Source organism: Arthrobacter sp. NPDC057009 (genome assembly GCF_042673905.1).
GTDB lineage: Bacteria > Actinomycetota > Actinomycetes > Actinomycetales > Micrococcaceae > Arthrobacter.
In genome coordinates, this window is record NZ_JBHUSB010000004.1 from 1 (window position 1) to 55,773 (window position 55,773).

41 protein-coding genes and 1 tRNA gene are annotated in these 55,773 nt (G+C 68.1%); 26 read left to right on the forward strand and 16 right to left on the reverse strand.

From position 1 onward, the window contains the following. Positions 1-172: 172 nt before the first annotated feature. From ACFTR6_RS05730 to ACFTR6_RS05750, 5 genes are read right to left on the reverse strand one after another with little or no spacing between them, the layout of a single operon-like run. Positions 173-1,135: a lipid II:glycine glycyltransferase FemX gene (locus ACFTR6_RS05730; protein ID WP_377957202.1), complete on the reverse strand. Its 963-nt coding sequence runs from the start codon at positions 1,133-1,135 to the stop codon at positions 173-175. Positions 1,136-1,141: 6 nt separating this feature from the next. Continuing rightward, positions 1,142-2,392 (reverse strand): mannose-6-phosphate isomerase, class I, encoded by a 1,251-nt coding sequence (manA, locus tag ACFTR6_RS05735; protein ID WP_076798370.1) that lies wholly within the window; start codon positions 2,390-2,392, stop codon positions 1,142-1,144. Between the two features lie 35 nt (positions 2,393-2,427). Then, complete coding sequence (locus ACFTR6_RS05740) at positions 2,428-4,095, reverse strand: LCP family protein (RefSeq protein WP_377957203.1); 1,668 nt, start codon at positions 4,093-4,095, stop codon at positions 2,428-2,430. Positions 4,096-4,104: 9 nt separating this feature from the next. Next, entirely contained in the window at positions 4,105-4,692 is a 588-nt protein-coding gene (gene purE, locus ACFTR6_RS05745; RefSeq protein ID WP_076798368.1) for a 5-(carboxyamino)imidazole ribonucleotide mutase, read from the reverse strand. Next, positions 4,689-5,882 carry a 5-(carboxyamino)imidazole ribonucleotide synthase gene (locus ACFTR6_RS05750; RefSeq protein WP_076798367.1) on the reverse strand — a complete coding sequence of 398 codons (1,194 nt, stop codon included), beginning with the start codon at positions 5,880-5,882 and terminating at the stop codon, positions 4,689-4,691. The genes purE and ACFTR6_RS05750 overlap by 4 nt, the downstream gene beginning before the upstream one ends. Positions 5,883-6,080: 198 nt before the next feature. Between ACFTR6_RS05750 and ACFTR6_RS05755 the strand changes: the two genes are divergently transcribed. Next, positions 6,081-6,647: a GtrA family protein gene (locus ACFTR6_RS05755; protein WP_377957204.1), complete on the forward strand. Its 567-nt coding sequence runs from the start codon at positions 6,081-6,083 to the stop codon at positions 6,645-6,647. A 4-nt stretch (positions 6,648-6,651) separates the two neighbouring features. On the opposite strand, the gene ACFTR6_RS05760 is transcribed toward ACFTR6_RS05755, so the two are convergent. Beyond that, on the reverse strand, positions 6,652-7,350 hold the full coding sequence (locus tag ACFTR6_RS05760) for a TIGR03089 family protein (RefSeq protein ID WP_377957205.1): 699 nt from the start codon (positions 7,348-7,350) through the stop codon (positions 6,652-6,654). A gap of 350 nt (positions 7,351-7,700) precedes the next feature. On the opposite strand from ACFTR6_RS05760, the gene ACFTR6_RS05765 reads away from it, so the two are divergent. Genes ACFTR6_RS05765 through ACFTR6_RS05775 form a run of 3 tightly spaced genes read left to right on the forward strand, consistent with a single transcriptional unit; the run spans position 7,701 to position 13,310 of the window. Continuing rightward, positions 7,701-8,258 carry a WhiB family transcriptional regulator gene (locus ACFTR6_RS05765; RefSeq protein ID WP_076798364.1) on the forward strand — a complete coding sequence of 186 codons (558 nt, stop codon included), beginning with the start codon at positions 7,701-7,703 and terminating at the stop codon, positions 8,256-8,258. A 29-nt stretch (positions 8,259-8,287) separates the two neighbouring features. Continuing rightward, on the forward strand, positions 8,288-11,635 hold the full coding sequence (locus ACFTR6_RS05770) for a glycosyltransferase (protein ID WP_377957206.1): 3,348 nt from the start codon (positions 8,288-8,290) through the stop codon (positions 11,633-11,635). Next, positions 11,628-13,310, forward strand: coding sequence for a DUF5719 family protein (locus tag ACFTR6_RS05775; protein ID WP_377957207.1), 1,683 nt, complete (start codon positions 11,628-11,630; stop codon positions 13,308-13,310). Before ACFTR6_RS05770 ends, ACFTR6_RS05775 begins: the two co-directional genes overlap by 8 nt. 65 nt (positions 13,311-13,375) lie before the next feature. On the opposite strand, the gene ACFTR6_RS05780 is transcribed toward ACFTR6_RS05775, so the two are convergent. Further along, positions 13,376-13,888, reverse strand: a complete 513-nt coding sequence (locus ACFTR6_RS05780) for a metallopeptidase family protein (protein WP_087873282.1) — start codon at positions 13,886-13,888, stop codon at positions 13,376-13,378. Between the two features lie 144 nt (positions 13,889-14,032). Here ACFTR6_RS05780 and ACFTR6_RS05785 point away from each other — a divergent pair, with 144 nt between their 5' ends. The 4 genes from ACFTR6_RS05785 (at position 14,033) to ACFTR6_RS05800 (ending at position 17,712) form a co-directional block, all read left to right on the forward strand. Next, positions 14,033-14,416: a DUF3499 domain-containing protein gene (locus ACFTR6_RS05785; RefSeq protein ID WP_377957208.1), complete on the forward strand. Its 384-nt coding sequence runs from the start codon at positions 14,033-14,035 to the stop codon at positions 14,414-14,416. Between the two features lie 126 nt (positions 14,417-14,542). Continuing rightward, positions 14,543-14,782 (forward strand): Trm112 family protein, encoded by a 240-nt coding sequence (locus ACFTR6_RS05790; protein ID WP_076798361.1) that lies wholly within the window; start codon positions 14,543-14,545, stop codon positions 14,780-14,782. A 52-nt stretch (positions 14,783-14,834) separates the two neighbouring features. Next, a complete protein-coding gene (gene ahcY, locus ACFTR6_RS05795; RefSeq protein ID WP_377957209.1) occupies positions 14,835-16,316 on the forward strand; it encodes an adenosylhomocysteinase in 1,482 nt (493 codons plus the stop codon). A 163-nt stretch (positions 16,317-16,479) separates the two neighbouring features. Then, positions 16,480-17,712 (forward strand): Ig-like domain-containing protein, encoded by a 1,233-nt coding sequence (locus tag ACFTR6_RS05800; protein ID WP_076798359.1) that lies wholly within the window; start codon positions 16,480-16,482, stop codon positions 17,710-17,712. A gap of 48 nt (positions 17,713-17,760) precedes the next feature. Here the strand turns inward: ACFTR6_RS05800 and ACFTR6_RS05805 are convergent, their stop codons facing one another. Further along, positions 17,761-18,573, reverse strand: a complete 813-nt coding sequence (locus ACFTR6_RS05805) for an RDD family protein (protein ID WP_377957210.1) — start codon at positions 18,571-18,573, stop codon at positions 17,761-17,763. A gap of 68 nt (positions 18,574-18,641) precedes the next feature. On the opposite strand from ACFTR6_RS05805, the gene ACFTR6_RS05810 reads away from it, so the two are divergent. Next, on the forward strand, positions 18,642-19,634 hold the full coding sequence (locus ACFTR6_RS05810) for a stage II sporulation protein M (RefSeq protein WP_377957211.1): 993 nt from the start codon (positions 18,642-18,644) through the stop codon (positions 19,632-19,634). Between the two features lie 156 nt (positions 19,635-19,790). Next, on the forward strand, positions 19,791-21,077 hold the full coding sequence (locus ACFTR6_RS05815; protein WP_377957212.1) for a TIGR01906 family membrane protein: 1,287 nt from the start codon (positions 19,791-19,793) through the stop codon (positions 21,075-21,077). A 38-nt stretch (positions 21,078-21,115) separates the two neighbouring features. On the opposite strand, the gene ACFTR6_RS05820 is transcribed toward ACFTR6_RS05815, so the two are convergent. Both ACFTR6_RS05820 and ACFTR6_RS05825 read right to left on the reverse strand, forming a co-directional pair. Further along, a complete protein-coding gene (locus ACFTR6_RS05820) occupies positions 21,116-22,945 on the reverse strand; it encodes an AMP-dependent synthetase/ligase (RefSeq protein WP_377957213.1) in 1,830 nt (609 codons plus the stop codon). A 55-nt stretch (positions 22,946-23,000) separates the two neighbouring features. Then, positions 23,001-24,707 (reverse strand): dolichyl-phosphate-mannose--protein mannosyltransferase, encoded by a 1,707-nt coding sequence (locus ACFTR6_RS05825; RefSeq protein WP_377957214.1) that lies wholly within the window; start codon positions 24,705-24,707, stop codon positions 23,001-23,003. Positions 24,708-24,940: 233 nt separating this feature from the next. Between ACFTR6_RS05825 and rsmI the strand changes: the two genes are divergently transcribed. Together rsmI and ACFTR6_RS05835 are read left to right on the forward strand one after the other, a co-directional pair. Further along, positions 24,941-25,762, forward strand: coding sequence for a 16S rRNA (cytidine(1402)-2'-O)-methyltransferase (gene rsmI / locus ACFTR6_RS05830; RefSeq protein ID WP_076803493.1), 822 nt, complete (start codon positions 24,941-24,943; stop codon positions 25,760-25,762). A gap of 230 nt (positions 25,763-25,992) precedes the next feature. Then, positions 25,993-27,492: an NAD-dependent succinate-semialdehyde dehydrogenase gene (locus ACFTR6_RS05835; protein ID WP_377957215.1), complete on the forward strand. Its 1,500-nt coding sequence runs from the start codon at positions 25,993-25,995 to the stop codon at positions 27,490-27,492. 147 nt (positions 27,493-27,639) lie between these two features. Here the strand turns inward: ACFTR6_RS05835 and ACFTR6_RS05840 are convergent, their stop codons facing one another. From ACFTR6_RS05840 to ACFTR6_RS05855, 4 genes are all read right to left on the reverse strand, one after another. Beyond that, positions 27,640-29,046, reverse strand: coding sequence for an MFS transporter (locus ACFTR6_RS05840; RefSeq protein ID WP_377957216.1), 1,407 nt, complete (start codon positions 29,044-29,046; stop codon positions 27,640-27,642). A gap of 261 nt (positions 29,047-29,307) precedes the next feature. Beyond that, positions 29,308-31,875 (reverse strand): transglutaminaseTgpA domain-containing protein, encoded by a 2,568-nt coding sequence (locus ACFTR6_RS05845; protein WP_377957217.1) that lies wholly within the window; start codon positions 31,873-31,875, stop codon positions 29,308-29,310. Further along, positions 31,872-33,296, reverse strand: a complete 1,425-nt coding sequence (locus ACFTR6_RS05850) for a DUF58 domain-containing protein (RefSeq protein ID WP_377957218.1) — start codon at positions 33,294-33,296, stop codon at positions 31,872-31,874. The genes ACFTR6_RS05845 and ACFTR6_RS05850 overlap by 4 nt, the downstream gene beginning before the upstream one ends. Positions 33,297-33,310: 14 nt before the next feature. Then, positions 33,311-34,396 carry an AAA family ATPase gene (locus ACFTR6_RS05855; protein ID WP_377957219.1) on the reverse strand — a complete coding sequence of 362 codons (1,086 nt, stop codon included), beginning with the start codon at positions 34,394-34,396 and terminating at the stop codon, positions 33,311-33,313. 327 nt (positions 34,397-34,723) lie between these two features. Here ACFTR6_RS05855 and ACFTR6_RS05860 point away from each other — a divergent pair, with 327 nt between their 5' ends. The 5 genes from ACFTR6_RS05860 (at position 34,724) to ACFTR6_RS05880 (ending at position 40,994) form a co-directional block, all read left to right on the forward strand. After that, positions 34,724-35,611, forward strand: coding sequence for a TatD family hydrolase (locus ACFTR6_RS05860; protein WP_377957220.1), 888 nt, complete (start codon positions 34,724-34,726; stop codon positions 35,609-35,611). Between the two features lie 270 nt (positions 35,612-35,881). Next, positions 35,882-37,069, forward strand: a complete 1,188-nt coding sequence (locus tag ACFTR6_RS05865; RefSeq protein ID WP_236783095.1) for a resuscitation-promoting factor — start codon at positions 35,882-35,884, stop codon at positions 37,067-37,069. Positions 37,070-37,262: 193 nt separating this feature from the next. Further along, the gene (gene rsmA / locus ACFTR6_RS05870) at positions 37,263-38,150 is read left to right on the forward strand and encodes a 16S rRNA (adenine(1518)-N(6)/adenine(1519)-N(6))-dimethyltransferase RsmA (protein WP_076798347.1); all 888 of its coding nucleotides are present in this window, start codon (positions 37,263-37,265) and stop codon (positions 38,148-38,150) included. Further along, complete coding sequence (locus tag ACFTR6_RS05875; protein WP_076798346.1) at positions 38,150-39,118, forward strand: 4-(cytidine 5'-diphospho)-2-C-methyl-D-erythritol kinase; 969 nt, start codon at positions 38,150-38,152, stop codon at positions 39,116-39,118. The genes rsmA and ACFTR6_RS05875 overlap by 1 nt, the downstream gene beginning before the upstream one ends. Positions 39,119-39,149: 31 nt before the next feature. Beyond that, positions 39,150-40,994: an ABC-F family ATP-binding cassette domain-containing protein gene (locus tag ACFTR6_RS05880; protein WP_377957221.1), complete on the forward strand. Its 1,845-nt coding sequence runs from the start codon at positions 39,150-39,152 to the stop codon at positions 40,992-40,994. A gap of 87 nt (positions 40,995-41,081) precedes the next feature. Here the strand turns inward: ACFTR6_RS05880 and ACFTR6_RS05885 are convergent, their stop codons facing one another. After that, the gene (locus tag ACFTR6_RS05885; RefSeq protein ID WP_087873299.1) at positions 41,082-41,681 is read right to left on the reverse strand and encodes a TetR/AcrR family transcriptional regulator; all 600 of its coding nucleotides are present in this window, start codon (positions 41,679-41,681) and stop codon (positions 41,082-41,084) included. A gap of 246 nt (positions 41,682-41,927) precedes the next feature. On the opposite strand from ACFTR6_RS05885, the gene ACFTR6_RS05890 reads away from it, so the two are divergent. From ACFTR6_RS05890 to sufU, 9 genes are all read left to right on the forward strand, one after another. After that, a tRNA-Gln gene (locus ACFTR6_RS05890) sits at positions 41,928-41,999 on the forward strand. Between the two features lie 122 nt (positions 42,000-42,121). After that, the gene (gene glmU, locus ACFTR6_RS05895; protein WP_377957222.1) at positions 42,122-43,612 is read left to right on the forward strand and encodes a bifunctional UDP-N-acetylglucosamine diphosphorylase/glucosamine-1-phosphate N-acetyltransferase GlmU; all 1,491 of its coding nucleotides are present in this window, start codon (positions 42,122-42,124) and stop codon (positions 43,610-43,612) included. Positions 43,613-43,617: 5 nt separating this feature from the next. Beyond that, entirely contained in the window at positions 43,618-44,598 is a 981-nt protein-coding gene (locus ACFTR6_RS05900) for a ribose-phosphate diphosphokinase (RefSeq protein ID WP_076798342.1), read from the forward strand. Positions 44,599-44,970: 372 nt separating this feature from the next. Further along, positions 44,971-45,585: a 50S ribosomal protein L25/general stress protein Ctc gene (locus ACFTR6_RS05905; RefSeq protein WP_076798341.1), complete on the forward strand. Its 615-nt coding sequence runs from the start codon at positions 44,971-44,973 to the stop codon at positions 45,583-45,585. Positions 45,586-45,705: 120 nt separating this feature from the next. Then, positions 45,706-46,290, forward strand: a complete 585-nt coding sequence (gene pth / locus ACFTR6_RS05910; RefSeq protein ID WP_076798340.1) for an aminoacyl-tRNA hydrolase — start codon at positions 45,706-45,708, stop codon at positions 46,288-46,290. Between the two features lie 175 nt (positions 46,291-46,465). Further along, a complete protein-coding gene (locus tag ACFTR6_RS05915) occupies positions 46,466-49,204 on the forward strand; it encodes a LuxR C-terminal-related transcriptional regulator (RefSeq protein WP_377957223.1) in 2,739 nt (912 codons plus the stop codon). Next, positions 49,182-51,905, forward strand: coding sequence for a LuxR C-terminal-related transcriptional regulator (locus ACFTR6_RS05920; RefSeq protein WP_377957224.1), 2,724 nt, complete (start codon positions 49,182-49,184; stop codon positions 51,903-51,905). Before ACFTR6_RS05915 ends, ACFTR6_RS05920 begins: the two co-directional genes overlap by 23 nt. 468 nt (positions 51,906-52,373) lie before the next feature. Beyond that, entirely contained in the window at positions 52,374-53,699 is a 1,326-nt protein-coding gene (locus ACFTR6_RS05925; protein ID WP_087872721.1) for a SufS family cysteine desulfurase, read from the forward strand. A 42-nt stretch (positions 53,700-53,741) separates the two neighbouring features. Beyond that, positions 53,742-54,191: a Fe-S cluster assembly sulfur transfer protein SufU gene (gene sufU / locus ACFTR6_RS05930; protein WP_076798337.1), complete on the forward strand. Its 450-nt coding sequence runs from the start codon at positions 53,742-53,744 to the stop codon at positions 54,189-54,191. Between the two features lie 16 nt (positions 54,192-54,207). On the opposite strand, the gene nhaA is transcribed toward sufU, so the two are convergent. After that, complete coding sequence (gene nhaA, locus ACFTR6_RS05935; protein ID WP_377957225.1) at positions 54,208-55,590, reverse strand: Na+/H+ antiporter NhaA; 1,383 nt, start codon at positions 55,588-55,590, stop codon at positions 54,208-54,210. Positions 55,591-55,773: the final 183 nt, after the last annotated feature.

Consider the following 55,773-nt stretch of genomic DNA (forward strand, 5'->3'; position numbering starts at 1 on the left):
GGGTCTGTTACCCACCGCCAAAACCCCGGCCGCGCGCCCGAACTAACTGGGGTGGCCCGGGTTGGGGGGTAAAGCGGGGCCACAAGTGTACGTTCGCGCTCCATCGGGGGGCCACAAGTGTACGTTCGCGCTCCGGCGAGGGGCCACAAGTGTACGTTCGCGCCCAGCGCGGTCAGGAGGAAGAGGGGCGCCGGATGAGGGACTTGATGCGGTCGCGGAGTTTGCGGGCCAGCTGGTAGGCCGCGTAGCGGGGCCGGTTGACGGGCAGGTCCCATGTTCCGGGGTACGCGATCTCGCGCCCCCCGAACGACTTTTTGAACGCGGTGAAACCTGCCCATTTGTGGTCGGGCTGGTCGGCCGGGGCCACGCCCCACAGGTCCACGTGCTTAAGGCCCTTTTCCTGGGCATCGGCCATCAGGGTCACCAGGAGTGGAATGCCCGCGCTGAGCTTGCGGTGGGTGTCGTCCATCGCGGCGTGGGCGTACGTCCGGGTGTCCGCGGAGTCGTACGCGAGTGCTGCCGCCACCGGGCCGCCGTGGAGGTCGGCGATGAACAGGGTCGCAGCGCCGGCCGGCATCAGGGACTCGGCCACCTGCGTCAGGTACTCGTCGCTTTGCGGTTTGAACCCGTTTCGCCGCGCCGTCATGTGCAGGAAATTCAGGAGGACCCGGATGTCTGCCGGATCCTGCGTGGCGCGGAACGTGACGCCCTTCTTGTGGATGTTCCGGTACAGGTTTCGGTTGACCGGCTTCATGTCGGCCAGGACCTCCTTGAAGTCCCGGTCCAGGTCCACGATCCAGCTCAGCTCGGGCTGCTGGTTCACCGGGGCAGGCTGCAGGCCCCGGCTCCGCAACTGGTCCGCGGCGCCGCCGGCATCGAGGCCGGCCGTCGCCGGCTCGATCCGGACAAAGACGGCGCCGCAGGACTTCGCCAGCCCGCGGAGGGCCGTCAGCGCCGCGTCAAAGGCCGCCACCGACTCGGCCACCGGCCCGTAGGGCGCGTACAGCACCTTGCCGGCCGGGTTCTTTTCCTCGATCGCCAGGAAGCTCCAGCCGGGCCCGGACTGCCGGTGCACCCGGCGTCCCAGCGACTTCTGGAAATCCTCCCAGGCTTTCGTTTGCAGGAAGTACTCCACAGTAATTTAGGTCCTCATGGATGTGGTCACGGCGAAGGCCACGGCGTTCTCCGTGGACCCGGACACCGGGTGGACATTGACAGGCTCGTCCGAGGCCGGCAGGAAGGCACTTGCCCCGCGGTCCAGCTGCAGGTCGCCCTTGGGCGAGTCCAGATACACCGAACCGGCGATGACGATGATCACCGCGGCGCCCGACTGCGCCAGCGGAACCGGCGAACCGTCCGGCTGCAGCTCGATCCTCTGGAGCTGGAACTCCCGGAACGGCGGACGGTACAGCTCCTGCCCAAGTTCGGTCGTCTCCCTCTGGAGCATGGGAAAGTCCACCGACTCGAACCTGATCGTGTTAAGCAACTCGGGAACGTCGATGAACTTGGGCGTCAGCCCGCCGCGGAGCACGTTGTCCGAGGACGCCATCACCTCCACGCCCAGCCCGTGCAGATAGGCGTGGACCTTGCCTGCTGGCAGGTAGGCGGCCTCCCCGGGTTCCAAGGACAGCCGGTTAAGTAGCAGGGAGATCAGCACGCCGGGATCGCCCGGGTACTCGCTGTTAAGGCTCAGCACCGTGGACAGTTCCCGCTGATAGGGCGCCATGGGCGCCCCCGCGGCCAGCACGTCGACCACCCGCGACGTCGCCTCCCGGACGTCCTCGCCGCCCGCAATCAGCCGTTCAAACGCCGAACGAAGCGCTGCGGCCTCGTCGGGCTGCGAGAGGTCGTCAATCACCGCCTTCAGCACCTGCGGGACGCCGTCCCCCGGAAGCTCGAGGCAGCCGGCCAGGTGCAGAAAGATGTCCCGGGACTTCTCCGGGTCACGAAAGCCGCACAGCGACTCGAATGGTGTCAGCGCGAAAATCATCTCGGGCTTGTGGTTGTCGTCGTGGTAGTTGCGGTTCGCTGCGTTGGCCGGGATGCCGGCGGCGTTTTCGCGGGCGTAACCGGCACGGGCCTGCTCAAGGCTCGGGTGGACCTGCAGCGACAGCGGCTTCGCCGAGGCCAGGAGCTTGGCCAGGAACGGCAGCCGGGGACCGAATTCGGCCACCGAAGCTGCCCCCAGAAAGTGTTCCGGGTCTTCAGCGATGAGTGCGTCCAGCGGCGTCGTTGTGCCGTCCGGCCGGGTGGCCACCGACGGCGAGTCAGGATGCGCCCCGATCCACAGCTCGGCCTCCGGACCGCCGGACTCCGGCCGGCCCAGCAGGCCGGCGATCGCCGTCGTCGATCCCCACGCATACGGACGCAGGATATTTTCTATCTGGTACACGCCTGGTGTTCCCCCTCTTTTGCTGTACGTGTTGTTCAAAGCGGTGCGCACTGGCCGTTCGTGGCCACCAGGTCGCGGATGGCCTGTTCGTTGCCCTCACGCTTGAACTGGTTCAGCATTTCTTCCGTGATCGGTTCGCCCTCCGGGGTGGTGGTCACCGGAGTGAAGTCCGACGGCGACGACGGTGCCGGCGCCGGGGTGGTGGCCGGAAGACCCGCCAGGGGGCCCGCGGCGGAAAGCCCGTTGCCGGGCAGCGAGCCCGGCTGCAGCACGGTGTCGGCCGGTGCGGTGCCATCCGGTACCGTACCGGCCGGTGCCGCGGCCGGCGACGATTCGGAGCTGGCGGAAGCGAGGAGCTTCCGGACCCGATCATGGATGATATCGAAGTCAGGCACCGTGGAGAAGGACGCGTCGAAGTCCGGCGGCCCGATGGTGAGCCGCTTGATGTCCTTGCCCTTGGCCTTCATGGCGAGGTCCACGAAACTTCCGAGCTGGCTGGAGGAAATGTTGGAGTCAACCACCTTGGTGCCGGCATTGGCGATGTCCTCGAACTTGGCCAGCAGGGTGGCGGGGTCAAGCTGCTTCAGCATGGCCTGCTGGACGCACTGCTGGCGCTGGATCCGGGCGTAGTCGTCCACGAATTCGCGGGAGCGGCCGTACCAGAGGGCGTGGTAGCCGTCGAGCTTCTGTTCGCCGGCGGGAATCCAGCCCAGGGGCATGCCGTGGATGCCGTTGGCCTCGTCGACCATGTCGCCGCTGATGGGAACCCAGCCGCCTGCCTTGATCCGGATGCCGCCCATCGCGTCAATCAGCTTGGCGAACCCGTCCATGTCCACCAGCACGTACGCCTGAACGGTGATGCCGAGTGTGCCGGACACCGCTTCCAGCGTGGCCTGCGCGCCGGGGTCTGCAACGCCCGGGTACAGGTCCTTGTGCTCGTTGGTGACCTCGGTGTTGATGGCGTTGATGAGGCACTCGTCCCCGCAGTTGTAGCCGTCGGGATAGACCTGCAGCATGGGCGAGCCCTCGCTGAACCGCGCGTTCTGCAGGTTCCGCGGCACGGAGATGATGGCCGTCTGGCCGGTTTCGGCATCAACGCTCAGCACGGACAGGCTGTCCGGCCGGCGCCCGGTGCGGTCCGCCCCGGCGTCGCCGCCCATCATGAGGAAGTTGTAGCGCCCGTCCACCGGGTCGATGGCCGGTCCGGCGTTGAAGATGCTTCCGATCGCGTTTCGGCTCACGTTGAGCACGTAGGCGGCGTAGCCCAGCGATCCGCTGCTGGCCACCATGGCCAGGACAAGCGCAATCACGACGGCGGGACGCGTCCGGGCGGGCAGCAGCACCGGCCGGATGAGCCGCAGGGTGTTGATGAACAGCACCAGCCAGCCCACCGCCAGGGCGGTAAGGACCAGGATGATGAGCAGCGAGGCCACCGGATTGGTGATGATGTTGATCAGCAGGGTCCGGTTGATGAACAGCAGTACCAGGGCCAGGACGGCGAGCAGCCAGGCGCTGAGCGTCACGCGCAGGGCGGTCCGGCCAAGCTTGCGGTCCCCGGCCACGATCTGGGCACTGCCGGGCACCAGCAGCGTGAGCAGGATCAGCAGGAACGCACGCTTGGTGCGGACAGGTTCAGTAGCGCTCGACGGGTTGCGGACGGGATCCGTCAGGAGGCCCTGGGACGGCAGTTCGGTGTTGGACATGGCAGATCCCTATCGGCTGCTCCGGAGAGCCACGTTTGTCTCGGAGAAGACCTCGTTGACTTTCTGGCGCAGGTTGGCGCCCTTCCGGCTCGCCACATCGTTCAGTTCCTGGGCGAACTCCAGAAGCTGCGTGCGGAGGCGGGCGGAGAGGTCGTCCGTGCCGGAGGCCAGCATGCGGACCGCGAGCAGGCCCGCGTTCCGTGCCCCCGCGATGGAGACCGTGGCCACCGGTACGCCGGCCGGCATCTGCACGATGGAGAGCAGGGAATCCATGCCGTCCAGGGTCTTGAGCGGCACCGGAACACCGATCACCGGCAGGGGAGTGACCGACGCCAGCATGCCCGGCAGGTGGGCGGCACCGCCGGCGCCGGCAATGATCACACGCAGGCCGCGCTCGTGCGCCGTCTGTCCGTACCGGATCATCTCGGTGGGCATGCGGTGGGCGGAGACAACATCCGCCTCGAACGGAATGCCGAACTCGGCCAGGGCGTCAGCCGCGGCTTCCATGACGGGCCAGTCCGAGTCCGACCCCATGACGAGGCCTACAAGCGGGGAGGGGCCGCCGGCTTCCGGTGCAGCAGCGGATTCGGGGCTCATGGGGTCTCCTCGGTGGTGCCTGTTGCCGTGGCGGGCAGTTTGCCGTCACGGATGATGTTAGCCACGGTGGTGGCGCGCTGCCGGAGGGAGTCAACATCCGCAGCGGATGCGCCCACCAGGTTGACATGGCCGATCTTTCGGCCGGGCCGCACGGACTTGCCGTAACAGTGGATCTTGGCGGCCGGTTCCGTCGCCAGGGCGGCCGGGAAAGCGGAGAAGAGGTCCTGGTTGTCGCCGCCCAGGAAGTTCTTCATCACGGCGACCTGGCCCAGCACGTCAGTCGCACCGAGCGGCAGGTTCAGAACCGCGCGGAGGTGCTGTTCGAACTGGCTGGTGACGGAGCCGTCCTGCGTCCAGTGGCCGGTGTTGTGGGGCCGCATCGCCAGTTCGTTGATCAGGAAGCCGGCGCCGCTGCCGGGCGTCTCGAACATCTCCACGGCCATGACGCCGGTGACGCCGAGTTCATTGGCGATCCGGAGTGCAGCGTCCTCGGCGGCCGCGGCGACCTCAACGGAGATGTTCTGTGCCGGTGCGATCACTTCGTCGCAGACGCCGTCCACCTGGATGGTGTGGACCACGGGCCAGGCGCGGGACGCCCCGTCCGGCGTGCGGGCAACCAGCGCGGAGAGCTCTCGGCTGAACTCCACCTTGGCTTCGGCGAGGAGCGGGCTCATCGCCTCGAACCAGTCGGCGGTCTCTGCGGCTTCCTCAGGCGAGCCCACGATGCGCACGCCCTTACCGTCGTAGCCGCCCCGCGGGGTCTTGAGCACCACCGGCCAGCCGATCCGGTCGCCGAAGCTGACCAGTGCGGCGACGTTGTCCACCGCGGCCCACTCGGGGTTGGGCAGTTCGAGCCGGTCGATGGCCGCGCGCATGACCAGTTTGTCCTGGGCGTTGACCAGCGCCTCCGGGCGGGGCTGGACGTTCACCCCGGCTTCAATCAGGGAATAGAGGTGGTCGCCCGGGACGTGCTCGTGGTCAAAGGTCATCACATCAAGGCCCCTGGAGAATTCCATCAGGGCATCGAGATCCTTGTAGTCGCCCACGGGGGCATTGGGGACAGCGGAGACCGCGGACACGTCTTCGCCTTCAACCAAAATACGGAGTTCAAAGCCCAGGGCAGTGGCGGCCGGGGCCATCATGCGCGCAAGCTGGCCGCCGCCAACCACGCCGATTACTGGAAAAGTCACATGTTCCAGCCTACCGAACAGGAGCGCTGTTGCTGTCTTTCACGGCGATGAAGCTCCCTGAGCCGCCGCATTATGGCGGCGAAGCAGCTGATGGGGAGGTCCACGGAGGGCCCGCTTTTGGGGATACTCCCGGGAAACGGGGCTAAAATGGGAGCTTGGCCCCAACGGCCCCCACTATTCAGACGGCCACGGAGGGTCATGATTAACACACTTGCAGAGCGCATCCGGGGACTCGCCTCGCTTTTCTGGCGCGAGGTGGCGAAGTTCGGTGCCGTCGGCGGTGTGGCGTTTGTCATTGACAACGGGCTGACGTACTACCTGATGCACGGACCCATGACGGACAGCGAGGCCAAGGCCCGCTTCGTGGGCGCCAGCGTTGCCACCGTATTTTCCTGGATCGCCAACCGCCTGTGGACGTTCCGGCACCGCCGCCAGGCCAACGTCCTGCGTGAATTCCTGATGTTCATCCTGATTAACGGCATCGGGATCGGCATCTCCACCGGGTTCACGGCGCTGGCGAAGTACTCGTTGGGCGTCACGGACAAGAACATGCTCTTTGCCGCAGGCGTCGTGGGCATTCTGGTGGCCACGGTGGTCCGCTTCTTTGCCTACCGGTTCCTCGTGTTCAACCAGGAACTGGACCAGGAGCCGGAGTTCTCACACGACCACGCGATCATCGAGGTGCACCACCACTCTGCCCAGCCGGCGGAGCCGGTGCTGGAACCTGGCATGAACGACCCCGAGCGGCCAGTCAGGCCCAGCTAGCAGCTCAGTCGCCGTGGATGCGCTCGGCCGAGAGAAGCTTCTCTGTCAGCTCCACGTCGCCGTGGACCAGGACCACCGAGCCATCGTTTTTCCACGCGCCGAGGGCGTTGGCCAGCGCCGCCTCAAGGCCGTCGGCGGCACGCACCAGGAGCCTCGCACTGGGCTCGTGACCCGCCGCAAACTCCGCCAGCAGGGCTTCGTGCAGGACGGCCCCGCCGTTCGAGCTGCGGACCGCGGAGGAGCCCGGATCGGGATCGTTGTGGGCCATGAAAACGTCACCGTGTGAGCGGACCTCCGCGGCGTAGTCGAGGACCCCGGCGGGCAAATCACCGGGCCACCGCATCGCCAGTGCCGGCAGCGGAACGGCAACGACGGCGTCGAACCGGTCCTCCACCCTGTCCGGCTCGGAGGTGGCGAGCAGGTCGGCGTCGCCGGAATCCAGCACCACCTCCATGCCCAGCTGCCAGGCGGCGAGGGCCCAGATAATCGACTTCCAGTGCGCGGGCAGGTCCAGCCGCAGCCGCATTCCCGGTTCGGCGTCGAGTTCGTCCTGCAGCAGGTTGCTGGTCTTCGCGACCCAGTTGTCCAGCACTCGGCCGGACAGTTCCACCCGCTCGTCGTCAGGCCCGTACCAGGTCAGGCGGGGCGAGGTGGAGTGGCCCGAGCGCAGGGCCGTCATCAGATCAGTGGCCGGGATGTTCATGGCTTCATCTTGCCATGCCTTATCGCGTGATCTCCGGCACAACATTTTGTAACATCGTTTGCCTTAACGTCCCGGGCGGCAGCAAAATTGGCGAAATTGCACGCGCGCGGAACCTGATACTAAGCTTGCTGTCAAATTCGGGGCGGCTTCCGTCCTGCTGACGAAAAAAATTCCCGGGCGTGGCGCGCCTGCTGATCGGCCCGGGCATTGATTATTATTCCGTCGCGGCTTGACTCCCCACTACTTACACACGTGTAATTAGGTATTGAAAAGCCGCGGCGAACACTCAGGAACACCAAGTAGTCTCCTGATCGTCGGGCCGGGGGCCGCACTACTCAGGAGGGGACGCCATGGGGCAAGCGGAGCGTATTGATGATGCTGTAGTGGCCGGCCAGGCCACAGCAAAGTACCGGTCTCGGGGGGTGCCCAGTGACTGGTACGTGGATCCGGCCGACCCGGACGCCGCAGAGCGGTACAACGTGGGCACGTCTGCCTCTTTGCAGGATCAGGCCACGGCCTTCCTCGCCCAACACGAGGCGCTCCAGAATGAGTCCCTCCTGGCCGGACGGCCGGAGCAGGACGAGGACGATCTCGATCCCCCCATGGAGATCCGGAACCCGGAGCCCACCACGCTGGCCCAGCCGGTGTGGATTGGATTGCCGCTGGGACAGGATTTCGACGACGAAGGCGAGCTGGGGTGGCAGACCGATGCCCTGTGCGCCCAGACTGATCCGGAGGCCTTCTTTCCGGAAAAGGGCGGTTCCACGAGGGACGCCAAGAAAGTCTGCGGAGCATGCAGCGTACGGTCGCAGTGCCTGGAGTACGCATTGTCGAATGACGAACGGTTCGGGATTTGGGGTGGCCTCTCCGAGCGTGAGCGCCGACGGCTGAGGAAGCGAGCGGTCTAATTCTTCAGGAAGTACATGTCACTGCCGTTGTGGTAGCCCACAACGGCAGTGCTTATTTGCCCAGGACTCTTACAGCGCTGGCCTCGCAGACCCGGCCGGCGGACACCGTGATCGGGGTGGATACCGGCTCACAGGACACTTCGGCTGCGCTCCTGCAGCGCGCCCTCGGCGATGCCAACGTCACCACCGCCGATACCGGCAGGGCGGGGATGGGTACCGCCGTGCGGGCCGGTCTGGCCGCCCTGGCCCCATGGAAACCGCAGGGCACGCGCGACCGGTCCGAATGGATCTGGCTGCTGCACGATGACGCGGCGCCGGCGCCCGAGGCCCTTGCCGAACTGCTGCACGCTGTGGAGCGTGCCCCCTCCGTCACGGTTGCCGGCTGCAAGCAACTGGACTGGAACGCCAAACGGCGCCTGATCGACGTCGGGCTTTCCACCAGCCGCTGGGCCGAGCGGCTCACGCTGATCGAGGCGGACGAACTCGACCAGGGGCAGTACGACGGGCGTTCCGACACGTTCGCGGTCAACTCCGCCGGCATGCTGGTCAGGCGGGATATCTGGGAACATCTCAAAGGCTTTGACCCGGCGCTTCCCGGCACGGGCGACGACGTCGACTTCTGCTGGCGGAACCGGCTGGCCGGGCACCGCGTGGTGGTGGTTCCCAGCGCGAAAATGTTCCACGTCTCGCACCGGCCGCACGCCCTTGGCACCGCCTCCGCCGCGCGCCGGGCACAGGTGCACCTGCGGCTCAAGCACGCCCCGCTCTGGGCGCTGCCGCTGCACGCTGTGGGCGCGCTCCTTGGGAGCCTCCTCCGGCTGGTCTTCAGCATCGCCGTGAAGGATCCCGGGTACGGCTTTTCGCAGCTCCTGGCCACTGCCGCTGCCCTCGCCAGGCCCGCTGCCCTCGCCCGCGGGCGGCGCAACGCTGCCCGCACCCGCCGTGTCCGCCGCTCCGTGGTCAAGGCGTTGCAGACCGAACGGCGCGAAGTCTGGGGCCACCGGCGCTCCCTGATGGAAGCCCTCGGCGCGGACGACGCCCGGGCCACCGAGGACAGCAATTCTCCGCTGGAGCAACAACCCAGCGGCGACTCGACGGACGACTTTGCAGCCCTGTCCACGAGCGAGCGGGGCTGGGTAGGCAACGGGGCCGTCGCCGCCGTGATCATTGCCGCCGCGGCGTCCTTCGCCGGCCTGGCCGCGCTTTTCCAGGCAGACGCCGCTGGAGGCGGGGCGCTCCTGCCGGTCTCTGCCCGGTTGGAGGACATCTGGCACCACGCCTCCAGCTGGTGGATCGGACTGGGCGCAGGACTTCCCGGCCACGGCGATCCGTTCGACTACGTCCTGTGGATCCTTGGCCTGCTGGGCGGCGGCAACGCGAACGGCGCCGTCGTCTGGCTGCTCCTGCTGGCCATGCCGCTCTCCGGACTGACTGCCTGGTTCGCTTCCGGAGCCCTGACCTCCTACCGCCGCTTCCGGCTGGCCGCTGCGCTGGTCTGGGCGGCGGCGCCGGCCCTGCAGGTGGCCGTCAACCAGGGGCGCGTCGGAGCGCTGCTGGCCCACCTCATGATGCCGCTGCTGGTCCTCGCGCTGCTGCGGGCCACCGGCTCCGCCGTCGGACGCGGCCGCTTCGCCCCGGTGCCGGCCGGCAGCCTCGCTGACCAGCCACCGGCCAAGCCCGGGGTCAACGGCACGCCGTCCTGGACGGCAGCCGCAGCTGCGGGGCTGGCGCTGGCGGTCATCACCGCCGCCGCACCGTCGCTCCTGCTGCCGGCCGCCGCCGTCATCATCCTCCTGAGCCTGCTGCTGCGGAAACGCGGACGCACGCTCTGGTGGGCGCTGCTGCCGAGTGCTGCACTGTTCGTCCCGTTTGCCCTGTCCACCCTGGACCGGCCCAGGGCGCTGCTTGCTGACCCCGGGCTGCCCGTGCCTTTCGAGGCCGCCCCGGTGTGGCAGCAGATCCTGGGCCAGCCGCTCAGTTTCGACCCCGCCGGCGGGCTTTCCGGGCTGGCGTTCTTTTCCGGCGGCTCCGTCCCGTGGGCGCTCCTGCTGGCCCTCCTGGTAGGGGTGCCGCTGCTGGCGCTGGCTGTTGCCGCGCTCTTTGTTCCGCTCCGGGTCCACCCGGACCGCCGGGGCCGTGTGGCCCGGGTCCTCTGGGCCGTGGCGCTGCTGGCGCTGGCCGGCGGCTGGCTGGCAGCCCATGTCGCCACCGGCGCCGGCGCGCAGGCCCTCGTGGTGCCGTTCACCGGTCCGGCCGTGTCCGCCGCCGTTTTCGCGCTGCTCGCGGCAGCGGTCATCGGAGGCGACGGCCTGCTGACGCTTGCCGGCTCCGGTCCGGACAGCCAACTCCGTGCCCGGGGAACGCGTGGCGCTACCGCGGCCCGCGTCACTGCGGTGCTGGTCCTGGTGCTCCTGCTCGCCGGACCGCTGGCCGGGCTGGCGGCGTGGACCGTGCAGAACGTGGTGCAGCCGGCCGATGCCACGGTGCAGGCCGGCACCGCCCACCTCGGAACGCCACGGCTCGTGGGTCCCACGGACCCGCGGGTGCTGCCCGCCACCGCGGTGGATCGCGGCGAGGGGCCGGAACAGACCCGGACACTGCTGATCAGCACCGGCGAGGACGGAACCTACAGCGCCACCCTCATGCGCGGACGCGGCACCACACTGGACAGCCTCTCAGCCATCGCGGCGGCCCGGGACATCCTGGGCACACCCGGGCAGGAAGCGGTCCGCGACGACGATGAGGTCACCGCTGCGCTGCGCACCAGCGTGGCCACCCTGGTGGCTGCCCGCGGCGTCGACCCGCGGCCCGAACTGGAGCGGCTCGGCGTCGGATTCATCGTCCTGCGCGCCGCGGACACGGCGGCTCAGCTGACCGCCAGCCGGATGGACGCGGTTCCCGGGCTGACGGCCGTCGGGCCCACTGACTCCGGCTGGCTCTGGCGGGTGACACCGCTGAACGACGCCGTCCTGCAGCCCGCCGACGTCGCCCACCGGGTGCGCATCGTCGACAGCAAGGGTGCCACCATCGGGCTGGTCCGCTCGGATCTGACCGGCGCCCAGGCCGAGGTCCCCAAAGGACCTGAAGGCCGGCTGCTCGTGCTCGCCGAGCGGGCGGATCCCGGCTGGACCGCCTGGCTCGACGGCCGCAAACTGACGTCCACCACCTCCGGCTGGTCCCAGGCCTTCACGCTGCCTCCGCAGGCCGGCCAGGTGACAGTCCGGTACGAAAGCCCCTGGGCGCTCTGGTCCGGCATCCTCCAGGCCGCCGTCATTGGCCTGACGGTCCTGCTGGCGCTGCCAATGCCGGCACGGCGCCCCAACACCGGCCTGTCCAGGGACGAAGGCGCCCTGCGTAAGGAATACCAGAATGCATGAGGAAGAGAACGACGGCGGAAAGGCCGCTAAGCGGGGCATCAGCCCGGCAGCCGGGGCTACCGAAAGCAAGGCTTCCGGTGGCCGGCCCGGCGGGGCCAGCCGCATAGGCGGCCGCCGCGGCGTGGCGGCCGGGCTGCTCTCCGGCGCCGTCATCCTTGCCGCCGGCGGGGGACTGGTTGCGGCAACAGCCCTGGCGCCGCAGCCGTCGTCAGCCCGGCCGCTCGGCGTGGCGAAAGCGGCCGTTCCGGCCGGAAGCGTCCAGGATGTCTGCCCTGCCCCGGCGCGGCTCCTCGAGGGAACCCCGGTGGGGACCGACCCCCAGTTCAGCCCCGAATCCGCCACGGCCAAAAGCTCTGTGTCCGCCCTGGTGGTCAGCTCGGCGGGCGGCAGTCTTCCCGGCAGTGCGCTTTCCGCGCTGAAGGGGTCGGAGCTGCAGCGGATTGCCAAGGCGCCCGGCTCTGCCACGGCTCCGGCCGGTTCCTCCGGATTGCTCGCCGCGGCCCTCGAAGGGGAAACCGTGGAAGACGTCAGCGTCCTGTCCGCGGACGCCCTGGCCAACCGGCAGCCTGCGGCGGCAGCACTCATGGCCTATACGGCGACGGACGGGGACCTCCAGGGCTCTGCAGCGGCCGCCTGCCAGACGCCGTCGAACGACCTCTGGCTTAGCGGCGCCAACACAGCCCTGGGCCGCAGCAGCGTCCTCAACCTCACCAACGCTTCCACCACGCCCGCAACCGTGAACCTTGAGCTTTACGGGAAGGCCGGCCAGATCAAGGCCTCAGGCAGCCGCGGCCTGCTCGTGGGACCCAAGACGACCCGCTCCATCGTCCTGGCCGGTCTCGCTCCCGGTGAAGAACTGCTGAGCGTGCACGTCCGAAGCTCCGGCGGCCCCGTCAGCGGCTTCATCCAGCAAAGCGTGCTGCGCGGGCTGACCTCCGGCGGCGTCGACTTCATTGCGCCCGGGATATCCGCCGGTCCCTCCCAGGTGATGACGGGCATCGACATCCAGGACGCCGGGGACGTGAAGTCGCTGACCGGAGAATCCGGGTTCGACGACGCCGGCCCGTCGCTGCAGATCACCGTGCCAGGCCCGTCGGACGCCGTGGTGGAGGTCAAGCTGTTCGGCCGGGCCGGGCAGCAGGCACTCCCGGGAGGAGGCGTGGTCACCGCCAAAGCCGGCACCGTCACGGAGGTGCCACTGGCCGGAGTGCCCGCCGGCCAGTACACGGTCTCGGCCACCTCCGATGTCAGCATCGTGGCCGCGGCCCGGGTGAGCCGGGGTCTGAAGGCCGGCCAGAGCCTGGATTTCGCCTGGTCGCCCGCGTCCGCCCAGCTGGGCAGCCAGCACGTGGTCCCGCTTCCCCAGGGCGGGGAACGGCTGCTGGTTTTCGGAGCCCTTGATGACAGGGCGACCATTTCCTATACGCCGGTCACGGTCGACGGGAAACTCCGTACCGCGGCCACCGCGGACATCGCCGCCGGCACTACCACCGCCCTCAAGGCTGCCGACCGGATCGGGAACTCGGCCGTCGTCGGCTACCTGGTGTCCGCTTCCGGCGGAGCGGCCTACGGCACGGTGCTGCTGGAGCGGGAGGGCCGGAACGACATCTCCACGGTGGCCATAACCCCGGGCGCGGAGGGGCAGGAAAAAGTACCGGTGACGCTGGGCTACTAGCTGGGGTGCGCCCGGTTTTCAGGACCGGCCCTGGTGTTTTCGGACCGGCCGCTAGTGGCGCCGCGCTAGTAACGCCGGCGGTAGACGGGGTCCAGCGTTTCCGGGGCCACGCCGAGCATCTCGGCGGTGTGCTCCACCACCACATCATGCACCAGGTCCTGGAGCTCCTCCTTGACCGGGCAGGCCTGCTCAACCACGCGGCGGTACAACGTGATGATGGGCCCCTCATCCTCGGTGGCAGGGGTGTAGCAGCCCAGCGGCGCGGGTGAGCGCTCGGCCAGAAGCTGTTCGAGGTTCGGCGGGATCTCATCGACGGCGAACCGGACGCCGTCGAGGGGCTTGCCCCAGATGTCGTGTAGCCGCTGGGCGGAGTCCATCACGAATTCATCGAACCGGTCCGAGCGGCTCCGGTAACCGGGGAGGGTGGGCAGCAGCAGTTCGCCCCGCAGGCCGCGGCCGTGCCGGTTGCGCCGGCGCTGGGCGAAGCTCCGGCCAGCAGGAACCCCGGCAGCGTCCCGGGGCGAATCCGGGTCAGCCAACCGGACCGTGAAACCCGAAGAGTGGTGCGATGACTGCATATACAGACTCTAGACCCGCCAAATGATTTGCGCGACATAACCGGACCGGAGCCCCGCCGTCGTGGCGCCGGCAGGCCCGCCGCCGTGGCGCGGGCCGCCGTCAATGTCGGGAAATCTGCCTGGGGCGGAGTATTCTGTGTTTTCGTGGGTGCAATACGTCAGTGTTCAAGATCAGCCTGCCGCCAGTCCGCGGTGGCCACGTTGACGTACGTCTACGCGGACTCCACCGCCGTCCTCGGCCCGCTGGCGACCTACGCGGAGCCGCACTGCTACGACCTCTGCGAGCAGCACGCCGGTTCGCTGACCGTGCCGCGCGGCTGGGAAGTGCTCCGCCTGGCCATGCCTTCGCAGCCGCCCCAGCCGGGTCCAGACGACCTTCTGGCCCTGGCCGACGCCGTCCGTGAGGCTGCGTCCCGCCCGGCGTCCCCGGCCCCGGGTCAGCGCGCCGCCCACTCGGCGCTGGAGGCACCCGCCGCAACGGAGGGCACCCGCCGCGGCCACCTGCGCATCCTGCGCGGACCCTCCTGATTCCGTGCGGACCATCCCCGGGAGCCGTCCCGGCCGTTCGCAAACCATCCTCGTACCGAACTGGCGGTAGGCTGGAAGCTGAATTCCGTCAGCCATCGCGCTTGTGCCCAGCAGGGAGCATCCACCATGCCAAAGATCAGTCCTGAACTGTTGTCCGTCCTGCGGTGCCCGGTCACCGGATCGGCCCTGACCCAGGAGGGCGAGGAACTCGTCTCAACGTCGGCGGCGGAGACCGGCGAGCGGGTACGTTACGCCATCGAGGACGGCATCCCGCTGCTGCTTCCGCCGGAGCTTCGCGCCGCCGCAACGGCCGCCCGGTCGGACCAGCACGACGGCGGCCCCGCAGCGGCCGCCCCCACCGCCTAACACCCAGCCAGCACCGCACAAGGCTAGACGCCGGATACAGCAAAGGATTCCCATGACGTTCGATTACAAGGTTGCCGACATCTCCCTGGCCGGGGCCGGGCGCCACCAGATCCGCCTCGCCGAGCACGAGATGCCGGGCCTCATGTCGCTGCGCCGGGAATTCGGACCCAGCCAGCCCCTCAAGGGCGCCCGGATCGCCGGTTCGCTGCACATGACCGTGCAGACCGCAGTCCTCATCGAGACCCTCACCGCACTCGGTGCGGAGGTCCGGTGGGCCTCCTGCAACATCTTCTCCACGCAGGACGAGGCCGCTGCCGCCGTCGTGGTTGGCACCGGCACCGTGGAAGACCCGCAGGGCGTTCCCGTGTTTGCCTGGAAGGGCGAAACGCTGGAGGAATACTGGTGGACGGCTGAGCAGATCCTCACCTGGCCGGGTGCTGACACGAACCCTGAGCTGGGCCCCAACATGATTCTCGACGACGGCGGCGACGCCACGCTGCTGCTGCACCGAGGCGTGGAATTCGAGGCTGCCGGCGCCGTTCCCGCCCCGGCAGCCAACGACCCCGAGGAATACGGGATCGTCCTGGACGTCCTGCGCCGGACCCTGGCCGAGGACCCGAAGAAGTGGACCCGCCTCGCGGCCGGCATCCACGGCGTCACCGAGGAGACCACCACCGGCGTGCACCGCCTGTACCAGCTCGCCGAACAGGGCAAGCTGCTCTTCCCGGCGATCAACGTCAACGACTCCGTGACGAAGAGCAAGTTCGACAACAAGTACGGCATCCGGCACTCCCTTCCGGACGGCCTCAACCGGGCCACCGACGTCCTCATGGGCGGCAAGGTCGCCGTCGTCTGCGGCTACGGCGATGTGGGCAAGGGCGCCGCCGAGGCACTCCGCGGCCAGGGCGCCCGCGTGATCGTCACCGAAATCGACCCCATCTGTGCGCTGCAGGCAGCCATGGATGGCTACCAGGTGGCCAAGCTGGAGAGTGTCCTGGACCAGGGCGACATTTTCATCACCACCACGGGCAACAAGGACGTCATCATGGCCGAGCACATGGCGGGCATGAAGAACAAGGCCATCGTGGGCAACATCGGCCACTTCGACAACGAGATCGACATGGCCGGCCTCGCCCGGATCCCCGGGATCCGCAAGGTCGAGATCAAGCCCCAGGTCCACGAATGGGTCTTCGGCGGCGACGCGGCAGACGACGCGCGGTCCATCATCGTCCTGTCCGAAGGGCGCCTGCTGAACCTGGGCAACGCCACCGGCCACCCGTCCTTCGTCATGAGCAACTCGTTCGCCAACCAGACCATCGCCCAGATCGAACTGTTTACCAAGAAGGACCAGCCCGAAGGCGAGCGGGAATACGAAAAGCAGGTCTACGTACTGCCCAAGATCCTGGACGAGAAGGTCGCGCGGCTTCACCTCGACGCCCTCGGCGTTGAACTGACCGAGCTGTCCAAGGACCAGGCCGACTACCTGGACGTGGACGTGGCCGGCCCGTTCAAACCGGATCACTACCGCTACTGACAGTCACCGGCTACGGCGCGCCCTCCACCCTGGCAGCCCGGCGCGCCGTGGCCGCCGGGTCAGGCGCAGCACTGCCGTGCGATAAAATTGACTGGTCAGCGTTACCGCTGGGCACACGGACGGATGCCGATCGGCAGCCCGGTGGGACACGGAGAAACCAGTCATGACGGAAAAGAACAACCGGAAAACCGGCAAAATCATCGCCGTCGTCGCCATTTGCGCTGCGGTTGCTGCCGGCGGAATCGGCGTCGCCACCGCCCCTGGCTGGGCAAACCCCACACCCCAATCCGAGGCCTCCAGCCCGGTCCGCAATGAACCGGGCCTCGCCAGCCCGGTGGTCAAGGCTGTGGAACTGGGCGTGACTCCGCTCGACGGCGCCAAGGGCGTCAATCCCGCGGTGGCGCCCTCAGTGAAGGCCGTCAACGGCCGCGTTCAGGACGTTGTGCTGGTGCCGGCCGCCGGGGGAGAGCCCGTCCAAGGCACTGTGAGCGCCGACGGCAGCACGTGGACGGCCGTGGACCCGCTGCAGTTCAACACACCCTACAGCTACAGCTACACCATCGTGGATGAGGCGGGCCGGGAGACCAAGAAGGCCCAGACCTTCACCACCGTGGAGCCCGCCAATGAAGCGGACGCCGCCGTGTACCCCGAGAACGGCTCCACCGTCGGCGCAGGGCAGCCGATCGACATCGTGTTCAGTGAGCCCGTCACCAACAAGGCCGCGGTGGAAAAGGCCGTCAAGATCAGCGTCTCCTCCAAGCAGCCCGTCGCCTGGCACTGGTACTCGGACCAGAAGGCCCGCATCCGCCCCGAGAAGTTCTGGGCGTCCAACAGCCAGGTCACCGTGGACATGAAGCTCTTCGGGGTGGACTTCGGCAACGGCATGATCGGCAACTTCAACGCCAAGGTGCAGTTCAAGGTGGGCCAGCAGCGCCTCGCCGTGGTGGACGACAACACCAAGACCATGAAGGTTTACTTCGACGGCAAACTGGTCAGGACCGCCCCCGTCACCCTTGGCGGGTCCGACTGGCTTTCCCCGACCGGCTACGCCGTGATCATGGAGCAGGAGCGGCATTCCAAGTTCAACGCGGGAAGCATCGGCCTGAAGCCGGGCGACAAGGGTTACTACCCGCCGCTGACCGTGGAGTACGCGAACAGGCTCACGTCCTCCGGCGTGTATGTCCACCAGGCGCTCCAGTCGGCGTGGGGCTCGGTGGGCGTTGCGAACGTCTCCCACGGCTGTGTCGGGCTGCTGCCCGCGGATGCTGCCTGGTTCTTCAACAACATGAAGTCCGGCGACGTCGTCCAGGTCCTGAACACGGGCGCCCCGCCGGTCGAGCCGCTCGAGGGCTACGGCGACTGGAACATTCCCTGGGCCCAGTACGCCAAGCGCTAGGGCTCTTCGCCAAACGCTGGCCTGCTGTGCCTGGCGTGACCGGCCGCTTCAGGTCTCCCGCCCCGCTGTGAACGGCAGCCGGTGAAGCCGTTCACCGATCCGGTTGCTTTGCGCCCGTGCCGCACTAAGACGGCGCAGTTCGCGCGTGCGCCGTTCGGCCAGCACGGCAGCGAGGTAGTCGTCGGGAGTGGTACCGGGCGGCGGGGACGGGGCCACATATCCGGACATTTCGGTGGCGAGGGCTGCCGCCATGCCGCTGCGGGACAGCGGGGACATCCGCGGAGCCTGGCGCATGAACTGCGCGGCCCGGCGGCCCAGTGCATCCGGAATCCGGCCGATGTCCGCCGCTCCCGCCCAGGCAGCGAGGTGCCGCGGGGCGAGGGGGACGATGGCCGGTTCCACCGGAACCCGGCGACGCAGCGAGTAGGTGCCGGCCACGATGTCCCCCAGCCGGCGGGACCTGCCGTCGAAGAGGGCGACGGCGATCGCAACACCGCCGAAGGTCAGGTAGATCTCCAGGAAGCCGATCAGCGCCCGGATGACAGCGTGGCGGAACCGGATGGCCCCGCCGTCGTCACGTACTATCCTCAGGCCGGCCGCCAGTTTCCCCAGCGAGAGGCCGCGGGTCAGGGTCTCCACGGTGGCCGGAACAATGACGAAGCACAACACCACGCTGACCAGGGTGAGCGCCCCGGCAGCGGCGGCGTCCAGCTCATCGCGGGCGGCGCCCACCGCCGTCAGTATGCCTATCAGCAGCGCGGACTGCACCACGACGTCGAGCACCAGGCCGAGGGCGCGGGCAGCGAAAGACGCCGGGCGGAGCTCAAGGACGACTGCCTCGCCTGTGATGAGTGGAGTCAATTCCTGCCCCGTACGTTGATCGGCCACCGGTCGCCTAAAGTCTATTCCCCGCAGGCTAGGGTAGGAGCGTGGACATGGACGCCTTCTCCGCCGTCAACTCGGACACCTGGTCGCGCCTGCATGACCTGGCGAACAAGCGGCGCCTGAGCGGGGCCGACGCCGATGAGCTGCTGCGCCTGTACCAGGTGACCTCCGCCCACCTCTCCCTGCTGCGCTCCACCGGGCCGGAGAGCGGGCTGTCGGCGTCCCTGTCCGCCTCCCTGGCGCAGGCACGGACCCGCTTCACCGGTGCCCGGTCGAACTTCATGGAAGACCTGGCGCAGTTTTTCGTTCTGGCGCTTCCGGCCGCCCTGTACCGGATCCGGTGGCTGACCGTGGCCTGCGGCGCCGCGTTCTGCCTTGTTGGCTTCGCCTACGCCCTCTGGATCGGCACCTCGCCCGAGGCCCTGCGCGCTGTCGCCTCGGAAGCGGAGGTCCAGCGGTACGTGACAGAGGACTTCATCGACTATTACTCGGAGAACCCCGCGGCGTCGTTTGCCGGGGCCGTCTGGACCAACAACGCCTGGATCAGTGCCCAAGCGGTGGCCCTGGGCATCACCGGATTCTGGGTGCCGATGATCCTGTTCACCAATGCCCAGGGGGTGGGGGTGGCCGCCGGTATGTTTGCTGCAGTGGGCAAGACCGACGTGTTTTTCAGCTACGTCCTGCCGCACGGGCTGATGGAGCTGACGGCGGTGTTCGTGGCCTGTGCTGCCGGATTGCGGATCTTTTGGGCCATGGTGTCGCCGGGCGCCCGGACCAGGTCCCGCGCCGTCGCGGCAGAGGGACGGTCCATGATCACGGTGGCGCTTGGCCTGGTCCTGGTGCTCTTCGTCTCCGGCCTCGTGGAGGGCTTCGTAACGCCCAGCACCTTGCCGGTGTGGGCGAAAATCAGTATCGGTGCGGCGGTGCTGGCCGCATACTGGTTGTATGTGCTGGTCTGCGGTGCACGGGCCTACCGCAGCGGAGCCCGGGGCGACCTGGGCAGCCAGGACGCCGGCCATACAGAACTTGCAGCATGATTATGACTGCCGGCCGATAATTCCCGCAGGCGGCGGGGTGGCACATCGCGGTGCCGGAGTGGCTGACGGTAGGCTCTTGGGGAGATACGAAGCGCTGCCTGGCCCCGGTTTATCCCGGTACGACAGTGCGTGGACGCCTACGGAAGTGAAGCTGCAGTGAAAGACAATTCTCCGACCCCGTCCGGACGCCTTGATCCGCGGCTGGATCCGGCGGCGAGCCCTGCGCTGGATCCCGCGGAGGACACCGACGAGCCGGCGTTTGAATGGATGAAGCCAGCCCCTGCAGCCCGTGCCGCCGAGGGGGACGGGGCCAGCCCCTCTGCAGCGCGTCCGGAGGAAGCTTCAGCCGGAGCCCAGCCGGAAAGCCGTGCCGACCGCAAGGCTGCGGAGGCGGCGGCCGCCGAAAACGCTGAAAAAGACCAGGATGCGGCAGCAGACCGGAACACCGGGTCCGGCAGCAGCGCGGCGGACAGGCCGGCCCGGGCTGGATCCGCGCTCGCGGGCGCCCACTTCAGCGAACCAAAGCCGACCAGCGAACCAAAGCCGTACAGCGAACCAAAGCCCTACAGTGAACCAAAGCCCTACAGTGAACCACTGCCCACGTCCGCCCTCCAGGTCCGCCCGCCCGAGGAGGAAGTGGAACGCCGGAACGCCGAACGCGAGCAGGCGGCCAGGGCCAAGCCGGTGCTGCCCCGTTTCCTCCAGGTCCTGCTGGCCATTTTCTATCCCATAATCCTCCTGGTCCTGGCCGTGCGCGCCGTGACCAGTCCGCTCTTCCTCTGGGCCGAGTACCACCGGCCCGGTTTCCCCGGCGACGGCTACGGATTCAACTCGGACGACCGCATGACCTACGGCTCCTACGCCGTGGACTACCTGAGCAACTGGTCCGGTCCGCGCTACCTGGGCGAACTGGTTAACCGCAGCGGCGAACAGCTGTTCAAGGACGGCGAGGTCAGCCACATGGCCGACGTGAAGCTCGTCATCCTGTCCGCGTTTGGAGCCGGTGCCCTGCTCATCCTGATCAGCATCATTGCCATCATCTACCTGCGGCGCCGCACCCCCGGGGGAGTGCGCCGGGGTCTGTTTGCCGGCTCCATTGTGACGCTGGTGCTCATCATCGGCCTGGGCACGCTGGCCGTCCTCGGCTGGCAGCAGTTCTTCACCGAGTTCCACCGCATCTTCTTCGCCGCCGGCTCCTGGACATTTGCGCTGGAGGATACGCTGATCCGGCTCTTCCCCGGCCAGTTCTGGATTGACGCCGGCCTGGTCATCGCCGCGCTGGTCCTGGTTACGGCCGTGGTGACGCTGATCCTGACCTGGCCCACCCGCAGGCGCCGCGGACTGGCTCCCGTCCGGAAGGGGCGCAAAGGGGAAAAAGCGGAGGATGAAGCCGGTGCCGATGACTCTCCGGAGCCGGCCACCGTACGGCCCGCCAACCTGTAGCGGTCCCGCGGCGACGCCTGTTAGCCGTACAGCTGCGTTTAGCCGTACAGCTGCCCGATTTCTGCCTCAAAATCCTTGACGACGGCGGCCCTCTTGAGTTTGAGGGAGGGCGTCAGGTGGCCTGACTCCACGGAGAAGGCGGCGTCCAGGACCCGGAACTTGCGGATGGACTCTGCCTTGGAGACGAGGCTGTTGGCACCGTCCACCGCTTCCTGGATGGCACTGCGCACGGCGGGATCGGCGCAGGCCTCGGCGGATCCTGGCACGGGAACGCCGCGCTCCCTGCACCAGTGCTCGAGGCCCTCCGGGTCCAGGGTGACCAGGGCACAGACGAACGGCTTTCCGTCACCCACCACCACGGCGTGGCCCACGAGCCGGTGTTCGCGGATCTTCTCCTCGAGCGGTCCGGGGGCAACGTTCTTGCCGGCGGCAGTGACCAGCAGGTCCTTCTTGCGCCCGGTGATGGTGAGGAACCCGTCGGCGTCGAGGGATCCGAGGTCCCCGGTGCGGAAGAAGCCATCCGTGAACGCCTCGGCGTCAGCCGCCGCATTGGCGTGGTATCCCTTGAACACGCCGATGCCCCTGGCAAGGACTTCGCCGTCCTCGGCAATGCGGATGGTTGTGCCCGGCGCCGGGATGCCCACCGTGCCCACCCGGGTCAGGCCTGCGGTGTTCACTGTGCATGGCGCCGTGGTCTCTGTCAGGCCGTAGCCCTCGAGCACGGTGATCCCCGCACCCCTGAAGAAGTGTGCGTCGCGCGCGTTCAGCGGGCTTGCCCCGGAAACGGCGTACTTCATGCTGCCGCCGAACACCTGGCGCAAGCGGGGATAGACGAGGCGGTCGAACAGCGCGTGCTGTGCCCGCAGGGCGACGCCAGGGCCGCCGCCCTCGCCCCGTGCAACGGAATCCAGCGCTTCCGAGTACCGGACCGCCACCCGGGAGGCTGCAGTGAACAGCCGCGACTTCCCGGCGTCCTTCGCCTTTTGTTCCGCCCCGGCGCGGATCTTCTCGAAGATGCGGGGCACAGCCAGCAGGAAGGTGGGTTTGAAGGTGCGCAGGTCATCAAGGAGCTGCGCGTTTCCCGAGGTGTGGCCGAGCGTCACTCCGGCCGTGAGGCAGACCACCTGAACCGCCCGGGCCAGCACGTGGGCCAGCGGCAGGAACATCAGGGTCCTGGCGTTCTCCTGCTGCAGCAGCTCGGGAAGGAAGGCCACGATGTTCCTGGCCACGAGGGCAAAGTTCCCGTGCGTGATCTCGCAGCCCTTGGGCCGGCCGGTGGTGCCGGAGGTGTAGACGAGGGAGGCCACGTCCGAAAGCGCGGCGGCCGAGCGGTGCCGCTCCAGTTCGGCGTCCGTCACCCCGGCCCCCGCGGCGGCGAGGCTGGCAAGGTTGGGGGCATCGCCGTCGTAATCCATCCGGACCACCGGCACCAGGCGGCCGGCTAGGACGCTGGAGGCCGCCAGGACCTGCTCCAGCAGCCCCGCCTTCTGGCGGTCCTCCACGAAAACACGGCCGGCACCGGAGTCGGACAGGATCCACTCCACCTGGCTCGCCGAGGAAGTTTCGTAGATGGGGACGGTCACGCCCCCGGCAAACCAGATGGCAAAATCCACCAGCGTCCACTCATAACGGGTGGCCGAGAGGACGGCGACGGTGTCCCCGGGTGCCAGACCGCCGGCTATGAGTCCTTTGGCCAGCGCGGTGACCTGGTCCAGGAAATGCCCGGCTGTGATGTTCTGCCAGCCGCTGGCGTCCCGGCGGGCGTAGACGGCGTGTGAAGGATTGTTCCGGTAGCAGTCCAGGAGCAGGTCGGTGACGTTGCTGCTGTCCTCCAGCGCAACCATCAGTTCCGTGCTTGCTTCCCTCACAGGCGGGTCTCCATTTCGTCGATCGTCACGTCCGGGTTCCACCTGCAATCGTGCCTCAGATCCAGGAAGGCATCCACATCCTGAGCCGCCAGTCCTGGTACGTGATCATCTCGGCAGTCCAGACGGGGTAGAAGAAGGCCGAAACCAGCACGGCGGCCACCAGGAACAGGGCAACGCCGTACAGTCCGGAGCGCCGGCGCCACGGCGGATCGGTGCTTTTCCCCAGTACCAGGCCCAGGCAGTACACGAGAGCCAGGACCAGGAAAGGCTCGAAGGACACCGCGTAGAAGAAGAACATGGTGCGTTCCGGGTACATGAACCACGGCAGGTAGCCGGAAGCGACGGCGGCCAGTACGGCGCCGGCGCGCCAGTCGCGCCTGCCGGCCCACCAGAACAGCAGGACCACGAGTGAGATGGCGGCGCTCCACCAGATCAGCGGGTTGCCGACGGACAGGATGGCCGAAGTGCAGGTGGCGAAGTCGCAGCCCGGGGTGCCCTGCTTGGGGGACTCGTAGAAGAACGAGGTGGGCCTGCCCATCACCAGCCAGCTCCAGGCACTCGCCTCGTACGGATGCTCGGAGCTGAGCCCCTGATGGAACTTGTAGGCCTCAAGGTGGTAGTGGGCCAGGGACCGCACCGGGTCCGGCAGCCAGCCCCATTCCGCGCTGGGGTTCGTCTCCGCCCACCGCCGGTAGTAGGCATCCGTGGAGCGGAACCATCCGGTCCAGCTGGCGGCGTAGGTCACGGCGGCCACGGGCACCATGCTGACGAAGGCCAGGAGCCCGTCCTTGATGATTCCGGCGCTGATCCAGCCGCGGATGCCGGCGATCCGGCGGGCGCTTAGGTCCCAGAACACCGTCAGGAGCCCGAAGCCGGCCAGGAAGAACAGTGCCGACCACTTCGTGCCGACGGCCAGGCCCAGGCAGATGCCCGCCACGACCCGCCACCAGCGGACGCCCAGCCACGGCCCGGACAGCAGCTGCAGCGTGGATGGCCTGCCGGTGGGCGAGGCCGCCGCCTGCCTGCCGAGCCTTGCAGCCAGCCGGCGCCGGCCGTCGTCGCGGTCCAGCAGCAGGGCGCCGAACGCCGCCAGGAGCCAGAACATCAGGAAGATGTCCAGCAGCGACGTGCGGGACAGGACGAGGTGATGCCCGTCGACGGCGAGCAGCAGCCCGGCAGCCGCACCAAGGACCAGCGAGCCGAAGAGTTTCTGGGCGATCAGCGCGAGAAGGGCGACGGACAGGGTGCCGGTCAGCGCGGCGGCGAACCGCCAGCCGAAGGGGTTGTCCGCCCCGAACAGCCACATGCCTGCAGCAATCATCCATTTGCCGACGGGCGGGTGGACCACATACTCGGGGGTGTCCAGCAGCACGTTGGGGTTGCCGGCAATGAAGGCGTCGTTGGCCTTGTCCGGCCAGCTGCGCTCATAGCCGCTCACCAGCAGCGAATAGCCGTCCTTGACGTAGTACGTCTCGTCGAACACGAGGCTGCGCGGGACATCCAGCCGGACGAATCTCAGGATCCCTCCCACCGCTGCCGTCAGGGCAGGAATCAGCCAGAACCACAGCCGGAGCGACGGCGGGTAGTCCCGCCAGGTCCGGATGCCGCCGATCAGGCGCCGGGTGAGGGCATCTGCCGTGAATGCTTCCGAGGGACGGCTGATCCAGCGCTTCCCGTGCGGACCGCGGCCTTCCGTGGGGGGTGCAGAAGGCCGGGTGCTTGCTGGTTCGGCCCCGTCAGGCCGCACGGAGGTCTGCGTCACGAGCCCATGCTACCGTTTGCGGCTTGGCAGACCGGTTTGGGGAACCGTTTGGGGGAACGGCCCGGGAGCTGGCCGGGCCGCAGTAGGCTGGATCCGTGGACCAAGAACCGAGCACCGCCCCTGACAGCAGTTCCGACCCGTCCGGCAACGCAAACGCTTCCGGCAGTTCAGAACCGGCCGCGGGCACAGCCGGACGGAGGGAACAGGACCTTCGCGGCGGCGGCCCGGGGCGGATCGTCCTGGCGGCAACACCCATCGGCAACGTGGGCGACGCCTCCTCCCGGCTGGTGGAGCTGCTGGCGACGGCGGACATCGTGGCGGCCGAGGACACCCGGCGGCTGCACCGCCTCGTGCAGAGCCTGGATGTCGCCGTGAGCGGGCGCATCATCAGCTACCACGAGCACAACGAGGCCACCAAGACCGCCGAACTCCTGGAACAGGTCCGCTCCGGAAAAACACTTGTCATGGTCACCGACGCCGGCATGCCCGCAGTCTCCGACCCCGGCTTCCGGCTGGTCGAAGGCGCCGTGGCCGCCGGCCTCACGGTCACGGCCGTCCCCGGCCCGTCAGCCGTCCTTACCGCCCTGGCTCTGTCCGGCCTGCCCACCGACAGGTTCTGTTTCGAAGGGTTCCTGCCGCGGAAGGCCGGCGAACGGGCTGCCAGGCTTGCGGATCTCGACGCCGAACGCCGCACCATGGTCTTTTTCGAGGCACCGCACCGGCTCGAGGCCATGCTGCGGGCGCTGCACGAGCGCTTCGGCCCGGACCGGCGTGCGGCGGTCTGCCGGGAACTGACCAAGACCTACGAGGAAGTCCTCCGCGGCTCACTGCGGGAAATGCTGCAGTGGGCAGAGGCCAATGAGGTGCGCGGAGAAATCGCCGTCGTGGTGGCGGGCGCGCCGGAGCGGGCGCCCGGATCCCCGGAGGACGGCGTCGCCGCCGTCAACGAACTGGTGGCCAAGGGCGTCCGGCTCAAGGAAGCCGTGGCCGCCGTTGCCGAAGAGACCCGGGTAAGCAAACGGGAACTGTACTCCGCCGTGCTCGCTGCCCGGTGATTTACAGCTCCTTTGGGGCCTCTTTGCCCGCCGCTGGCGGGGAGGAGAGCGGCTGTGCAGCTGCACAACGTATGGCCGGACGGGCAGTGCGCGGATGCGTAGACACTGCCGAGACGCGGGCAGTACCGTGGCATTAATCCAGCCAAGCAAGCAGCGGGCGGCAGGCGGCGGCAAGCCGCGTGCAGGAGCTGCACATAACCGGCAATCCGATTGCTGACGAGGGAGTCACCGTGTCTGTTACTACACAGTCCACCGCTACCGCAGAACGCGAAAGCGAATTGCTCGCGTCTGTTCCCACCGGCCTGCTCATCAACGGTGAGTGGCGTCCCGCGGCGTCGGGCAAGACGTTCGACGTCGAGGATCCCGCCACAGGGAAGGTGCTGCTGAGCATCGCCGATGCCGGCGCCGAGGACGGTGCTGCTGCCCTTGATGCCGCCGCCGCTGCCCAGGAGTCCTGGGCGAAGGTGCCGCCGCGGGAGCGCGGCGAGATCCTGCGCCGGGCCTTTGAACTGGTCACCGAGCGGGCTGAGGACTTCGCTCTGCTGATGACCCTGGAAATGGGCAAGCCGCTCGCAGAAGCCCGCGGCGAAGTCACCTACGGCGCCGAGTTCCTGCGCTGGTTCTCGGAGGAAGCCGTCCGCGCGTTCGGCCGCTACTCCGTCTCCCCGGACGGCAAGTCCCGCCTGCTGGTGACCAAGAAGCCGGTGGGCCCGTGCCTGCTGATCACGCCGTGGAATTTCCCGCTGGCCATGGCCACGCGCAAGATCGCCCCTGCCGTCGCGGCCGGCTGCACCATGGTGCTCAAGCCCGCCAACCTGACGCCCCTGACCTCCCACCTCTTTGCCGCCGTGATGCAGGAAGCGGGCCTGCCGGCGGGTGTCCTGAACGTCATCAGCACCACCAGTGCAGGCGCCACCACCGGCCCGCTGATCAAGGACCAGCGCCTGCGCAAGCTCTCCTTCACCGGCTCCACCGAGGTGGGCCGCCGCCTGCTGTCCGATGCTTCGGAGACGGTGCTGCGCACCTCGATGGAGCTCGGCGGCAACGCCCCGTTCGTGGTGTTCGAGGACGCCGACGTCGATGCCGCTGTCGCCGGTGCCATGCTGGCCAAGCTGCGGAACATGGGCGAGGCCTGCACCGCCGCGAACCGCTTCATCGTGCACGAATCCGTCGCGGACGAGTTCGCGGAGAAGTTCGCCGCGAAGATGAAGGAAATGACCACCGCCCGCGGCACCGAGCCCGAGTCCAAGGTCGGCCCCCTCATTGACGCGAAGAGCCGGGACAAGGTCCACGAACTGGTCACCGACGCCGTCTCCTCCGGCGCCACCGCCGTGCTCGGCGGCGCCCCGGTCGAGGGGCCCGGCTACTTCTACCAGCCCACCATCCTCAAGGGCGTCACCGAGGGGACCCGGATCCTGGCCGAGGAGATCTTCGGCCCCGTCGCCCCGATCACCACCTTCTCCACCGAGGACGAGGCCGTGCGCCTGGCCAACAACACCGAATACGGGCTGGTGGCCTACGTCTTCACGAAGGACCTCAACCGGGGCATCCGGATGGGCGAGCGGCTCGAGACCGGCATGCTCGGCCTGAACGCCGGCGTCGTCTCCAACGCCGCAGCACCGTTCGGCGGCGTCAAGCAGTCCGGCCTGGGCCGCGAAGGCGGCCTGGAAGGCATTGAGGAATACCTCTACACGCAGTACATCGGCATCGCCGACCCCTACGCCGGCTAGGTTTATCCCGGGCTAATAAAGAAACGCACCTGCAGCAGGAAACCTGCTGCAGGTGCGTTTCTTTGCGTTAGAGCGGCCAGCTTTGCGCGAGCCAGGCCAGCGGCGCTGAGCTTTTGACGGCGGCGGCGGGCTTTTGACGGCAGTTGTTCAGCGGGCCGTGGCCCGGACGGCCGCGTATTCCTCACGGGACACCGGGGTGGCATCCGGTGACCCCAGCTCGCTGAGCGGAATCCGGTGCGTTTCCTTGGCGGACCAGGCCGCGATTGCCCCGACGACCGTGATGCCCAAGCAGATGGACCCGACGGTGAGCGGAACGTTGGCCGAACCCGGGGGAGCGACCACCGCGAAGAGGCTCGGCAGGAAGGACGTGATCAGGAGCCCGATGTTCTGTGAGATGGCGAAACCCGTGACGCGGGTGCGGGAGGGGAAGAGCTCCTGGAAGAAGCTGGCGAAAGTGGCGTTCCAGACCTGGTACAGCGTGCCCCACATGAGAATCGCAAGAACGATGGTCAGCGGCACGTTGTTCTGGCTGACCGCGTAGAGGTACCCGTAGGCGAGCGCGCCGGAGCCGAGCGAACCGACGATCATCAGGGGGCGCCGGCCGAAGCGGTCCGAAAGGTCGCCGAACCAGGGAATGAGGGCGAGCGCGATGACGTTGGCCAGCACCGGAATCCAGAGATAGACGGTGGTGCTCATGCCGATGCCATACCCTGGCTGCGTGGCGTAGGCTGCGCCGAAGACCGCCACGGTGACGCCCACAACGTTGACCAGCGTCATGCAGACCGCCCGCAGCACGTTCAGTCCGCTTTCGCGCAGCACCTGGACCACCGGCATCTTGGGAACGTCGCGGTGCGCTTTCTCCTCCACAAAGACGGGTGTCTCTTCAACGCGGCGCCGGATGATGTAGCCGGCGAACACCACCAGGGCGCTGAGGAGGAACGGGACCCGCCAGCCCCAGGCGTGGAAGTCCTCAGCGGACAGCACCGCCGAGAGCGGGAGGAAAACGGCTGCGGCGAGGATCTGCCCGGCCTGGGTGCCCTGCAGGGCGAAGCTGGCGTAGAAGCCGCGGCGGCCGAAGGGGGCGTGCTCCACAATCATGGCGCTGGCCCCGCTCAGCTCCCCGGCAACGGCGAAGCCCTGGACGAGCCGAAGGACCAGCAGCAGGACCGGGGCCAGGATGCCCACCTGGTCGTAGGTGGGAAGCAGGGCCACCGCAAACGTGGAGACGCCCATCAGCAGCATGGCCAGGACCAGGACGTTCTTGCGGCCGTGTTTGTCGCCCCATTGGCCGAGGACGAAGGCCCCGATGGGACGTGCGACGTAGCCCACCGCATACGTGCCGAGCGACGCGATCAGCGCGACGGTCGGGTTTCCTGACGGAAAGAAGACGGTGGGGAAGACCAGGGCCGCGGCCTGGGCGTAGATGAACCAGTCATAGTACTCCAGGGCGCTGCCCACCCAGCCACTGGCGGCAGCCTTCCTGCTGCTCGACCGGCGCGTGCCGGTCTGAATCGATTCAGCAGAGGTCCGCAGCTTGTGTGTGTCGCTCTTCATGTCGTCCTCCTTTGGACAAATCGTCTGTCCCGCCGGATGCGCCCCGTCCTCGGGTATCGGATCCGGCGGGAAGGTCGCGCCCCGCGCCGCCGCCGCTGCTGCAGTCCGCGGACATTGTTGGGATTTCCACCGACTGGATGCCGGGCAGGTTCCTGTGGAATGCGCTTTCCCGTTCCTCAAAGATAAGGTGGCGCCGGTCACATGTCAAACATGGGAAATGCCAATTGCCGGGAGGGCCGTACGTCAATCCTCCCGTTGGGGTTAGCCCTCCCGCAGGCGCCGGAGTCCGGTGCGGGTCCTGCGCCACAGCGCCGAGACGGCGCGCCGCGTCCGGAGCGCTGCCCAGCCGAGCACCCGGAAGGGCCACCCGGCCACGGAGCTCCAGCGGGCAAGGACCGACGGCGGCAGCCAGTCGGCACGGAGCCGGCCCGCGGTGCCGGCATTGCGGCGGAGCGCCTGCCGCACCCGGCTGATGTTCCCGATGGCTGCGTGCGCCGGAAGGCCGCCCGCGGAATCCGGGCCAGAGGGCCGGCCGTACTGGTGTCTTTCGTAGGCATCCGTCAGGACCGTCACGGCATGGGCGGTACCGGCATCAACCGCTTCGGCGGCCACCGTTTCGGCGCCGGCAGCTGCGGCATCAACCGGCTTGGCACCGTGCCTGCCGCCCGGCCCTCCCTCGGCCTGCGGACGCGCGGCGAGCGAAGCGCGCAACCGGGCCGCGAACGTCCGTGGGGTCTCGCTCGGTTCCGGGCGCACGCCGTAGTCCGTGGCCAGATCCTGGAGCTCGGACCAGACGAGCGGGGGTTCCGCCAGCCGGTTCCCGTCGGCACCCGTCCCCCTGAGGCGCCGTGCACGGCGGCTTCCGCGTACCAGGCGGGGTGAGGCGGCCAGCAGGAGCAGCAGCAGTACCCCGGCGGCGGTGTAAAGCACGGGCGCCAGCTGGTTCCCGCCGTCGGCCGTGCCGGTCCCCGGAGCGGGGAGCGGTGCCGGCGCCGGCGCTGACGGTGCCGTGGCACCGCTGCTCGGCACCAGGCCATCGTTGTTCTGTTCGTTGGTGCTGGCCCCGCCGGAGGCCGCGGAGTCCTGTGCGTAGGGCGGCACTACACCGCGTGAGGGTGTGGGCTCAAACGGAACCCAGCCGAGGCCCTGGAAGTACAGCTCCGGCCAGGCATGAGCGTCACGGGCGTCGACTTCGAACTCCGGGAGTGCTCCCTGGCCGGCCACGGACACCGTGGCCCCGGTCAGCCTGCCCGGAGCGTAGCCCACAGCTATCCTGCTCGGAATGCCTTCGAGCCGGGCCATGACCGCCATGGCGGAGGCGAAATGGATGCAGTAGCCGCTCTTCTGGGCCAGGAAGTCCGAGAGCACTGACAACCCGTTGCCGTCATATCCGCCCTGTACGGGGGACTCCAGGGAGTAGGTGAACTCGGGGCCGCGAAGGAACCGCTGGATCGCCATCGCCTTGGCATAGGCGGTCCGGCCGTTTGCGGTGACGGACTCCGCGGTGGTCCGGACGATGTCCGGAACGTTCGACGGCGGCCGGATGAACTCCTCCGGTACGCCCCGGACGGGAGCGGAGGAAGCGTCCAGCAGCTCGGTGGTCAGCTTTGGCACCGCCGATTGCACCAGATACTGCTGTTCCCGCGAGTTGGTGTCGGTTCCCCTGATGCTCAGGGTGGCAGGATCCCAGCTCCACCGCCCGGTCAGCCCGTTGACGGATTCAGGGGCGTACGGGACGGGAAGGTAAGGGCTGGTGAAGTCCCCGGTGTTGACCACTGTCACCTGCCGGGTCTGTTCGGGTGCCAGGACCTCATGGCCCACGTCCATCCGTCCGGTGCCTGCCCGGCGACTGTTGTTCCGGTCGTCCGGGGACCAGGACTCGCCGTCGAAGCGGTCCACCGTAACCGAGCGCAGGTAGAGGGGCGTGGTGGCGTTGGTGGCGTAGGTGATCCTGCCCTCGCCCGTCGGGGTGCGCAGGCTGTTGCCGAGGCTAATCATGGGGTTCAGGCCGGTGGCTGAACCCCAGGGGTTGAGCCGTGAGCCCTGGGGGAACGTGCCCTGGTCGAAGCCCGGAACCACAACCTGCAGCAGCAGGGTGACCACCAGCGCCACGGCTCCCGTGAGGGCGGCCCGCCTGATCTGGCCCGGGTTGCGGGCCGTGTCCGCCTGGGTGCGGGCATCAGGCGCGAACCATTGGCTGGCCGCGAGGATGGCCAGGTAGCCGGCTGCCGTCACCACGAATCCCAGCCACCCAACACTCTGCGGCTTAATCATGGCCGGCACCACCAGCACCGCCAGCAGGCCAAGTCCGCTCGTGGCAGGCATGCCCAGGGGGAGGGCCAGCGCATCCACGAGGATGACGACGAGTCCCAGGGCCGCGCACGTCACCAGGACGATGCCGGCGTTGGGTGCTACCGGCGAGCTCTCAGCCAGCACCGTTTCGCTGGCCCGGCGCAGGTGCCTGCCCAGCGCGTCGAGGGTGGCCTGTGTCGGGAGGAAGCCGGCAATGCTGTCGCGCCGGAAGAAGGTGAACGTCAGGATGAAGGCCAGGGAGACAAGACCTCCCGCGGCCACCAGCAACGGCGGGGTGCGGAATGTGCGCAGCAGGGCCATGGTCAGCGAGACCACCACCACCACGGTCACGACGGGCAGGAACCACGCCCAGCCCCGCAGGACCCCGTTAAGGGACAGCGACGCGCCCAGGACGGACACGGCCACTGCTCCGGACATGACCCACGGAAATGCACCGGCCCCGAACCTCCCGTTGCCGGGGGAGGCGGGAGCGGGCTGCGGCCGGGCCCCCGCCGGCCGTTGCGACGTCAGTGTCATCGCCCTACCTCCGCTCCGCGGCGGACGTCCGCCGCTGCCGTCCACATGGCGGCGTCGCCCTCATCGAAATACGTCCAGGCTGCCGGCAGCGACGTGGAGGCCCCAACGGCAACAGCGCGCCAGCCGCCCCGGCGCAGAGCTTCGAGCACGTCATGGCACTCCGCCGGTTTGTCCGTGATCACCACGGCGAACGCGTTGGCAGCGTAGCCGGCCGCGGGGGCGAGCGCCCGGGCCTCCGCGAGCGGCATCTTCCCCAGGAGTGCCAGCACCGGCCCGCGCATCCGGTGCGCCGCGAGCTTGTCCATGAGCTGGTCGTCAAACACGGACTGTGCCGGATCGGCGCCCGCCGCATGATCCCGGCGGGCGGCATCGTGTTCCCTGCGCCCGTGATGCGGGCCCGTCAGTTGGATCGCGGCGAGGCTTTCGGCGATGGACTGGAGGCCGGCTGCTCCGCTGTACTCGTCGTTGTCAGGCTCGGGGGCCGAGGATGAGCGGCGGAAGGCAGGCTCGCCCGCGGCGTCCAGGAACCGCAGCGAATAATTGAGCTCGGCGAGGTGGGCGCTCACCGACATGGCGGCCGTGACCGCCCACTCAAAGGTGTCACTGGTGACGAGGTCGCTTCCGTCGTCGCCCGGACTGCCGAACACCGCGCCGTAACCCGAGGAATGCGCCACGTACCGGTGATCGAGGATGACCGTGGCCTCGGGCGTGGTGACGGATTCCTCCTGCCGGACCATCAGGTCGCCGTGGCGGGCGGTGGCCGGCCAGTGCACCCGCCGCATCGGATCACCGTGCCGGTATTCGCGGGTCATGACGTCGTCGTCGCTGGGGTTGGCCCTGGTGCGGGTGGCTGTGATGCCGTCGTTGCCGCGTGCGCCGGCAAGGCCGGTGGACGGAAGTTCGACGGCGGCGGGCGTCACGGTGAGCGTGTCGCCGTCGTCGATCGAATGCCTGTGCAGCGACAGCCCAAACGGATCGGTGAACTCCGCCGTCACCGGGCCGATGGTGAACTGTCCGCGCTTTCCCGACCGGAGGTGGTACTCATAGCGGCTGGTGCCGCCGGAGGCGGACCTGGCCGGGAATCGGAAAGCAGGGGAGTCGCCGAACCGTGGCGGCAGACGCTCCTCCATGATGACGCGGCCTGTGCCCAGGCCGGTCCTGGCGATGGCGAGCCGCACCGTGGTGAAGGAGTCTGTCTCAACCGTCGAGGGGCTGAACTCCCGGTACACCCGGAAGCGCGGCTTCACCACCCGGATGCCGGCCAGTGAAACGAGCGGCAGCACCACCAGCAGGACGCCAAGGGCCAGAAGATCGCGGCGCCCCATGATCTGGGCGCACAGCAAGGAGACTGCGCCGGCTGCCAGGAGTCCCCAGCCCCGGGAGCTGAAGAGGTGTCGGGGAAGGCTGTCCAGCAGTGCCACGGTGATGGTCCTGACTAGCGGCTGTGCCTGAGCTCAGGCGTGGTCCGCCTCGTGCTTGCCGTCTCCGTCATTTCCTGGCTGACGGGAATCCGGGACAGTATGCCGCGGATAACGCCCTGCGCGGTCTCGCCCGTGCTGGCGGCCTTGCGGTCCAGGATGATACGGTGCGCCAGCACCGCCTCGGCGACGGCGACGACGTCGTCCGGCAGCACGAAGTCACGGCCATCCAGCGCCGCGGTCGCCTTCGCCGCCCGGAGCAGCTGCAGCAGGGAGCGCGGGCTCGCCCCCAGGCGCAGCATGGCGCTGTCACGCGTGGCACGGCCGACCGCCACGGTGTATTCTTTCACAGCTTCGGAGACGAACACCTGCTGCACGGTGGCGATCATCGCGGCGACATCCGCTGCGGTGACCACCGCCGTGACCCGGGCCAAGGGGGACGTGGCCTGGTGGGTCTCGAGCATTTCGATCTCGGAGTCCTTGTCCGGGTACCCCATGGAGATCCGCGCCATGAAGCGGTCGCGCTGGGCCTCAGGGAGCGGATATGTCCCCTCCATTTCGATGGGGTTCTGGGTGGCCACCACCATAAACGGCTCGCTGAGCCTGTATGAGTGTCCGTCCACCGTGACCTGGTGCTCCTCCATGCATTCGAGCAGGGCTGACTGGGTCTTGGCGGATGCGCGGTTGATCTCATCGCCGATCACGATGTTCGCGAAGACGGCTCCCGGGCGGAATTCGAACTGGCGCGAGGACTGGTTGTAGATGGAGACGCCTGTGACGTCGGAGGGGAGGAGGTCCGGTGTGAACTGGATCCGGCTGACGGAACAGTCGATGGTGCGCGCAAGCGTCTTGGCCAGCATCGTCTTGCCCACCCCGGGAACATCCTCCAGGAGCAGGTGGCCCTGGGCGAGGAGAACCGTCAATGCCAGCTTGGCGGCCTCGGCCTTGCCGTCGATGACAGTGTTGATGGCCGAGAGGATCCGTTCGCTCGCAGCCCGGAAAGCCGGGGCCTCCAGCGGAACAGCCTTGTGTCCGTTGAGGGGGTTGACGTTGCGCGCAGCACTGCCGGTGAAGCCCTGTCCGCCCGGGAGTGCTTCGTCCATCCTGATACGTCGGTGGGGTTCCATCGGCAACCTTTCAGCCCGGAGTGAAGCGGAACGCAGCGGCGGAGGCGTGCCGTTGCCCTCGTTGGGCGCTAACATCCGTCCGTACCAGCGTACTAACACAACTGCCGCGGCTAACAGAGAGTTCCCCGATAATTCGCGGGGAATGCCAAGCGTGAGTAGGCAGGGTGGAAGGCGTCAGCGGGTGGCGCGGAAGGCACAGCGCGAACGTACAGTTGTGGCCCCATTTTCACCCGGATTTTGGGCCACAACTGTACGTTCGCGCTTCCGTGTTTAAGCACAGCCGGGGGCGGCTAGGCTGGAGGAATGCGGCATTCCCTGACTCCACGGCCCTACCGGGCGCCCGGCAGCGACGGTTCCGGCAAGCGCGGTTTCCCGCCGGCTCCCGAACCGTTGCCCGTTCCCGTGATGGACAACCACACCCACCTCGACTTTCCAACCGATGATGTCCGGGTGGACATTGCGGCTGCCCTCGACGCCGCCGAAGCCGTGGGTGTCTGCGGTGCCGTGCAGGTGGGCTGTGACCTCGAATCCTCCAGGTTTACTGTCCGCGCCGTCGACCTGGATCCGCGCCTTTTGGGGGCGGTGGCGCTGCACCCGAACGACGCGCCGGACTATGCCGTCCGCGGTGAGCTTGAGGACGCCCTGGCGGAAATTGAGGAGCTGGCCGGCCATCCCCGTGTACGTGCCATCGGGGAAACGGGCCTGGATTTCTTCCGCACGGAAGGCGAGGGGCTGGCCCATCAGCGCTACTCCTTCCGCCGCCACATCGACATCGCCAAGCGGCTGGACCGGACCCTGCAGATCCACGACCGGGACGCCCACGACGACGTCGTCCAGGTCCTGCGCGAGGAGGCCACCCCCGAGCGGGTGGTTTTCCACTGTTTTTCCGGGGACGCGGAGCTTGCCCGGATCTGCAACAGCGAGGGCTGGTACATGTCCTTCGCGGGGACGCTCACGTTCAAGAACGCCAGCAACCTCAGGGAGGCGCTCGCCGTGGCCGATCCCGAGCTGGTGCTCGTTGAAACGGATTCGCCGTTCCTCACCCCGCACCCGCACCGCGGCCGCCCCAACGCCAGTTACATGGTGCCGTACACCGTGCGGGCGATGGCGGAATTGACAGAAACAGACCTCGCCGAGCTGTGTGCCCGGGTGAGCGCAAATACCGTGCGGGCGTACGGATCCTGGGACTAGCCGGCCGGCGCTTGTGATTCGGAAAATACATACCTAGTACGCAATATTTTTGGAACGTTTATAACGCTCCGGTTACAGTGAAGAACAATTAGCCGGGGTCGGGGAAGGCCTCCGGATGATGTAACTCACTTTTCGTGACAGGCAGGGCGCCTTCGGATGCCCTGCCATGTGAGTGTGGCGACGCACATGCTGCGGCCTGCTCCGGCCTGTCCGGAGCCACCTTTTAGGTGACCGCTGCGGGTACCCGTGTGCGTTTTTCCCCGTGCCCGGATGGCTCAAAAGTTACGGGCAATCGTGGTCAACTTCTTCACGTCAGACGGCAAGTTCAGTTTCATCAAGGTCGGCACGCAGATCGTGGTGCTCGCTGCCCTCGTGCTGGGCCTCGTTGCCTTTGTGGGCAACAACAAGACAGTCACCCTGAACGTCGACGGGAAAGTCAGCTCCGTCCAGACCTTCGGCGGCACGGTCGAGGAGGTGGTGAAGAGCGCGAATGTCGAGCTCCAGCCGGCTGACCGTGTCTCTCCCGCGCTGGACGCCAGGATTGAGAACGGCTCCGTCATCAACGTGAACCTGGCGAAGGCCGTGAAGGTCAGCCTGGACGGTGCAGAGAAGACCGTCAGCACCACCGCCCAGGACGTTGCCGGGCTAGTGACCCAGCTCGGCGTTGCCAGTTCCTCTGAGCTCTCCGTCCCGAAGGACGCGCAGTTGGCCGTGGACGGTTCGTTCGTGGCGATCTCGACGCCGAAGACGGTCAGCATCATCGCCGACGGCAAGGCCAGGAAGACCACCACCACTGCCGCCAACGTGGGCGAGGTCCTCAAGGATGCCGGCATCCGGCTCGCCGCAGCGGACCGGTCCTCCCAGCCTGCGCACGCGCCGGTGGTGAACAACATGGTGATCAAGGTGTCCCGTGTTGACACCGGCAAGACCGCCACCGTCACCCAGGAAGTGGAGTTCCAGACGCTCACCACGGAGAGTGCCACGCTCCCCAAGGGTGAGGAGAAGGTCACCCAGGAAGGCGTTCCCGGCGCCACGACCCTGACCTACAAGCTGGTCCTGGTCGACGGCCGGGAGGCCTCCCGGACGCTAGTCTCCAAGACCACCACCCGCGAGCCGGTGACCGAGAAGATCACCATCGGCACCAAGGAAGCGCCCAAGCCCGCAGCCGCCGAGACTGAAAGCGGCAACACCGGCGCGGCAGCCCCGGCCATGATGAACGTGGCCATGTGGGACAAGATCGCCCAGTGCGAATCGGGCGGCAACTGGTCCATCAACAGCGGCAACGGCTACTACGGCGGCCTGCAGTTCGATATCCAGACCTGGATCGGCGCCGGCGGCGGCGCCTACGCCCCGAACGCCAGCCAGGCGACCAAGGCGCAGCAGATCGACATCGCCAACCGCGTCTACGCCGACCGCGGCCTGCAGCCGTGGGGCTGCGGCTGGGCCGCCAGCAGCTAGCCGGCAACACAGCCACAAAAGATTCCTGCCACCGCGGCAGCTGACCACAGCCGCGGCGGCCGCGAAGGCCGGGCCCGGTACCTCCGGGCCCGGCCTTCGCCGTCCCCGCCTGGCATTGACCGGCCCCGCCCAACACGGACCCCGTCCGCCACGGGGCCCCATCCACTACTGAGCGCCGGGATAGGATACCTAGGTGACTGACCCGACCCCCTCCGCCTCCGGCACTGCGCCCGCTCCACTGTTCGGTGCCTCCGATATCCGCAGGCTGGCCGGGGAGATCGGCGTCCGCCCCACCAAGACGCTTGGCCAGAATTTCGTCATCGACGGCAACACCATCCGCCGGATCGTGGCCGCGGCCGGCATCGGGCCGGACGAGACCGTCCTGGAAGTCGGACCCGGGCTCGGGTCGCTGACGCTGGGGCTCCTCGACGCAGCCAAGGCGGTGGTCGCCGTCGAAATTGATCCTGTCCTGGCCGCAAAGCTGCCCGAAACCGTGCGTGAATGGCGGCCCGACTCCGCCGGCGACTTCCACCTGGTCCTCGCCGACGCCATGAAGGTGACGGAGCTCCCGGCCCAGCCCTCGGCCCTCGTCGCCAACCTGCCGTACAACGTCGCGGTGCCCGTGGTGCTCCACCTGCTGCAGCATTTCCCGTCGATCCGGCACGGCCTGGTCATGGTCCAGGACGAAGTCGCCGACCGGCTCGCCGCCGAACCCGGATCCAAGATCTACGGCGTGCCCTCGGTTAAGGCGGCCTGGTACAGCAGCATGCGCAAAGCCGGCATCATCGGCATGAACGTGTTCTGGCCGGCGCCAAAGATCCAGTCGGGGCTTGTGGCCTTTACCCGGCGTGAGCCCCCGGCCACCACCGCCAGCCGCGAGGAAGTCTTCGCCGTGATTGATGCGGCATTCGCCCAGCGCCGCAAAACGCTCCGGGCAGCACTGGCCGGGTGGGCCGGCAGCGCCGCCGAGGCTGAACGGTGCCTGGTGGCGGCCGGCGTCGACCCCACCGCGCGGGGCGAAGTGATCGACATCGCCGCCTTCGCGAGGATCGCCGAAGCCCGCCGGGCCGCGGACGCATGATGGCGGTCCACGGCCTGAGAGGGCGCTCGGCAGCAAGGACCGTCCGGGTCAAGGCCCCGGGCAAAGTCAACGTCTCGCTGGACGTCGGGCCGCTGCGGCCCGACGGCTACCACTCCGTGGCCAGTGTTTACCTGGCCGTATCCCTCTATGAGGAAGTCGCGGCCACCACCACGGCCTCCGGGGGCATCACCGTCAGCATCAGTCCCGACAGCACGCTGGACCTCGACGGCGTGGACATCCCGCTCGACGGACGGAACCTCGCGTACAAGGCAGCGGCCCTGATGGCCGACGTGTCGGAACACTCCACCGGCGTGCACCTTGAAATCACCAAGCGGGTGCCTGTGGCGGGCGGGATGGGCGGCGGCTCCGCGGACGCCGCCGCTACGCTCCTGGCCTGCGATGCGCTCTGGAACAGCGGCCTGTCCAAGGACGAGCTCGCCCACCTGGCCGCCGAGCTGGGGGCGGATGTTCCCTTCGCCCTGCTGGGCGGCACGGCCGTGGGGCTGGGCGTCGGTGATGACTTGTCGCCTGCGCTGGCAAAGGCGCAGATGGACTGGGTGCTGGTGACGGCCGAGTTCGGGCTGTCTACCCCGGAGGTCTTCCGGACCCTGGACCGGCTCCGGGACGCAGAAGGCCTGGAGGCCGAGGAGCCCACGGCGGTCGATCCGAAGATCCTGCAGGCCCTGCGCAGCGGCGATCCCGACGCCTTGAGCCGGGTGCTGGTCAACGACCTCCAGAGGGCATCGATCGAACTCGCCCCCGGGCTCCGGGACACCCTTGGCCTGGGCGAATCCTGCGGGGCCATCGCCGGGATCGTTTCCGGCTCCGGACCCACCGTGGCCCTGCTGGCGCACAATCCCGAAGCGGCGGAGAACCTCGCCGGGGAGTTGCAGCACAAGGGCCTCAACGCACTGGCCGTCCACGGCCCGGTGCCGGGAGCCCGCATCATCTCCGATACGCTCCTTTAATACCTTCCAACCCAGAAGAAAGCAGTTCCCCGTGGCACACCTGCTCGGCGGCGAGAACCTGAAAGTCTCGTACGCAACCCGCACCGTTCTGGACGGCATCACCCTTGGGCTCGAAGAGGGCGACCGGATCGGCATGGTGGGCAGGAACGGCGACGGCAAGTCCACGCTGATGCGGCTGCTGGCGCTGCGCTCCACGCCGGACTCCGGCCGGGTCACCAAGCGCGGGGACGTCAACATCGGCTACCTGGACCAGAGCGACGTCCTCGACGCCGACCTGACGGTGGGCACCGCGATCGTGGGCGATAAGGCGGACCACGAGTGGGCAGCCAACCCGCAGATCCGCGAGATCATGGGCGGCCTGGTGTCCGACGTCGACTGGCACGCCAATGTGCACGCCCTGTCCGGCGGCCAGAAGCGGCGCGTCGCGCTGGCCAAGCTCCTGATTGAAGACCACGACGTCATCATGCTCGACGAGCCCACCAACCACCTCGACGTCGAGGGCGTGGCCTGGCTGTCCCGGCACCTGAAGACCCGGTGGCGGCCCAACCAGGGCGCTTTTCTCGTGGTCACCCACGACCGGTGGTTCCTCGATGAAGTGTGCAACAAGACCTGGGAGGTCCACGACGGGATCGTTGACCCGTTCGACGGCGGCTATGCCGCCTACGTGCTGGCCCGCGTCGAGCGCGACCGCATGGCGGCCGTCGTCGAAAGCAAGCGCCAGCAGCTGGTGAAGAAGGAACTCGCCTGGCTGCGCCGCGGAGCACCCGCCCGGACCTCCAAGCCCAAGTTCCGGATTGAGGCAGCGAACGCCCTGATCGCCGACGTGCCGGAACCGCGCGACTCCACGGCCCTGAACAAGATGGCCACCGCGCGGCTGGGCAAGGACGTGCTCGACCTGGAGAACGTGTCGCTCGACTTCGAGGGCGGCGACCCGGAAGCAGACGCCGGCCGGAAGCTGTTCAGCAACATCACGCTGCGGCTCGCGCCGGGGGAGCGGTTGGGGATCGTGGGCGTGAACGGGGCGGGAAAGACCACCCTGCTCAAGCTGCTCAACGGTGAAATCCAGCCGTCGGCCGGAAAGGTCAAGAAGGGCAAGACGGTGGTCACCGCCGTGCTCACCCAGGAGGTCAAGGAGCTCGACGACGTCGCCGACCTGCGCGTCATCGAGGTCATCGAACGCGAAAAGCGGTCGTTCAATGTGGGCGGCCGGGAGTTCACGGCCGGCCAGCTCGTGGAGCAGCTCGGCTTCACCAACCAGAAGCAGTGGACCCCGGTCCGGGACCTGTCCGGCGGCGAGCGGCGCCGCCTGCAGCTCCTGCGGCTGCTGGTGGGCGAGCCCAACGTGCTGATGCTCGACGAGCCCACCAACGACCTCGACACCGACACCCTCGCCGCCGTTGAAGACGTCCTGGACGGCTGGCCCGGCACCCTCGTGGTGGTCAGCCACGACCGCTATCTCCTCGAACGCGTTACCGACCACCAGATGGCCCTCCTGGGCGACGGCAAGATCCGCGGCCTGCCCGGCGGCGTCGACCAGTACCTCGAACTCCGCGAGGCTGCCCTCGCCGGCTCCACCGTCACAGGCGGCGGGAACCCCGTCACGGGCTCCGGCCAGGCAGGGCAGGCCGAAGCAGCCCCCGCCGGGCCCACCGAAGCCGAAAAGCGCGAGGCCCGCAAGTCCCTCAACCGCGTGGAGCGCCAGCTCAACAAGCTCGCCCAGCAGGAAGAGAAGATCCACGTCCAAATGGCCGCCAGCACCAACGACGGCGACTTCGAACGCCTCGGCGAGCTCAACAAGCAGCTGAAGGACCTCTCCGAAGAAAAGGACGCCCTCGAGCTCGAATGGCTGGAGGCCTCAGAAGTCCTCGGCGAATAAGCCTTCCCGACGTCCGAGGCAGGGTTCATGCTGTCCCCGGCTTGGGTGCCTGCGCTCACCTTGGAAGGCGAGCGGAGGGGATAGAAGCTAGGGCTCGCTGCGGAGTTCGGGGTCTTTCTTGAGGCCGGTCAGGCCGTTCCAGGCGAGGTTGACCAGGTGGGCGGCGACGGCGCGCTTGTCGGGTTCGCGGGCGTCCTGCCACCATTGGCCCGTCATCGCCACCATGCCGACGAGCATCTGCGCGTACATGGCACCGTCCGCAGCGCTGAAACCGCGGCGGGCGAATTCGTCGGACAGGATGTGTTCCACCCGGGCTGTCACGTGCGACAGCAGGGTGGAAAAGGCGCCCTCGGGCTGGGATGGGGGAGCGTCCCGCATGAGGATGCGGAAGCCGTCAGTGCGGTCCTCGATGTAGGTGAGCAGGGCCAGGGCGGCGCGCTCCACGAGGACGCGCGGCTTGGCTTCGTCGGCCAGGGCGTCGTTGATGGAGGCGAGCAGGATGCGGAACTCGAACTCGACGACCTGCGTGTACAGGCCTTCCTTCGAGCCGAAGTGCTCGTAGATCACGGGCTTAGAGACGCCGGCTGAGGCGGCGATCTCCTCGATGGTGGTGCCGTCCAATCCCCGCATAGCAAACAGGGCCCGGCCTACCTCGATGAGCTGGGAGCGCCGCTGGGGTCCGGTCATCCGGGAGCGGGGGATCCGCCCCGCCGCTGCGTCGGGTCTTGCCGGCAGGTTCCCCGGACCGTCAGTTGTCCCTGTGCTGTTGCTCACCGTCCCATCATGCCTTATGTCAAGCGGCGGGCAGGGGTGGCGGCAGTTCCCGGCGTGCTGTCCCAGCCGGCGCCGGAGTGCCCTGGACGCCGAGGTCGCACGAGCGTCGACGTTCGTGGCAGAATTGGTTCTCGTGTCCAGGCGAAGCCCCGGGCACGGTCCGCTCTGGTGTAACGGCAGCACCCCGGCCTTTGGAGCCGTGGAGTATAGGTTCGAATCCTATGGGCGGAACAGCTGCATCAGAGACGTCCAGTAGGATGAATCCTGCTGCCGGTTCCGGACACAGGCCAGGACACCGCCGCGCACGCAGCCGCGGATGCAGTACAGCGCAACCGAGCAAGGAGAGCCCGTACGTGAGCCCCGAGAAATCCGGCCCAGCCGCCGTTATCGTCCTAGCTGCAGGTGCCGGTACCCGGATGAAATCCCGTACCCCCAAGATCCTCCACGAAATCGGCGGCCGTTCCATGGTGGGCCACGCCCTGCTCGCCGCCCGCAGCATCAACCCTGAGCGCCTGGCCCTCGTGGTCCGCCACGAGCGGGACCGCGTCGCCGCCCACCTCACCGAACTCGATCCGGACGCGCTGATCGTGGACCAGGACGAAGTTCCCGGCACCGGACGCGCCGTCGAAGTGGCCCTCGAAGCACTGGACGCCAAGGAACCGGTCGCCGGAACCGTCGTGGTGACCTACGGCGACGTCCCGCTGCTCACGGGTGAAATGCTCTCCGAACTGGTCTCCACCCACGAGCGCGAGGGCAACGCGGTCACGGTCCTCACCGCCATCCTTGACGACGCCACCGGCTACGGCCGGATTCTGCGCGGCGAGGACGGCACGGTGACAGGTATCCGCGAGCACAAGGACGCCACCGACGCCGAACGGACCATCCGCGAAATCAACTCCGGCATCTACGCCTTCGATGCGGCTGTCCTCCGGGATGCCCTCGGCCATGTCACCACCGACAACTCGCAGGGCGAAAAATACCTGACCGACGTCCTCGGGCTGGCCCGCGAGGCAGGCGGCCGCGTGGCCGCCGTCGTCACCGCCGACCGCTGGCAGGTGGAAGGGGCCAACGACCGCGTGCAGCTCGCCGCCCTGGGCGCCGAGCACAACCGCCGGATCGTGGAAGCGTGGATGCGCGCCGGAGTCACCGTCGTCGACCCCGCCACCACCTGGATCGACTCCACGGTAACCCTGGCGGAGGACGTCCGGATCCTGCCTAACACCCAGCTGCACGGCGCCACCACGGTGGCGCGGGACGCCGTCGTCGGTCCAGACTCCACGCTGACCGATGTCAGCATCGGGGAGGGCGCCAAGGTGACCCGGACCCACGGTTCCGGTGCGGAAATCGGCGCGGGGGCCAGCGTTGGCCCCTTCACCTACCTGCGCCCGGGAACGGTGCTGGGCGAGACCGGCAAGATCGGCGCGTTCTACGAAACCAAGAACGTCACGATCGGCCGCGGCTCCAAGCTGTCCCACCTGGGCTATGCCGGGGACGCGGAGATCGGCGAGAACACCAACATCGGGTGCGGCAACATCACCGCGAACTACGACGGCGAGAAGAAGCACCGCACGGTGATCGGCTCGGGCGTGCGCACCGGCTCAAACACAGTATTCGTCGCTCCGGTCACGGTGGGGGACGGTGCCTACAGCGGCGCCGGTGCCGTGATCCGCAAGGACGTACCGGCCGGTGCCCTGGCGCTGTCCATGGCAGCACAGCGCAACGCCGAGGGCTGGGTCATTGCCAACCGTCCCGGCACGCTGTCCGCGGAACTGGCAGAAGCCGCAGCGGCCCGCGAAGGCCACACTGACTCCTCAAATTCCCCCGCATCTACAGAAGAGGGCTAGCAACCATGACCGAAATTACGGCTCACGGCGAGAAGAAACTGGTGCTCGCCGCAGGGCGTTCACACCCCGAGCTTGCCCGGGAGATCGCCAAGGAGCTGGGCACGGAACTGCTGCCTCTGGACGCCTACGACTTCGCCAACGGCGAGATCTACGTGCGCGCCGGGGAGAGCGTCCGCGGAACCGATGCCTTCGTCATCCAGGCGCACCCGGCACCGCTGAACAACTGGCTCATGGAACAGCTGATCATGATTGATTCGCTGAAGCGTGCCTCCGCCAAGCGGATCACGGTGGTTTCGCCGTTCTACCCGTACTCGCGCCAGGACAAGAAGGGCCGCGGCCGCGAGCCCATCTCCGCCCGCCTCGTCGCCGACATGTACCGGACCGCAGGCGCCAACCGCATCATGAGCGTGGACCTGCACACCGCGCAGATCCAGGGCTTCTTCGACGGCCCCGTGGACCACCTCATGGCCATCCCGCTGCTCGCCGACTACATCCGGACCCGGGTCGCCGCCGACAACATCACGGTGGTCTCGCCGGATACCGGCCGTGTCCGCGTTGCCGAACAGTGGGCCGAACGCCTCGGCGGCGCGCCGCTGGCATTCGTCCACAAGAGCCGCGACCTCACCGTCCCCAACCAGGCCGTCTCCAAGACCGTGGTAGGCCAGATCGAGGGCCGCACCTGCGTGCTCATCGACGACATGATCGACACCGGCGGAACCATCTCCGGCGCCGTGCAGGTGCTCAAGAACGCCGGCGCCAAGGATGTCATCATCGCCGCCACGCACGCGATCTTCTCCGATCCCGCTGCCCGGCGCCTCTCCGAGTCCGGCGCCCGCGAAGTGGTGGTCACCAACACGCTGCCCATCCCCGCGGAGAAGCAGTTCCCGGAACTCACCGTGCTGTCCATCGCGCCGCTCATTGCCCGCGCCATCCGTGAAGTGTTCGACGACGGATCGGTCACCAGCCTCTTCGACGGCAACGCCTAACGGCGCTGCGCGCCTTGGCCCATGCCGGCAAGCCTGGGCCCACGCCGGCCGGGTTCCCTGAGCGTGGAGCCGCTCCGGCGAGGGCCCCGGCCCGAGCTCGCGAGGGCAGGGAGCCGGATCGGACTTGCGAGCTGAGGGAGCCGGTGGGGACCGTTTTCAGTAAACGGGCCGGGCACTGGTAAGCTTTTTCCCGATACCTTGGCGAGGGAGAGCGCCGGACATCCGCAAAATTGCGGTACACCGGACAGCTGGTCTCCGTTATCGACTGGGTCTGAATCACCCTTCTGGTGGGGCCGCCTTCGGGCCGCCCGGCGTTGAAGGTCGCTCCAGACCTCCGCCCTTGCTGACCCAACAATCCACCAGGAGATGCACATGTCTGAGCAGAAGCTCGCAGCAGAAGCACGCACCGAATTCGGCAAGGGCTTCGCCCGCCGCGCCCGCGCCGCCGGCCAGATCCCCGCCGTGATCTACGGCCACGGCGCCGAGCCCGTCCACATCACCCTGCCGGCCAAGGCCACCACCCTGGCAGTCCGCGTTCCCAACGCCCTGCTGTCCCTGGACCTCAACGGTGAAGGCCATCTTGCCCTCGTCAAGGACGTCCAGCGCGACCCGATCAAGCAGATCATCGAGCACATCGACCTCCTGACCGTCCGCCAGGGCGAGAAGGTCACCGTTGACGTTCCCGTGCACACCGTGGGTGAGACCGCCGCAGGCACCGTGCACAACCTGGAACTGACCGTGGTGTCCCTCGAGGCCGAGGCCACGCACCTGCCCGAGGCCGTCGAGGTCAACATCGAGGGCCGCGCTGCCGGCGAGCACATCCACGCCAGCGACCTCGTGCTCCCCAAGGGCGCCGTCCTGCTAACCGACGCCGAGGCCCTCGTGGTCAACATCTCCGAGGCCGCAGCTCCGGCTGAGGAAGAAGAAGGCGCAGCCGAGGAAGCCGCCGCAGAAGAGGCTCCGGCCGAAGAAGCTGCTGCCGAGTAATTCGGGCACAACCCTTCCCGCGCCGCATAGCGCGCGGACCGGTGGCCGGGTCCTTTGCGGGCCCGGCCACTGCCGTCCCTGCCCCGCATGCGTGCAAACCCCCGCCTTAGGATTGATTTCATGACTGACACCTGGCTGATCGTAGGCCTTGGCAACCCCGGACCCGAGTACAGCGGCAACCGGCACAACGTCGGCCAGATGGTGCTGGACGGGCTGGCCGGCCGGATCGGCGGAAAGTTCAAGTCGCACAAGGCCCGGGCCCTGGTCCTCGAAGGCCGGCTGGGCATCGGCGGCCCCCGTGTGGTGCTGGCCAAGCCCGGTACCTACATGAACGTCTCCGGCGGCCCCGTGTCGGCGCTCGCAAAGTTTTACGACGTCGAGCCGGCCCGGGTGGTCGCCGTCCACGACGAGATCGACATCCCCTTTAATACTGTGAAGCTGAAGATCGGCGGCGGCGAGGGCGGGCACAACGGCCTCCGGGACATCTCCAAGGCCCTCGCCACCAAGGACTACCTCCGCGTCCGGGTGGGAGTCGGCCGGCCGCCGGGCCGGATGGACACCGCGGACTACGTGCTCCGGGACTTCGGCACCGCGGAAAAGAAGGAACTGCCCTTCCTGCTCGATGACGCCGCCGACGCCGTCGAACTCCTCATCCGCGAGGGCCTGACCGCAGCACAGCAGCAGTTTCACACCGCCAAGGTCTAACCGCGCAGGCTACAGCTTTTCCTCCTCACATCGCGAACCCTCAAGGTCGCCTCAAGGTCTGCGAAATGTGAACGCAGTGCCCTGTATCCCTGCTATGTAACGGGGTAGTCTACTTTCTAAGCGGGGGAGGCGATGGGGCCTTTATCCTGCCGGGCGGGATGTAAGGGAAAAGTTCATGTCAATTGAGCCACTGAGCTGGGGACGTGGGTCTACGGCGGGCGTGCTGGCGGGACCGGCGGGCGTCGCGGGCGGAACGGACCTCCAACGATGGTCGGTTCCCGCGCGCAGCGCAGACCTCGAAGCCATCCGCACTGCGCTGACAGATCCTGAGTCCCTGGGCGTTGTTATCACCGGTGCCCGCGGCGTGGGGAAATCCTCACTGGCGCGCACCGCCGTTGCCGAGCTGGGTCCGGACGTCTGGTCGCTCCAGCTCCGCAGCCCCCTGAGCGGCTCACAAACCTCCTACGCCTGCCTCGCCTTCCTCATGGCCCGGCTGCCGCAGTCGGCGCTGGCCTCCCCAACCGCCATCCTCCAGGGCATCACCTCCCTGATCCGGTCCGACGCCGCAGGCCGGGACTGCATCATCACCCTGGACACCACCGGCCCGATCGATGACATGAGCGCCGGCGTCATCCTGAACATCATGCTGACGCACACCGCCCGCGTCATCGCCATCGCACCCAGCACCAGCGACCTCCCGGCAGACTTCCACTGGCTGCTCACCGACCGGAGACTCACCGAAGTCCGGCTGGACAACCTCAACGAACTCCAGACCCGGCAGGTGCTGCTGACGCTGCTGGGCCACCGCGTCTCGGCCTCGCTCGTGAGCACTTACCACGCCATCGTGGGCGGCAACCCTCTGCTGCTCAAGGCACTCGTCACGGAGCAGCAGCAGTCAGGAAACCTCGTCCTGTCGGATTCCGTCTGGACCCTGCGTGACAGGGTGGTGCTCGACGGCGCCGCCGGGCTGGATGACATTGTCCGGTCCCGCTGGTCCCGGGAAGAACCGGAAACGCGCGAGGTCATCGAGATGCTCGCGTGTGCGCGGCGGATCCCGCTGGCCCGGCTGACCGAAATCTACGGGACCGCAATAGTGGCCGATATGGAGGACGCCGGGCTGCTGACGGTCGCCGACACCGGGGACCGCTGGGTCTCGGTGCGGGAACAGTACCTTGGGGACGTCGTGCGCTCGTGGCTGAGCATCTCCCGCCGACGTGAACTCCGCGCTCTATTGCTGGGCGGACGCGAACCCGAACTGTCCGCCATGAGCATGGAGGAGCGGATCGAGTTCGCCGCGTGGACCAGGGAATGCCAGGCAGAGCTTAGCCCTGCCATGGCGGTGGCCGCGGCGGAGGCGGCGGTGCACCTCTTTGATCCCCGGTTCGCGATCTCCTGCGTGGAAGGCATCAAGAAGACCGACGACGTCTGGGTGGATGCGCAGCTGCACAAGGCAACCGCCTACCTGCTGCTCGACCTGCCGGTGCAGGCCATGGCCGCGCTGGAGGACATTTCCCAGGCGCAGCTGGACGCGCTCGAGGAGGAGGCCTTCGCCCGTGTGGTGGCAGCCAAGAGCCGGGTCATGGTGTGGTTGCCGGAGCTGTGCGACAAGGTTCCGGACGAGCTGGCAGACGCCCGCCAGCGGCTGGGCGTTGCCGCCGGAGTGGCATCCAGCTGGCCCGATCCGCTGGGCACGGCAGCCAACGTCATCACCCTGGCCGAGTTCGAATACAAGTCCTTCATCGGTGACTATGCATCCATGGTTGGGGAGCTGGAGGAAGCCGTGGATCCGGCGGTCAACAAGGACCCCGGCTTCAGGATCCAGGCCGCACTGCTCCTGATGCACGCCCTGTCCGCCGTCGGCCGGGAGATGGACGCCCTCCAGCTGATGCGGCGCGTCGGCGGACAGCTTTCGGACGCAGGGCCCCTGACCGGCCTCCGGGAGCGGTTCACGCTGACGGCCTTCAACGTGCTGCTGCAGGCCGGCCAGTGGAAGCGGTGCCTGGAACTCGTGGGGCCGCCCAAGGGACAGGCGGAACGCCGGCTGGCCTACCGCACGTCCGCCACGGAACTGGCGGCAGGCATCGCCTACGTTTTCTCCGGCCGTGGCGCGGTGGCGCTGGACTCGCTGCTGTCCGCCGTCGCCCAGCTCGAACTCCGCCCGGTGCTGAACATGCTCCAGGCCGCCTACGCCGCCACGGCCTTCGCCTACGCCCAGATCGGCAACGCCGGACAGGCGCACAAATACCTCGACAAGCTGCGCGGCGCCCGCGGCCACTGCAACTTCCGCACCCTGTTCGTCACGGAGTTCTGCGCCGACATGGCCGGGCGCTGGCTGGGGGACACCGACGCCGTGAAGCGGCTGCTCGCGGCGGCACACCGTGACATCGCGGCCGGCCGGTACACGCTGGCCGGGATCAGCCTGCTCGGAGCGACCGTGAACGGAACCGATGAGGACTTCCGCCTCATGGAGGACGTGGCGGGCCACCGGCAGGGAACCCTGGCCGAAATCTCCCGCCTCATCGCCGTGGGCACCCGCACCAAGGACGCCAAGGTTCTCCTGGAAGGCGCTCATTTGTGCGCGGAGCTGGAACTCGACGCGGTGGAGGCCCGGTGCGTGGCGCTCGCCGTCGATTTTGCCCGCCATTCCGGGGATTCCGCATCTGCCCGCATCGCGCAGGCCCGGCTGGACAGCCTCACCGCCACCGTGCCCAGCCTGCCGATTGTTCCCAGCAGCGGGAGCCCGCTCCTCACCGCGCGGGAACGCCAGATCTCCCGGCTGGCGGGAAGGGGCGTGTCCAACCGGGACATCGCCCTGGAGATGGGCGTTTCAGTCCGGACGGTGGAAGGGCACCTGTACCAGGTCTTCACCAAACTCGGCGTGACTTCCAGAGGTGATCTGCCTGGCCTCGTCTAACAGCTCCTCGCCCAACGGCCGCAGCGCCAAGCCGGAAGCCGAACGCCGGCAGCTCACGGGGCGCCGTGAAGCGATAGAGCATGTCTGTACGGTCATCCGCAGCCGCGCCAGCCAGGCCGTCTACCTGATGGCGGGTCCCGGCGTCGGAAAGACATCCGTCACGGACGCGGTGCGGGAGAAGCTGGCCGCGGAGATGACCGTGCTCCGGATCCACGGCAGCTCCTCGCTGGCCAAAGTCCCGTACGGGGTGCTGGCGCCTTACACCTCCGGGCTCGCCCCCGAGGAAGCGGATTCACCCGTCGCGGTGCTGCGGGCCGTGTGGGCCCACTTCCAGGAGCTGAAGGGCAGCAGCGGCCTCAAGGGCGGCACGGACGCCCCCGTGCTCCTGGTGGTGGACGACGCCCACCACCTTGATGACGCCACCGCCAGCATGGTGGTGGACATGACGTCGGCCGGCTGGGCCACGGTGCTGGCAGCAGGGCGGCCGCGGCCGGGCCTGCCCGCGGCCCTGAACCAGCTCTGGTATGACGGCCTGGCCGAACGCATCGACCTCCGCCCGCTCAACGGCGAGCAGGTCAGGGAAGTGGTGGAACACACTCTCCAGGGGACCGTTCCCGTCAGCACCGTCCAGTCGCTGTGGTCTGCATCGGGCGGCAACCCGCAGCTCCTCGCCTGCCTGCTGAACGACGCAACGGCCGCCGGAACCCTGGTCCAGCGCAACGGGATCTGGGTGCTGCTCGGACCCTTGCCGGCTGACGGGCCTCAGCTTTCGGACCTGGTGGTCAAGGATCTTCTCCGCAGAACGCCGGAGGAGCAGGATGCGCTCAAGGTGATCGCCCTGGCGGAGCCCGTGCCCAGGCGCCTGATAGAGGACGTCTGCGGCGCCGGCGTCGTGCGTTCCCTGCTGGACAACCAGGTGGTGGCCGAGTCAGCCGCGACGCAATCCGAGCTGCGGCTCGCGTACGCCATCCTGGGCGAATCGACGCGGCGGCAGGTGTCGGTCTCGCGGAGCCTGCAGTTGCGGCAAAAGCTTGACGCCCACCTGGCGGCGGCGGGCGCCAGTGCCGAGGGCAGGCTGCGGCTGGTGGAATGGTCGCTGGAATGCGGCCTGGAGGTGCCCGACCTGGACCTGCTGAATGCCGGCCTGCTGGCCGCGGGCACGTTCAACAACGCCGGCGCACGGCTCATGACCGATCACGTGCGGGCCCCGGAGCTGCAGGCGAAGGCGCTCTCCATCACCGCGCGGGCCCACTTCAACGAAGGCAAGTACCGCGAGGCCGCAGAACTCCTTGACGGCTGCTGGCTCGATTTGGCCGGGGACCCGGAAGCCCCACAGGTGCTGATGCTCAGGGCGTCGTCCCACATGGCTTTGGGAATGTCCGTGCCGCTGCTCAGGGAGGAGTCACGCCGCCAGCTGAAGGAGGCCGGGATCCCGCCGGACGACTCCTGGCAGGACCGGATCCACGGGCTGCTGGAGATGGCGGCCAGCGGCGACCACGAAGGCATTGCGGCTGTCATTGCCTCGCTCGGGACACCGGATCCTGACACGGCATCGGCTGTCGAGGCCACCCAGCACGCCGTGGGGCAGGCGCTGCTTGCCCAGACGCTGGTTGCCGCCGGCCGGTCACACCAGGCCCATACCGCCGCCGCGGCCGCCGGACCCTTCCTGCCGGCGCTCAACGGCGGCCTGTATTTCTTCAACGAGTTTGTCCTGACCCGGCTGGCACTCAGCACCCTCGCGGCCGGCAACTGGGAGTCCGCCGAGCATGAGCTTTCCGGCTATCCGGCGGAGCGCACCGAAGGCGTCTCGACCTTCGGCGGCGGGATCCAGGCGCTGCGCGGCCTCGGGCTCCTGCGGCAGGGACAGCTGGAGCGCGCGTACCAGGTCCTCCTGCCCGCGGTTGAGGCGCTCCGGATCAATGATCCGCTGCAGGAGTTCAGGTTCGGCTCGTCGCTTGCCTTCTATGCCGCCGCCCGCCTGGGCGACACCGCACAGGCAAAGCGGCTTGAACAGGACTTCATCTCCGCCCGGCACGCCAGCGGCCCCGGCTGCGACTCCGTCGCGGAGGCCTATGCCGCCGCCGCGGCCGAATACCTCGACCGGAAGGGCACCGGGCTGGAGAGGCTCCGCGAGCTCGCGGCGTCCGAGTTCGTAGCGAACCATCCCGGAACCAGGCTGGAATGCCTGATCCTTTGCTCCGACCTCGGCGAACGCTCGCTGGCGAAGGAGCTCGCCTCCCTCGCAGCCACCGTGGAAGGCCGCTGGGCGGCCGGCTGGCGCCAGCTGGCCCAGGCCTGGGCTTCCGAGGACGCCGACACCCTCATGGAAACTGCGGCCGCCCTGGAGGAGGCTGGCCTGGTGAACCTGGCGCGCGAGGGGTACGCCAGGGCCGGCGCCCTGCTGGACGCCGCGGGGGAGCGGCGCCGCGCCCGCCAGGCGATCGCGCACCGGGAGAAATGCGACCAGGAGCTCGGCGAGCGGTTCCGGGAAAGTCCCTTCGTTGCCTCCGTCCCCAGTGTCCACCTGACCCGCCGCGAACGGGACATCGTGGAGTTGGCGGTGCAGGGCCTGTCGGACCGTGAGATCGCCCAGCAGCTGATGGTGTCCGTGCGGACCGTGGAGGGGCATCTGTACCGCAGCTACGTCAAGCTCGGCGTCCGCCGCCGCGACGAGCTCGCGCTTGCCCTTCCCAAGAAGTAGCGCTTCCCGAACTTATTTTTTTCCGGGCCCCGCCGGGTACATTCCGCGCGGTTCCGGGCCGGATCGCGCCACCTGCGGGAACCAGTAGTTAAGTACTCAGAAAAACGAGTACCGAGTACTGATGCCGCGGGCGCCCGTACGCGATTTACTAATAGTGGCAGCGGAAGCAGGGCTGATCTCCCCCCGAAGCTGCCACCAGATTTATCAGGTCTCGCACCCAGATTTCCGGCCTTTCGGGTCCGGGCAAGGCGGGGCCGGCGACGTCAGAGCCTTCTGAGACCGAGGCTCTCCCCCCAGCCGTCGCCGGTCCTTAAAAGTGAAGAAATCGCAAAACAAATATCCGCCGGCTTTCCGGCATCATGATAGGGCGGCCCGCAGCGACGAGGGCCGCCCTTAGTGTGCGCCATGCTGCAGGCAAAGCCGCTGTGGGACAATTGAGAGGTACCCCGAGGCACCCAAGGAGTCCCATTGGCCGTAGTATCCACGCCGACCACGCTGACGCGCGCCCTGTCCGCGATGGACAATGCCGAGGTCCTGCGGATCCGCAACGACTTTCCCGTGCTGAACCAGACGGTTAACGGCCGCCCACTGGTTTATCTGGATTCCGGCGCCACATCGCAGAATCCGCTGAGCGTGATCGAAGCGGAACAGGAATTCTACGAGCAGCGGAACGCAGCCGTGCACCGCGGAGCCCACCATCTTGCGGTGGAGGCCACCGAGGTCTTCGAGGACGCCCGGCAGACCGTAGCCGATTTTGTCGGGGCGGACTACGAGGAAATCGTGTGGACCTCCAACGCCACGGAGGGCCTGAACATCATCAGCTATGCGCTGTCCAACGCTGCGCTCTGGGCAGCTCAGGGACGCGGCGACTCCCGGCTGCGGGAGCTGGCCCTGGGACCCGGGGACGAAATCGTGGTCACCGAAATGGAACACCACGCAAACCTGATCCCCTGGCAGGAGCTGGCCTACCGGACGGGTGCCACGCTGCGGCACATCCCTCTGGACGACGCCGGAGCGCTCCGGATGGACGAGGCCGCGGACATCGTGGGGGAGCGGACCCGGCTGCTGGCCTTCACCCACGCATCGAACGTGCTGGGAACCATCAACCCGGTCAGCGACCTCGTCGCCCTCGCCCGGCGGGCCGGTGCACTGGTGGTGCTGGATGCGTGCCAGTCGGCGCCGCACCTTGCACTGGACGTCAAGCAGCTGGACGTCGACTTTGCCGTGTTTTCCGGCCACAAGATGCTGGGCCCCACCGGGGTTGGTGTGCTGTACGGCAAGCAGGAGCTTCTGGATGTGCTGCCGCCGGTCCTGACCGGCGGTTCCATGATCACCACTGTGACCATGGAACGGGCGGAGTACCTTCCTGCGCCGCAGCGGTTCGAGGCAGGGACCCAGAAGATCTCGCAGGCCGTGGCGCTGGCCGCCGCGGTCAACTACCTGACGGAAACCGGGATTGACCGGGTGCACCGCTGGGAGTCCGAGCTGGGCCAGCGGATGGTGGCGGGCCTGGAAGCCATCGACGGCATCCGCGTGCTGGGCCCGGCCGCCGGCCAGGACCGCATCGGCCTGGCGGCCTTTGACGTTGCCGGTGTCCACGCGCACGACGTCGGCCAGTTCCTTGATGCGCGCGGCATCGCCGTCCGCGTGGGCCACCACTGCGCCCAGCCGCTGCACCGGCGCCTTGGACTGACGGCCACCACCCGCGCCAGCGCCTACTTGTACAACACCACCGACGACGTGGACGAATTCCTGGATGCAGTATCCGGAGTCCGCGCGTACTTCCGGGCCTAGCCCCCGGAAACCAGACCGTTCCCCAACGACAGGTACCTGAGCATGAGCCTCGACCAGCTTTACCAGCAGATCATCCTGGACCACTCCAAGGCCCGGCACGGCAGCGGGCTGGCCGCAACTGCTGTTCCGGACGGCGCGTCCACCGGCCAGTCGCACCAGCTCAATCCCGTGTGCGGCGACGAGGTCACCCTCCGCGTGGCGGTGGACCACGGCACGGTGAAGCAGCTGGCGTGGGACGGGGCGGGATGCTCGATCTCGATGGCCTCCGCCTCCGTGCTGAGCGAGCTGGCCGAGGGCATGAGCGTGGACGAACTCCGTTCCGTGATCGGGAACTTCCGGGACGTCCTGCGGTCCCGGGGGAAGATCCCTGCCGACCCCGAAATCCTGGGCGACGCCGCCGCTTTCGAGGGCGTGGCCCGCTACGCCGCGAGGGTGAAGTGCGCCATGATCTCCTGGGTCGCAGCCGAGGACGCCCTGAACCAGGCTGCCTGACGGCACGTCTTCAGCCCTACCGGTCTTTTTCGGACCGTTCGAAGACATCCGGGACGCCGTCGCCGTCGTCGTCCCTTGCCTCCTCCGCTTCCAGGCGCCGGTAGTGCCTGTTCCGGGCCTTAAGGACGACGGCGGCCAGCACCGCAGCGGTCAGCGAACCGGCCAGGATGGCAACTTTTGCGTGGTCGTCGTGGGCAGATCCCTGCCCGAAACTCAGTTCAGCGATCAGCAGCGAGACCGTGAAGCCGACGCCGGCCAGCAGGGACAGGCCGGCGACGTCCACCCACTTCAGCCCGGCGTCCAGCTGCGCCCGTGTGGTTTTCGTGACGAGGAAGGTTGCACCGAAGACGCCAAGGGCCTTGCCCACAATGAGCGCGGTCACGATGCCCACGGCCACGGGATCGGTCAAGGCGGAGGCCAGCCCCGAGGTGCCGCCGATCGCCACGCCGGCCGAGAAGAACGCGAATACAGGAACCGCAAAGCCGGCAGAAAGTGGACGGAGCTTGTGTTCCAGGCGTTCGGCCATGCCGGCTCCGCCGGCGTGGTCAGTGACGCCGTGGGCGCTGCTGTGGGCGGCGGTGCCTGCCTGGCGCTCCCGCCGTGACAGTGCGACCGGGACGGTGAAGCCGAGCAGCACGCCGGCCACCGTGGCGTGGATGCCGGAGGCGTGCACCAGTGCCCATGTGGCCGCCGCCAGCGGCAGGAGCAGGAACCAGTGGCTGATCCGCTTCTGAACCAGCCAGGCGAACAGCGCCAGCGGAACGAGCGCGGCGAGCAGCAGGGCAGGCTGGAGCCCGGAGGAGTAGAAGAAGGCGATGATGCCGATGGCGATCAGGTCGTCCACCACGGCGAGGGTGAGCAGGAACGTTCTCAGCGCTGACGGCAGGTGGGTGTTGATGACCGCGAGCACTGCCAGCGCGAAGGCGATATCGGTGGCGGTGGGGATCGCCCACCCCCTCAGGGCCTCGGCACCCTGGTTCCAGACGATGATGGAATAGATGATGGCCGGCAGGGCGACGCCGCCCACTGCGGCCGTTACCGGGACAACCGCCCGGGACGGGCGGCGCAGGTCACCGGAAACAAACTCGCGTTTCAGCTCCAGGCCGGCAATGAAGAAGAACAGGGCGAGCAGTCCGTCGGAAGCCCAGTGGCCCACGCTCAGCTGCAGGTGCCAGGGCTCGTAGCCGATTTTCAGGTCACGCAGCCCGAAGTACGCGTCCGCGGCGGGGGAATTGGCCCAGATCAGGGCGGCGGCCGTGGCCACCAGGAGCAGTGCACCGCCCACGGTCTCGGTCCGGAGGATGGCGGCAATGCGGAGGTACTCAGGGTAGGTGGTGCGGCTGAATACCGGAAACCTGGGGGAGGGAAACTTGCGGGAAGGGAAGGACGGCTTGGGCACTGAAGCTCCTCGCGAGGGGTCGGCTAACGTATTGCCGACCAGACTTCCCGGCGCACCATGAGTAGCCAGCATATCCCACTGGCAAGGGTCCGCTGGCCTGGCGTGTCGAAACCGGGGTTAGGAAACCCCCGGCCACGGGGGGCCAGAGACCAGTAGTGGGGGGCCAATAGGGTCGCGGGCGGG

What these genes read in the sequence shown, in the direction of transcription:
- ACFTR6_RS05740 (WP_377957203.1), bottom strand. Translation starts at nt 4,095, where the DNA reads ATGTCCAACACCGAACTGCCGTCCCAGGGCCTCCTGACGGATCCCGTC.
- purE (WP_076798368.1), bottom strand. Translation starts at nt 4,692, where the DNA reads ATGAGCCCCGAATCCGCTGCTGCACCGGAAGCCGGCGGCCCCTCCCCG.
- ACFTR6_RS05755 (WP_377957204.1), top strand. Translation starts at nt 6,081, where the DNA reads ATGATTAACACACTTGCAGAGCGCATCCGGGGACTCGCCTCGCTTTTC.
- ACFTR6_RS05760 (WP_377957205.1), bottom strand. Translation starts at nt 7,350, where the DNA reads ATGAACATCCCGGCCACTGATCTGATGACGGCCCTGCGCTCGGGCCAC.
- ACFTR6_RS05765 (WP_076798364.1), top strand. Translation starts at nt 7,701, where the DNA reads ATGGGGCAAGCGGAGCGTATTGATGATGCTGTAGTGGCCGGCCAGGCC.
- ACFTR6_RS05775 (WP_377957207.1), top strand. Translation starts at nt 11,628, where the DNA reads ATGCATGAGGAAGAGAACGACGGCGGAAAGGCCGCTAAGCGGGGCATC.
- ACFTR6_RS05780 (WP_087873282.1), bottom strand. Translation starts at nt 13,888, where the DNA reads ATGCAGTCATCGCACCACTCTTCGGGTTTCACGGTCCGGTTGGCTGAC.
- ACFTR6_RS05790 (WP_076798361.1), top strand. Translation starts at nt 14,543, where the DNA reads ATGCCAAAGATCAGTCCTGAACTGTTGTCCGTCCTGCGGTGCCCGGTC.
- ahcY (WP_377957209.1), top strand. Translation starts at nt 14,835, where the DNA reads ATGACGTTCGATTACAAGGTTGCCGACATCTCCCTGGCCGGGGCCGGG.
- ACFTR6_RS05800 (WP_076798359.1), top strand. Translation starts at nt 16,480, where the DNA reads ATGACGGAAAAGAACAACCGGAAAACCGGCAAAATCATCGCCGTCGTC.
- ACFTR6_RS05840 (WP_377957216.1), bottom strand. Translation starts at nt 29,046, where the DNA reads ATGAAGAGCGACACACACAAGCTGCGGACCTCTGCTGAATCGATTCAG.
- ACFTR6_RS05845 (WP_377957217.1), bottom strand. Translation starts at nt 31,875, where the DNA reads ATGACACTGACGTCGCAACGGCCGGCGGGGGCCCGGCCGCAGCCCGCT.
- ACFTR6_RS05855 (WP_377957219.1), bottom strand. Translation starts at nt 34,396, where the DNA reads ATGGACGAAGCACTCCCGGGCGGACAGGGCTTCACCGGCAGTGCTGCG.
- ACFTR6_RS05860 (WP_377957220.1), top strand. Translation starts at nt 34,724, where the DNA reads ATGCGGCATTCCCTGACTCCACGGCCCTACCGGGCGCCCGGCAGCGAC.
- ACFTR6_RS05865 (WP_236783095.1), top strand. Translation starts at nt 35,882, where the DNA reads ATGGCTCAAAAGTTACGGGCAATCGTGGTCAACTTCTTCACGTCAGAC.
- ACFTR6_RS05875 (WP_076798346.1), top strand. Translation starts at nt 38,150, where the DNA reads ATGGCGGTCCACGGCCTGAGAGGGCGCTCGGCAGCAAGGACCGTCCGG.
- ACFTR6_RS05885 (WP_087873299.1), bottom strand. Translation starts at nt 41,681, where the DNA reads ATGACCGGACCCCAGCGGCGCTCCCAGCTCATCGAGGTAGGCCGGGCC.
- ACFTR6_RS05900 (WP_076798342.1), top strand. Translation starts at nt 43,618, where the DNA reads ATGACCGAAATTACGGCTCACGGCGAGAAGAAACTGGTGCTCGCCGCA.
- ACFTR6_RS05905 (WP_076798341.1), top strand. Translation starts at nt 44,971, where the DNA reads ATGTCTGAGCAGAAGCTCGCAGCAGAAGCACGCACCGAATTCGGCAAG.
- pth (WP_076798340.1), top strand. Translation starts at nt 45,706, where the DNA reads ATGACTGACACCTGGCTGATCGTAGGCCTTGGCAACCCCGGACCCGAG.
- ACFTR6_RS05915 (WP_377957223.1), top strand. Translation starts at nt 46,466, where the DNA reads ATGTCAATTGAGCCACTGAGCTGGGGACGTGGGTCTACGGCGGGCGTG.
- sufU (WP_076798337.1), top strand. Translation starts at nt 53,742, where the DNA reads ATGAGCCTCGACCAGCTTTACCAGCAGATCATCCTGGACCACTCCAAG.